Below are 57,278 nucleotides of genomic sequence, written 5' to 3'. Positions count from 1 at the left end.
GGCCGCTTCGCTGGCCTGCTGGTTCGTGACGCGGGCGCAGCTGGAGGCGGAGATGGACTCCTCGCTGCGCAGCACCCGCCTCGACGCGAACGGCGTGCAGAGCCTGCTCGCGATGTGCCGTCAGGGCACGACGCCGCCGCCGGTGGCGGGCTCGTACACCGTGCAGGTCATCCTCGCCAACGGCAGCGTGTGCACCTCGGGGGAGGCCGCGATCCCGGCCGGGGCCGGCGACCTCGCGGTGGCGCGGGGGCAGCTGGAGGACCTCCTGCACACGGTGAAGGACGACGACGGCCGGGAGATGCGGGTCTACACCTACCCGCAGGACGGCCCCGTCGGGCTCGCCGTCTCCCTCGCCCGTCCGCTCTCCGAGATCGACAACTCGATGTCCACGCTCCGCTGGGTGCTGCTCCTGGTCTCCGGGATCGGCGTCGTCGGCGCGGGCGCGGCCGGCCTGTGGGTCGCGCGGACCGGCCTCGAACCGGTGAACCGGCTCACCGACGCGGTCGAGCACGTCGCCGCGACCGAGGACCTCACCGTCCGCATCCCGGTGGAGGGCGAGGACGAGATCGCCCGCCTGTCGCGCTCCTTCAACACGATGACGGCGGCGCTCGCCACCTCCCGGGACCGGCAGGCGCAGCTCATCGCGGACGCGGGCCACGAACTGCGGACGCCGCTCACCTCCCTGCGTACCAACGTCGAGCTGCTCGCGCGCAGCGAGGAGACCGGCCGGGCGATCCCGCCGGACGACCGGCGGGCCCTGATGGCCTCGGTGAAGGCGCAGATGACGGAGCTGGCCGCGCTGATCGGCGACCTCCAGGAGCTGGCCCGCCCGGACGCGGTGCAGCCGGGCCCGCTGGAGGTGGTCCCGCTGCACACGATCCTGCGGACGGCCCTGGACCGGGCGCGGCTGCGCGGCCCCGAGCTGACCTTCGTCACGGACCTCGCGCCCTGGTACGTACGGGGGGAGACGCCGGCCCTCGAACGGGCCCTGGTGAACGTTCTGGACAACGCGGTGAAGTTCTCGCCGCCCCGGGGCACGGTCGAGGTGACCCTGATGCGGGGCGAGCTGACCGTCCGCGACCAGGGCCCCGGCATCGCCCCGGACGAGCTCCCGCACGTCTTCGACCGCTTCTGGCGCTCCCCGTCGGCCCGCAGTCTGCCGGGCTCTGGCCTGGGCCTGTCGATCGTGGCGCGTACGGTGCAGCAGGCGGGCGGCACGGTGTCGCTCGCCCCGGCGGAGGGCGGCGGCACGGTGGCGAGGCTGCGGCTGCCGGGTGCGCCGACGCCGCCGCCGGAGCTGTGAGCGGGGGTGGCCTCATGGACGACCGCGGTCTGAAACCCGACGGAACGATCGCGCGCGAGGGCGCCCTGGAGCGCGTGCCGGCGGCGTTCGCGCCGGTCGTGGAGGCCGCGCGCGCCCGGCTCTCCGAAGCGTTCGGCCCGGACCGGCTGCACAGCGCGTACCTGTACGGCAGCGTGCCCCGCGGCACGGCGGTCGCCGGCGTCTCCGACCTGGACGTGCAGCTCGCTCTGCACGAGGAGCCCACGGAGGCGGACCGCGCCGCCGCCCGCGCGGTCGAGGCGGCGCTCGACCGTGACCTGCCCCAGATCGACGGCGCCGGGATCCTGCTGAGCAGCACCGGGACGCTCCTCAGCGAGCTCGAACGCCACGACCTGGGTTTCTTCGTGGCCTGCCTCTGCACCCCGCTGTCCGGCCCCGACCTGGCCGAGCAGCTGCCCCCGTACCGTCCGACCTCGCTGCTCGCGCGCGAGACGAACGGCGACCTGGCCCTGCTCCTGCCCGGCTGGCGGGCCCGCGCCGCCGCGGGCACGGACCTCCGCGCGCTCGGGCGTGCGGTCGGCCGCCGACTGGTCCGTACGGGCTTCACCCTGGTCATGCCCCGGTGGGGCGGCTGGACCAGCGACCTGGACCGGTCGGCGGCGCTCTTCGGCGGCTTCTACCCGGACCGCGCGGAGCAGATGCGCCTGGCGGTCCTGGCGGGCAGGTCTCCGGCCCCGGACCCGGCCGTCCTCCGTCTCCTCGTCGAGGACCTGGCCCCGTGGCTGGCGGCCGAGTACACGGCGGTGCACGGGACGAAGACGCAGCGCTAGTTGTGCCGGAGCAGCGCCTCCACGAGACCCGCCCGGGTGTTGGGGAAGTCCAGGGGCACGATCCCGAGCCCGACGCGCCCGGCCAGCTCGGCACTGTCCACGAACCCGTGCACCCACGGATTCAGCCGGTCGGAGTTCCAGCGGGGCGGCAGGTACGCGGAGGTGCTGACGAAGTTCACGTAGAGCGGGCCGGGCTGGGCGACGGCGGCGCGGAAGTGGGCCTGGATCTTGGGGTACTTGGCGTCGGGCAGGGCGTTCCAGTCGTCCTGGACCGAGAAGACGGCGGGGTCGGCCCACCGCAGACCGGGCAGCCCGCCGTTGTCGGCGAGCAGCACGACCCGCCCGCGCGCCTCGCCGAGCAGCGGCAGCGTGTCCCCGATCCGGAAGAGGGAGCGCCAGCCGCGCCGGTCGAGGTAGTCGTCGAAGACGGCCCGGAAGGTGGCGTCGGACTCCTCGGAGTACTCCTGCTTGACCCGCATGAGGACGGTCTCGGAGGGGTGCGCGGCGAGGAAGTCCCGGCAGGCGACGAGGACGTCCCCGAACATCATGTTCTGGTAGGAGGCCCCGTGGTGGATGGCGAAGGACCCACCGGTCACCCGGCACCGCACGTCCAGGAACCGGACACCGCTGTCCAGCTGCTGGGCGATGGTGCTGTTCTGGCACTCGCTCCAGGGCCCCCCGAAGCGGGCCCCGGAGTCATGGGTCCCGGGAATGGTGAGCCGCTGCAGCGGCGTCCCGTCCCCGTGTGCCCCCATCCACGCGCGCACGTCCACGGCCGAGGCGGTGGGCGCTCCCACGAACAGAGCGGTCCCGGCTGCCGCGGCTCCCACAAGGAATCGTCGTCGGTCCATGGACCGGGACTATGACAGGTCCACAACAACCTCACCAGAGCGCGCACGCGAAAGGGGCGGCGGTCCGTCGAAAACGGGCCGCCGCCCCCTCAGGGCCGCTTCGGGGCTACTTCACGACCGTGATCCGGTCCGCCGCCGGGACCGGCAGCGGCGCGGTGGCCGAGGAGTGGCCGGCCAGGTACGCGTTGAAGAGGTCCAGGTCCGAGGCGCCGACCAGCTTGTTCGTGCCGGCGGCCAGGGCCGCGAAGCCGTCGCCGCCGCCCGCGAGGAACTCGTTCATCGCGACGCGGTAGGTCTTCGACGGGTCGATCGCCTCGCCGTTCAGCTTGATCGTGCCGTCGACGACGCGGTCCGCGCCCGTCTTCGTCATGTCGAGCGTGTAGGTGAGGCCCTTCGACACCTGAAGGATCTTGACCGAGTTCAGGTTCGAGCCGCTGACCTGCTGCTTCAGCGCGGTGATCAGGTTCGCGCCGGACAGGTCGACCACGTTCATCATGTTGGTGAAGGGCTGCACGGTGAAGGACTCGCCGTACGTCACCACACCGTCGCCCTCGGCGCCGGAGGCCTTGTAGACCAGGTCCGAGCGGATGCCGCCCGGGTTCATCAGGGCCAGCTGCGCGCCACCCTTGTCCGCCGGGGCCAGGCCCTCCAGCTGCGCGTCGGCGATCACGTCGCCGAGCGGCTTCTCGTACGCCGTGGAGCCGCGGCCGTTGATGTCGGCGGCGATGAAGCCCTGCGGGCGGTTCGCGACCGGGGCGGCGAGCGCGCGCCAGTCCTCGATCAGCTTCGTCATGTCCGCGGCCTTCGGCACGTCACGCGAGACGACGTGGTTGGCCGAGGCCACCGCCGTACGCACGATGTCCTTGGTGGCGCGGTCGTACGTCAGCGTCGTGTCCGTGTACAGCTTGCCGAACGAGGACGCCGAGGTCACCAGACGCGGCTTGCCCGCCGGGTCCGGGATGGTGCACACGTACGCCTGGTGCGTGTGGCCGGTGACCAGCGCGTCGACCTGCGGCGAGACGTTCTTGGCGATGTCGACGATCGCGCCGGAGACGCCCTCGCCGTCACCGTCGCCGTCACCGTCGCAGTTGTAGTTGTACGAGGCCGAGGCCGGCATGCCGCCCTCGTGGACCAGGGCGACGATGGACTTGACGCCCTTGCGCTCCAGGACCTTCGTGTACTTGTTGATCGTCTCGACCTCGTCACCGAACGTGAGGCCCTTGACGCCCTCGGCGGTGACGACGTTCGGGGTGCCCTCCAGGGTCACGCCGATGAAGCCGATCTTGACGCCGTCCTTCTCCCAGATGAAGTACGGGTCGAGCAGCGGCTTGCCGGTCTTCTCGTCCGTCACGTTCGCCGCGAGGTACGGGAAGTCGGCGCCCTCGAAGGTCTTGCCCTCGACGAAGCAGCCGGCGGTCGGGTGACAGCCGCCGTTCTGCATCCGGGCCAGCTCGCGCGCGCCCTCGTCGAACTCGTGGTTGCCGACCGAGGTGACGTCCAGGTCCAGCTGGTTCAGCGCCCCGATGGTCGGCTCGTCGTGGAAGAGCCCGGAGAGCAGCGGGGAGGCGCCGATCATGTCGCCGGCCGCCGCCGTGATGGAGTAACGATTCCCCTCACGCGCCTGACGCAGGTGCGTGGCCAGGTACTCGACACCACCGGCGTCGATCTTCTCGGTGGTGCCGTCCTCCTTCGTCCGGACGACCTGCCCGGACGAACCGGCCGGCGGCTCCAGGTTGCCGTGCAGGTCGTTGAAGGAGAGCAGCTGGACGTCGACCATCCGGCCCCATCCCTTGCCGTTCGTCCCCTGCCCGGCGGCGACGGCGTCCCCGGCCGCACCGGCCGACGGCATCGCGGCGACGAGCGCCCCGACGGTCGCAAGCCCCGCTCCGGCGGCGAGAATTCGCCGTGCCGTCTTGTTCTTCCTCGGTGTCGCTGCCATCTCTCCCCTAGTCCCCTTGCCCCGTTTCGCGGCCTTGATCTACTCCCCGTTGCGCGTGCAGCCTAGAGTCAACGCGCGTAGCGCAACAGGGGGTGGCTGGTTACAAGACAGTTGCCTCTGGCTGACGAAGTGTCGCCGTAGGCTCATAGCCATGACTTCCGACACGGCGCCGGCCCTCGATCCGGGACGGCAGATCCACACGTATGACGAGCTCACGCCCGAGCAGATCCAGGACGTACTGGAGCTGCTCGAGGCCGCCGACCACGCCGACGGCCTGCACGCCGTGTCCGAGCAGGGGCGGCTCTACCTGCGGCACGGCAGGCGCGAGGGCGTGCGTCACTTCCTCCTCACCGTCGGCTCCCACCTGTACGGCTACGCCCAGCTGGAGGAGACCGACCCGATCGAGGCCCCGGCCGCCGAGCTGGTCGTCCACCCGTCCCACCGGGGCCGCGGCCACGGCCGGGCGCTCGGCACCGCCCTGCTCGCCGCCTCCGGCAAGCGGCTGCGCGTCTGGGCGCACGGCGGCAAGTCGGCGGCCCGGCACCTCGCCCAGGTCCTCGGCCTGACGCTCTTCCGGGAGCTGCGCCAGCTGCGGCGGCCCCTGGTGCCGCTCGACATCCCGGAGCCGGTACTGCCGGAGGGCGTCACCGTCCGCACCTTCACGCCCGGCCAGGACGACACGGCCTGGCTCGCCGTCAACGCCGCGGCCTTCGCGCACCACCCGGAGCAGGGTTCGCTCACGCAGCGGGACCTGGACGACCGGATGGCCGAGCCGTGGTTCGACCCGAAGGGCTTCTTCCTCGCGGAGAAGGACGGGCGGCTCGTCGGCTTCCACTGGACGAAGACGCACGCCGAGGAGCAGCTCGGCGAGGTGTACGTGGTCGGCATCCTGCCGGAGGCCCAGGGCGGCGGCCTCGGCAAGGCGCTCACCGCGATCGGCCTGCGGCACCTGGCGGCGCAGGGGCTGCCGACGGCGATGCTGTACGTGGACGCGGACAACACGGCGGCGGTGCGGGTCTACGAGGGGATCGGTTTCACCACGCACGAGGTGGACCTGATGTACCGCACGGAGTCGTAAGTCTCTTCGAGAAGGGGGCGGTTGACACCGCCCCCTTCTTTCCACCACCCTTTCACTACTTGATTAGTGAAAGGGTGGTGGAAGGATCGTGGTCGAGTACCGCATCGACCGGCGCAGTGGCGTCGCCACCTACCTCCAGATCGTCCAGCAGACGAAACAGGCCCTCCGGATGGGCCTCCTGGAACCCGGCGACCGACTGCCCACCGCACGCGAGGTCGTCGAAGCGACGGCCATCAACCCCAACACGGTCCTCAAGGCCTACCGCGAGCTCGAACGCGAAGGCCTCGTCGAAGCCCGCCGCGGCCTCGGCACCTTCGTCCGCGCCACCCTCGGCACCGCCCCCGCCGACTCGCCGCTGCGCGGCGAACTCACCGACTGGGCCCGCCGTGCACGCGCCGCAGGACTGGAGCGGGAGGACGTGGCCGCGCTCTTCACATCCGTACTGAAGGAACACTTCGAGGGGGACGAATGACCGACCCGGTCATCAAGGCCGAGGGTCTCGGCCTGCGCTACCGACGGCGCGGCGAGGCCTGGGCACTGAAGGACTGCACGTTCACCCTGCCCGCCGGCCGCGTCGTCGCCGTCGTCGGCCCCAACGGGGCGGGGAAGTCGACCCTCCTCGCCCTGGCCGCAGGCCTGCTGCGGCCCACCGAGGGCCTGATCGAGACACCCGGACGGGAACGCCTCGCGTACGTCGCCCAGGACAAACCCCTGTACGGGCAGCTCACCGTCGCCGAGACGCTGAGAACGGGCCGCGAACTCAACCCGGACCGCTGGGACCGGGCCGTCGCCGAGAGCATCGTCGAGGCCGGCCCCCTGCCCGGGAAGGCCCGGGTCCGCTCCCTCTCCGGCGGGCAGCGCACCCGGCTCGCGCTCGCGCTCGCCCTCGGCAAGCGGCCCGAACTGCTGGTCCTGGACGAGCCGATGGCCGACCTCGACCCGCTCGCCCGGCACGAACTCATGGGCGCCCTCATGGCCGACGCCGCCGAACGCGGCACGACCGTCGTCATGTCCTCGCACATCCTCACCGAGCTGGACAGCGCCTGTGACCACCTGCTTCTCGTGCAGGACGGCCGCATCCGCCTCGACGGCGCGATCGACGACCTGCTCGCCGCGTACACCCTGCTGACCGGCCCGGTCGCCGACCTCGCCCCGCACACGGTCGTCGACGCCCGGACGACGGGCCGCCAGCTCACGGCGCTCGTCCGCCGCGAGGGCCCCGTCGAAGGCCCCTGGGAAGTCACCGAGCCCTCCCTGGAGGAACTCCTCCTCGCCCACCTCCGCGCCGCCCGCACCCCGGAAGGAGCCTCCTCATGACCGCCCTCGCCCTCAAGGGCCCGCAATGGGTGACGTTCCGTCAGCATCGGCGGGCGCTGTGGTGGTCGCTCGCCCTCGCGGCCGCCGCGGTGGCGGTCATGGTCTCCTCACGGATGTGGTCGGACAGCGCGGTGGACGCGCTGCGAGCGGCGGGCTGCACCCCCGACGGCTCGGACAACTCCTGCTTCCAGGCTCAGCGCGACTACTCCGACGACCAGTGGTTCGCCCGGAACCTCGTCAAGTACGCCGCCGTGGGCATGCTCGCCCTGCCCGCCCTGCTCGGGGCGTTCGTCGCGGGCCCCATGCTCGCCCGCGAGCTGGAGTCCGGCACGTACAAGCTGGCGTGGACGCAGTCCGTAAGCCCGGCACGCTGGCTCGCCGCCAAGGTCTCGGTCCCCGCAGCACTCACGCTCACGGTCGTCCCCCTGCTGAGCCTGGTCTTCTACTGGTCGTGGTCGACGGGCCCCACCGACGACTTCCCCACGTACTGGTACGAGCCGACCATGTTCGTCTCGTTCGGCATCGTGCCGGTGGCGCACGCGCTCCTCGGCCTCGCCCTGGGCACGGCCATCGGCGTCCTCGCCCGGCGCACCGTCGTTGCGATGGGAGTCGCCGCTCTCGTCATCGGGGTGGCCCTGGCGGCCCTCTCCCGGCTGCGCGACGACCTCTGGCCGATCCGGACCCTGACCGGTGCCGGACTGTCGGCCGAGAACCGAGCCTGGCCACTGGACCGAGGCATGCTCACGGCATCCGGCGAGCGCATCCTCTGGGAGGACTGCTTCGCCGCCCAGCCGAACACCGTCGAGCGGTGCATGACCGACCGGGGAGGGGTCACCGGGTTCCTCGACGTCCACCCCGCCTCGCACTACTGGCCCCTCCAGCTCGTCGAGACCGGCATCTGTCTCGCCCTCGCCGCCCTCGCGGCCTTCGCCGCCTTCCGCGTCCTGCGCGCCCGGCACCCGTAGGGAACACGCGTAGACATCCCGGGGGCGGGGCCCGCACACGGCCCCGCCCCCGATTCCCGTACGACATGTCGTCGTTACCGGCCATTCAGACGCGCTTGCGACGCTCACGCAATGAAGCGCTCCGTGTCCGCTCTCCCCAAAGGGAGACTTCCCTCCCCCACGGCCCGCTCCGACGCGCCCGACCACCCCTTCGCGCGGAAGAATGGGGCCATGAGCCAGCAGCCCGCCGAGGTCCCGGTCCAGTCCTCCGCCACGCCGTCCGCCCCGTCGTCCGGAACGTCCTCCGGAACGGCGTCCGGAACGTCGTCCGCCGCGCCGTCCCTCGGTTCCATAACCGCCCACCGCGCGCAGGTGGTGCAGGGGACCGTCATGACCGACCTCGACGCCGACCTGGACTCGGATCCCGACACGTACGAGGGCGACGGCGCACTCGGCGACGATCTGCCGCAGGGGCGTTTCCTCGACCGGGAGCGCAGCTGGCTCGCGTTCAACGAGCGGGTCCTCGAACTCGCCGAGGACCCGACGACCCCCCTCCTCGAACGGGCGAACTTCCTCGCGATCTTCGCCTCGAACCTCGACGAGTTCTTCATGGTCCGGGTCGCCGGCCTGAAGCGCCGCATCGCCACCGGCGTCGCCACCCGCTCCGCCTCCGGCCTCCAGCCGCGCGAGGTCCTGGACCTGATCTGGACGCGTTCGCGCGAGCTCATGGCCCGGCACGCCGCCTGCTACCAGCAGGACGTGGCCCCGGCCCTGGCCGACGAGGGCATCCACCTGATCCGCTGGCCCGAGCTCACGGAGAAGGAGCAGGCGCGGCTCTTCACCCTGTTCCGGCAGCAGATCTTCCCGGTGCTCACGCCGCTGGCCGTGGACCCGGCGCACCCCTTCCCGTACATCTCCGGCCTGAGCCTCAACCTCGCCGTGGTCGTACGGAACCCGGTCAGCGGCCACCGCCACTTCGCGCGCGTCAAGGTGCCGCCGCTGCTCTCCCGCTTCCTGGAGGCCTCCCCGCAGCGGTACGTACCCCTCGAGGACGTGATCGCGGCGCACCTGGAGGAGCTGTTCCCCGGCATGGAGGTGCTGGCGCACCACATGTTCCGGGTGACCAGGAACGAGGACCTGGAGGTCGAGGAGGACGACGCCGAGAACCTGCTCCAGGCCCTGGAGAAGGAGCTCATGCGGCGCCGCTTCGGCCCGCCGGTGCGCCTGGAGGTCGAGGAGTCCATCGACCCGTACGTCCTCGACCTGCTGGTGCGCGAGCTGAAGGTCTCCGACGCCGAGGTGTACCCGCTGCCCGGCCCGCTCGACCTCACCGGGCTCTTCGGGATCTCCGGGCAGGACCGGCCCGAGCTGAAGTTCCCGAAGTACGTGGCCGGCACCCACCGGGACCTCGCCGAGGTCGAGTCGGCGTCCGCGCCCGACATCTTCGCGGCGCTGCGCGAGCGGGACGTGCTCCTGCACCACCCGTACGACTCGTTCTCGACGTCCGTGCAGGCCTTCCTGGAGCAGGCGGCGGCCGACCCGGACGTCCTCGCGATCAAGCAGACGCTGTACCGGACGTCCGGCGACTCCCCGATAGTGGACGCCCTCATCGACGCCGCCGAGTCCGGCAAGCAGGTCCTCGTCCTCGTCGAGATCAAGGCCCGCTTCGACGAGCAGGCCAACATCAAGTGGGCACGGAAGCTGGAGGAGGCCGGCTGCCACGTCGTCTACGGCCTCGTCGGCCTCAAGACCCACTGCAAGCTGTCGCTCGTCGTACGGCAGGAGGGCGAGCTGCTCCGCCGGTACTCGCACGTCGGCACCGGCAACTACCACCCGAAGACCGCCCGGCTCTACGAGGACCTGGGCCTGCTCACCGCCGACCCGCAGGTCGGCGCGGACCTCTCCGACCTGTTCAACCGGCTCTCCGGCTACTCCCGCCGCGAGACGTACCGCCGCCTGCTCACCGCCCCCAAGTCGCTCCGCGACGGGCTGGTCTCCCGGATCACCAAGGAGATCGCGCACCACCGTGCCGGGCGGCCCGCGTACGTACGGATCAAGGTCAACTCGATGGTCGACGAGGCCGTCATCGACGCCTGCTACCAGGCCTCGCGGGCCGGCGTCCCCGTCGACATCTGGGTCCGCGGCATCTGTGCCGTACGCCCCGGCGTCACCGGCCTCTCGGAGAACATCCGGGTCCGCTCGATCCTCGGCCGCTTCCTGGAGCACTCCCGGGTCTTCGCCTTCGGCAACGGCGGCGAACCCGAGGTGTGGTTCGGCAGCGCCGACATGATGCACCGCAACCTGGACCGCCGGATCGAGGCCCTCGTACGGGTCTCCGACCCGGCGCACCGGGCCGCACTCACCCGGCTCCTGGAGACCGGGATGTCCGACACCACCTCCTCCTGGCACCTCGGCCCCGACGGGAACTGGACGCGACACGCGACCGACCCCGAGGGCCGGCCCCTGCGGCACGTCCAGGAGATGCTCATCGACGCGCGGAGGCGCCGGCGTGCACAACCCTGACCACTCGCAGGACGTGACGGCGGGCGAGGTCCTGGCCCCCTACCTGCACGCCCGGGCCGCGGACTTCCTCCGCGGCCTGCGCCTGCACACCGAGAGCGGCTCCGACACGGCCGGCGCGGAGGAGGCCGCCCGTACGCTGCGGGGCGCGGCCCGCCGGATCAGCGGCACCCTCCACACCTTCCGGCCGCTGCTCGACACGGCCTGGGCGGACCAGCTGCGGACCGAGCTCGCCTGGCTCTCCGGCACCCTGGCCCTGGAGCAGGCCTGTACGTCCCGGCTCGTCCGCCTGGTGGACGCACTGTCCCGCCTGTCGAACAGCAGCGGGCCCGTGCCGGCCGCCCGGGGCGCGGACGGCGGCGCCGGACTCACCGTGGGCGCCGCCCGGGCCGGCGCGCTCCTCGAACGCCAGCTGACCCTGGCCCGTACGCGCGCCCACTCGGCCTCCCTCCAGGCGCTCGGCTCCGCCCGCTTCCACGCCGTCGCCGACGCCGTCGCCCTCCTGGCCTCCGAGGTGCCGCTCGGCCCGGTCGGCGGGGCCCCGGCCGTCGACGTCCTGGACGCCCCGGCAGAGGTCGCCGAACGGCGCCTCCTCGACGCGGTCGCCGCCCTTCCGCTGACCCGGGCGGCCCACCCGTACAACGCCGACGCCCTCGCCCTGGCCGCCGGCGAGAGCCAGGACGCGCCCTGGCACCAGACGCGGCTCCTGCTGCGCCTGCACCGGTACGCCACCGAGGCCCTGCACACCGGCGGCGAACCGGACTCCGTCCTGTACGAGGCGGCCCGGGCCCTGGACCGGCACCGCGACGCCGCCGAGGCCGCGACGGCGGCGGCCACGGCGGCCCGCACCCCCCGCATCGCCCCGGCCACGGCCTACGCCCTGGGCGTCCTCCACGCCGACCAGCGCCACGAGGTCGAAGCGGCACGCTTCGCCTTCCAGCGCGCCTGGCGCAGAACGACGGCCCCGGTCCCATGACCACCCCCACCCCCATCCTGGCGGCGGGCTGCGTCCTGTGGCGTCCGGCGGTTTCCGGCCACGGCATCGAGATCGCCCTCGTCTTCCGTCCGAAGTGGGCGGACTGGTCCCACCCGAAAGGCAAGCTGAAGCACGGAGAGGAGGCCCGATCAGGGGCGGCGCGGGAGGTCCGAGAGGAGACCGGCATGAGTTGTGTTCTGGGTGTCGAGCTGCCCACCGTGCGGTACCAGGTGCAGGGCCGCCCCAAGGAGGTCCGCTACTGGACAGCCGAGGCCACAGAAGGCTCGTTCGAGCCGAACAGTGAAGTGACGCGGCTGCTGTGGCTCCCCCCGGCAGCCGCGCGGGACCGTCTCACACAGAACAGAGACAAGGACCTGGTCGATGCCCTCCTCAGAGAGCGTGGCCCCTGGAAGGCGTCTCCCAGCGCCACGACGGCCTGAGCAGTTCAGGATCGAGCGGCGCCTTGTCGCTGACGCCTTCCGGAACGGCCAGGACGAGGACCGACGCAAGTACTCGCGCGATCACCTCGCGCTTCTCGCGCACCGCCATGCGTCCCCATCTCTCACGGCTCCAGCCGCGCAGTCCCGTCGCCTGCTGCTCCGCGTGCTCTCGCCGCTCCGACTCCAGACCCTCGACACTCCGGCCCAGTCGCAGGAGCAGACCCCGGACTTCTCCCCAGGGCACCTCCCCTGCCGCAATCGACGCCTCGATCTCCTGCCGCGTCCGGCGGAGCTCGGCCGGCTTCTTCTCACCACGCCATGCGACCGGTCCGTCCGTGCCGCCCGCGAAGTGTTCACCGAGATGGCCGAGGACGAGCCCCTCCAGGAACTCGTCCACGGCTGCCACTCGACGGCCGACGCCCTTGCAGTTGGGATCTCCGCATCGGTAGTAGTCGCCGTACTTTGCGTTCCTGCCGGTAGCCCTGTTCCCGCGGAGCTTGGAACGGCAGATCTCTCCGAGATCGTTGAGCCGTCCGCATCGGAGGACGTCGGAGAACACGTCCCCGGTTCACCGGTCTCCGGATCATGGCCAGCAGATGCGGCCACTCCTCGTCGTCCCCGTACTTGTCGGCGGGCCGGTAAGGATCCGTGGAGCCCCCAAGCCAGCCGAACCGGCGCGGCCCCGCATAGAGCCGACCTTCCTCCGCCCGGTACTCCGCCGTACCGCCCCCGTCCAGCCACGTCTGAAGGTCCGGGGCGATATGGCAGCGACGACCCGGGCCCCCGCGCCGCGTCCGCCTACCAAGGGCCAGGCCCCTCAGGGGGCACACCCGGGCTTCCGGCACGGTTCACTTCCCGTTCACCCTCCCCCGTCGACCGCTTCACCTGTTCTGCCTAATTTCGGCCTTACACGGTGCACGGAGCACAGCGATGCACCCACCAACCGACACACGCCGCCGTAGAACGGTCAGGACATCACGGTCCGCGACAAGGCGGCTTCTGGAAGGAACACCCGAAAGTGAAGCTTTCGCGCAACAACGGGCTTCGCGCCTCCGCGATCGGTGCCCTCGTCGTCTCCGGCGCGCTCGTCCTCTCGGCGTGTGGCTCGGACAACAACACGGAGACCCCGACCAAGGACGGCGGCACCAAGACCTCCGCCGCCGCGTCGAACATCGCGTGTGACGGTGCCAAGGGCCAGCTCCTCGCCGCGGGCTCCAGCGCGCAGAAGAACGCGATGGACCTGTGGGTCAAGAACTTCCAGGCCGCGTGCTCCGGCGTCGAGGTCAACTACCAGGCCATCGGCTCCGGCGGCGGCATCACCAAGTTCAACCAGGGCCAGGTCACCTTCGCCGGCTCCGACTCCGCCCTCAAGGACGAAGAGGTCACCGAGTCGCAGAAGATCTGCAAGGGCGGCAAGGGCGTCAACCTGCCCATGGTCGGCGGACCCATCGCCATCGGCTATAAGCTGGACGGCGTGGACAATCTCGTCCTGGATGCCCCCACTCTGGCCAAGATCTTCGACACGAAGATCACCAAGTGGAACGACCCGGCGATCGCCAAGCTGAACCCGGGCGCGAAGCTCCCCGACACCACCATCCAGGCCTTCCACCGCTCGGACGAGTCGGGCACCACCCAGAACCTGGGCAAGTACCTCTCGGCCACCGCTAAGGCCGACTGGAAGTACGACCCGAAGACGAAGTCGTGGCCCGCCCCGGGTGGCCAGGCCGCCAACGGCTCCTCCGGTGTCGCCACCGCGGTCAAGGACGCCGAGGGCTCCATCGGCTACTTCGAGCTGTCCTACGCGACGGCCAACAAGATCTCCACGGTCAGCATCAACACGGGTGCCGCCGCCCCGGTCGCCGCCAGCACGGAGAACGCCTCCAAGGCCATCGCCGCCGCCAAGGTCAAGGGCACCGGCAGCGACCTGGCCCTGTCCCTCGACTACACCACCAAGGCCGAGGGCGCCTACCCGATCACCCTGGTCACGTACGAGATCGCCTGCGACAAGGGCAACAAGGCGGAGACCCTGCCGACCCTGAAGGCGTTCCTCACCTACACCGCCAGCGAGGAGGGCCAGAAGGTCCTCTCCGACGCCGGCTACGCCCCGCTCCCGGCCGAGATCGCGGCCAAGGTCCGCGCGATCGTCCCCACCCTGTCCTGACCCCCGGCCGGGTCCGGCCCCTCCCTGACAGGGGGGCCGGCCCCGGCATCCGGTGCACCGCCGCCAGGGCCCCGTACCCGTACGGGACCCGCAGACCGGAGAAAACCGATGGCTTCCACCTCACCTGACATACAGAGGAGCCGGCGCGCCAAGAGCGCGTCCCGCCCCGGGGACCGCATCTTCAGCGGTCTGTCCCGAGGCTCCGGCATCACCCTCCTCGTGATCATGGCCGCGATCGCGGTCTTCCTGACCTACCGCGCTGTCAACGCGATCTCGAACGACAGCACGAACTTCTTCACCACCTTCGAGTGGACGCCGGCGAACAACCCGCCGGTCTTCGGCATCGCCGTCCTCGCCTTCGGCACCGCCGTCTCCTCGGTCATCGCGATGCTCATCGCCGTGCCCGTCGCGATCGGGATCGCCCTCTTCATCTCGCACTACGCCCCGCGCAAGCTGGCCAAGCCGCTCGCGTACGTCGTCGACCTGCTCGCCGCCGTGCCCAGCATCATCTACGGCCTCTGGGGCGCGATCTTCCTCGTCCCGTACCTGGACGGCCTGAACCAGTGGCTCGACCAGTACATGGGCTGGACGTACATCTTCGACAAGTCCAGCGACGGCGTCGCCCGCAACCTCTTCACCGTGGGCATCCTGCTGGCGATCATGATCCTTCCGATCATCACCAACGTGACCCGTGAGGTCTTCCTCCAGGTCCCGAAGATGCACGAGGAAGCCGCCCTCGCCCTCGGCGCCACGCGCTGGGAGGTCATCCGCATGTCGGTGCTGCCCTTCGGCCGCTCCGGCATCATCTCCGCCTCCATGCTGGGCCTCGGCCGCGCACTCGGCGAGACCATGGCCGTCGCCGTGGTCCTCTCCCCCAGCTTCCTCATCTCGGGCCACCTGCTCGACCCGGGCGGCGGCACCTTCGCGCAGAACATCGCCGCCAAGTTCAACGAGGCCAACGAGTTCGGCCGCGACGCGCTGATCGCCTCCGGTCTCGTCCTCTTCGCCATCACCCTGCTGGTCAACGGCGCCGCCCGCTGGATCATCGGCCGCCGCAAGGAGTACTCGGGGGCCGCGGCATGAGCCACGCCATACAGGAACGTCCGGTCTCGGCCGCCCCGCGCCGCGGGCCCCTCTCGCACGCCCGGCTCCCCCGCTGGACCCCGGCCGCCATCGCCGCCGGCTCGATCGCCGGAGGCATCGGCATCGGCCTCGGCGCCGGCTGGCACAGCAAGGTCCAGTGGGGCCTGATCGCCGCGCTGCTCTTCGTCCTCGTCACCTTCGCCGTGACCACCAGGGTCGAGGGCCGCCGCCAGGCCAAGGACCGCGTCGCCACCAGCCTGATCTGGGTCTCCTTCGTCCTCGCCGTCATCCCGCTGCTCTCCCTGGCGTGGGTCACGATCAGCAAGGGCATGGACGTCCTCGACGTCTACTTCCTGAGCCACTCGATGAACGGCGTCCTCGACGCCGAGGCGGGCGGCGGCGTCTACCACGCGCTGCTCGGCACCATCGAGCAGGTCGGCATCGCGACCCTGATCGCCGCGCCGATCGGCCTCCTGACCGCCGTCTACCTCGTCGAGTACGGCGGCGGCAGGCTCGCCCAGGCCGTCACCTTCTTCGTCGACGTCATGACGGGCATCCCGTCGATCGTCGCCGGCCTCTTCGTCCTCGCCACCTGGAACCTGATGCTGGGCTTCGGCCCCTCCGGTTTCGCCGGCGCGATGGCCCTCGCCATCCTGATGATGCCGGTCGTGGTCCGCTCCACGGAGGAGATGCTCAAGCTCGTCCCGAACGAGCTCCGCGAGGCCTCCCTCGCCCTCGGCATCCCCAAGTGGCGCACCATCCTGAAGGTGGTCCTGCCCACCGCGATCGGCGGCATCACCACGGGCGTCATGCTCGCGGTCGCCCGCATCACCGGTGAGACGGCCCCGGTCCTGCTCCTCGTGTTCGGTACGAAGCTCATCAACCCGAACCCCTTCGAAGGCGCCCAGTCCTCCCTGCCGCTCTACGTGTACGAGCAGTACGCGGTCGGCACCGACGCCGCCGTGGCCCGCGCCTGGGCCGCCGCGCTCGTCCTGATCGCCTTCGTCATGATCCTCAATCTGGTGGCCCGCGGCATCGCCCGCTGGAAGGCCCCGAAGACCGGCCGCTGACGCGGCAATAGGAAGTGATTCACATGGCCAAGCGCATCGACGTCAGCGGCCTCTCCGCCTACTACGGCGCCCACAAGGCGATCGACGACATCTCGATGACCGTCGAGCCCCGCTCCGTGACGGCCTTCATCGGCCCCTCCGGCTGCGGCAAGTCCACCTTCCTGCGCACCCTGAACCGCATGCACGAGGTCACCCCCGGTGGCCGCGTCGAGGGCAAGGTGATGCTGGACGACGAGAACCTGTACGGCGCGAACGTCGACCCGGTCGCCGTGCGCCGCACGGTCGGCATGGTCTTCCAGCGCCCGAACCCCTTCCCCACCATGTCGATCTTCGACAACGTGGCGGCGGGCCTGCGCCTCAACGGCAGCTACAAGAAGTCCCAGCTGAGCGACATCGTCGAGCGGTCCCTCAAGGGCGCCAATCTCTGGAACGAGGTCAAGGACCGCCTCAACAAGCCGGGCTCCGGCCTCTCCGGCGGTCAGCAGCAGCGCCTGTGCATCGCCCGCGCCATCGCCGTCGAGCCGGACGTCCTGCTCATGGACGAGCCCTGCTCGGCCCTCGACCCGATCTCGACCCTGGCGATCGAGGACCTCATCGGCGAGCTGAAGGAGCGCTTCACGATCGTCATCGTGACGCACAACATGCAGCAGGCCGCCCGCGTCTCGGACCGTACGGCCTTCTTCAACCTGGCGGCCGTCGGCCAGCCCGGCAAGCTGATCGAGCTGGACGACACCGAGCGCATCTTCTCCAACCCGAGCGTCCAGGCGACCGAGGACTACATCTCCGGCCGCTTCGGATAAAGACCCCATGCGGCTCCGCCGCATGGCCGTCTTACGGTGCTGCATGGCGGTGCCACCGTAACGACGAAGGGCCCGGCTCCCCCACAAGGGGAGCCGGGCCCACATGCGTACCGCCGACCGCTACCCGAAGATCAGCTGCACGACGTAGTAGCTCGCGGCGGCGACCAGCGCCGCCGCCGGCATGGTGATGAACCAGCCCATGACGATGTTCTTGGCGACGCCCCAGCGGACCGCGTTGACGCGCTTGGTGGCGCCCACGCCCATGATCGCCGAGGTGATGACGTGGGTCGTGGAGATCGGCGCCTTGAAGACGTACGCCGTGGTGAACATGATCGCCGCGCCGGTGGTCTCGGCCGCGAAGCCCTGCGGCGGGTCAAGCTCGATGATCTTGCGGCCGAGGGTCCGCATGATCCGCCAGCCGCCCGCGTACGTACCGAGCGAGAGCATCACGGCACAGGAGATCTTCACCCACACCGGGATCGGGGCGTCGGCGCTCTGCACGTCGCCGATGACCAGGGCCATCACCACGATGCCCATCGTCTTCTGGGCGTCCTGGAGGCCGTGGCCGAGCGCCATGCCGGCCGCCGAGACGGTCTGCGCGATACGGAAGCCGCGCTTGGCCTTGTGCGGGTTGGCCTTGCGGAACATCCACATGATCGCGGTCATCACCAGGTAACCGGCGATGAGGCCGACCACCGGGGAGAGGAACATCGGGATGACGACCTTGTCGATGACGCCCGACCAGATGACCCCCGTGCCACCCGCGAGCGCCGCGCCGACCATGCCGCCGAAGAGGGCGTGCGAGGAGGACGAGGGAAGACCGAAGTACCAGGTGACGAGGTTCCAGACGATCGCTCCGAGCAGGGCGGCGAAGAGGATCCCCATGCCCTTGTCGCCCGTCGGCGTCTCGATCAGGCCCTTGCTGACGGTGTGCGCGACACCGCTGCCGAAGAAGGCGCCCGCCAGGTTCATGACCGCCGCCATCGCGAGCGCCGCCCGGGGGGTCAGCGCCCGGGTCGACACCGAGGTGGCGATGGCGTTGGCGGAGTCGTGGAAGCCGTTCGTATACGTGAAGCCGAGCGCGACACCGATGGTCACGATCAGGGCGAAGGTGTCCACGAAGCTCAGGACTCCTTGACCGCGATGGTCTCCACCGTGTTGGCAACGTGCTCGAACGCGTCGGCCGCCTCTTCCAGCACGTCGACGATCTGCTTGAGCTTCAGCACCTCGATGGCGTCGTACTTGCCGTTGAAGAGCGTCGCGAGCAGCTTGCGGTGGATCTGGTCCGCCTGGTTCTCGAGGCGGTTGACCTCGATCCAGTACTCGGTGAGGTTGGCCATCGTCCGCAGGTTCGGCATGGCCTCGGCGGTCAGCTCGGCAGCCCGCGCGAGGACCTCGATCTGCTGCTCGACACCCTTGGGGAGTTCCTCGACGTTGTAGAGGACGACCAGGTCGACGGCCTCCTCCATGAAGTCCATGATGTCGTCGAGGGACGACGCGAGGTTGTAGATGTCCTCGCGGTCGAACGGCGTGATGAAGGAGGAGTTCAGCTGGTGGAAGATCGCGTGGGTGGCGTCGTCACCGGCGTGCTCCGCTGCCCGCATCCGCTCCGCGATCTCGGCCCGGGCGGAAGGCTCCGCTCCGAGCAGTTCCATCAGGAGCTTGGAGCCCGTGACGATGTTGTCCGCGGACGCGGCGAACATGTCGTAGAAGCTCGTCTCCCTGGGGGTCAGACGAAATCGCACGTGAGGTCCTCGGGGTGCTGGGTTTCGGTCAGGCTGATGCTAGGCGCATCATCCGGCCACGGCTAACCGGCGTATCTCAGTGTCGCCCATCAGGCACAGTGAACTGCACGGGCCCCCGCCCGGACCGGCGGGGATCGGTACCATATACCCACGAGGGGTATACACCCCCTTTTCTGGACAACGGGAGGACGCGATGACGACCACCGAGACGGACCAGGTCACCCCCGAGGCCGTCGAGGCCGTCGAGCCGGCCGACCAGGCACACGGACACGATCACGGCGTGCACGGCTACCACAAGCAGAAGGACGAGCACCTCAAGCGGCTCCGCCGGATCGAGGGCCAGATCCGCGGCCTCCAGCGGATGGTCGACGAGGACGTCTACTGCATCGACATACTCACGCAGGTCTCCGCCTCGACGAAGGCGCTCCAGTCCTTCGCCCTCCAGCTCCTGGAGGAGCACCTGCGGCACTGCGTCGCGGACGCGGCGGCCACCGGTGCGGGCATCGACGAGAAGGTCGAGGAGGCCACGAAGGCCATCGCCCGCATGATGCGCACCTGAGCCGGCACGGGGTGGGCGGGGCCTCGCCCTCAGAGGTCCGCCGCCACCCGCAGCACCTCGTCGATCCGGTCGGCGCTGAGCCGCTCCCCGTCCGTGGCCGACGCGGCGATGATCAGCTCGCCGCAGAGCTCGATCTCGGCGAGGGCGACGCAGTCCGGGTCTCCGGGCACGGTCGCGGTACCGGGCGGAGCCACTCGCATTCACCTCTTCCTGCCGGAGTCGGTATCCCAGCGTAGGGAGCTCGCCACGGATCGCGCATGACACGGACGGACCATTTGGCGATGGTCCGAACCAGCGGCCTTTCGGCCGACCGCCGACGCGAAGCTCCGCTCAGGCCTTGATCTTCCCGGCGTAGATGTCCCGGCGGTCCGGCAGCGTCACCTCGACGGGGACCCCGAAGCCGTACAGCAGGGTCGTCGAGGCGACCGCGACCGTCCGGCCCTGGTTGCTGAAGCTGAACTGGTGGCGCACCTTCCGCAGCCGCCCCTCCCCGTCGAGGTACGCGTCGAAGGGCACCGTGTCCTTGGCGAACCCTTTCGCCGCCGCGGCGAGCGCCCCGCGCAGCTGCGGCGAGGCGTCCCGGGCGGCGTGCGCGATGTCGGCGACGCCCCGGTAGTGGCTGACTTTCACCCCTGCCAGCTCGACCTCGCCGAGGTACGTGACCTCGCGGGCGCCCCGCAGCAGCTCCGCCGCGGCGGCCGGGTCGGTGGCCCCGCCCGTGACGAGGTTGCCGTCGTCGAGGGTGGTGGTGTCGACGCGGACCCACTTGTCGGCGGGCACCCCGGCGCCCCGGTTCTTCATGTAGAGCGCGCCGGGGGTGAGGAGCTCGGTGATCGGCCGGTGTTCGCTCGCCCCGGCCGGGTCCTTCGGCAGCAGCACCTGGAGCCGTCCGGTGCGGCGCCGGAAGTCGTAGCCGCCCTCGCCGCGGATGGTGACCCGGGTCCCTCCGGCGGCCATCTCCATGGAGGTGCTCGCCTTGGAGGTGCCGGTCCTCGCCAGCACGTCGGCGGCGTTCCGCACCGCGAGGGCGGGGTCGGCCGCGGGCTTCGGGTCCCCGGGGGCGGCGCAGCCCGTGATCGCCGCGGTCCCGACGAGGGAGCCGACCAGGACGGCGGTGACGGCGAACGCCCCGCTCCCGAGAACGTGCGGACGCCCGTACCGCTGCACCACCATCGCCTGCCAACCCCCAACGCCTCACCGCTGTTTGCCCGGGACCCGCCCTGCCCCGGGGCCCTCGGGCCGGGGGACGCCCGATCCGCATAACGACGGTCGAGGCGTGCCGTCACGCGCAGTACGGTGGTGGGGTGCACGCGCAGGCTTCCCCTCACACCACGACGACGACGGAGCGCGGCTCGTTCGCGCTGGCACGGTGCAGCTGCGGCTGGAGCGGCCCGGCCCGCAGATCCCGCGACAAGGCCCGCACGGACGCGGCGGAACACCTCAGGACGAGCGGCTCCTAGGCGGCGAGGACGTTCGCCCGGCTTCTCTGCGGCACGGGCGTACGAGCGGCTCCTAGGCGGCGAGGTCGTTCTGGCCGGTGCTCGGGGCGGGGCCGCCGAGCCGGGGCTCGGGAATGCCGACGGCCTCGGGCCGCCGTGCCGCGTCGGCCCGGCGGGAGCGGACGAGCCGGGCGCCGCGGCCGGAGCGGGCGACGGCGGAGACGACGGGCGTCAGCAGGGCGAGCGCGACCGGGGCGAGGAGCAGCGCGACGGCCGTACCGAGGGCGAAGCCGCCGATCACGTCGGTCGGGTAGTGCACGCCCATGTAGACCCGGGCGAAGCCCTCGGCGAGGGCGAGGGCGATCGCGGCGAGGCCGAACCTGCGGTGGGCGACGAAGACGCCGACGCCGAGCGCCATCGCCAGGGTGGCGTGGTCGCTGACGAAGGAGAAGTCGGTCTTGCCGTCGACGAGGACCTCCAGACCCTGGTGGTCCCTGAAGGGTCTGGGGCGCTCGACGAAGCCGCGGATGGGGATGTTGACCAGGAGGGCGATGCCGGCGGCCAGCGGGGCCCAGACGAGCCCGGCGACGGCCGAGACGGAGTCGGTGAGGGCGCCGCGCCGGCGGACGCTCCACCAGCACCAGAGCACGACGAGGACCATCGCGAGCACGATCCCGTACTCGCCGACGAACTCCATGACGCGGTCGAACCACGGCGGAGCGGCCTTGGCCAGTCCGTTGATGTCGTAGAGCAGGCCGACATCGGGGTTCGAGCCGTCCGATGCGAGTCCAGCCATCTGCTGCGGCCCCTTGCTCTCGTGTCTGGTTTCCAACCCCCGTGGTCAGAGCGGTCGGATCAGGGAACGAACCGCCTGAGGCGCACGTTCCGCTCTCTCCGGTGGATCATGACGACGTTATACAAGAGTGACGGTTCACCGCAGCTCAGGGCCTGTGCATGACGGAGAGTTCCAGCCATGCCCGATAAGCCCCGAAGACGACCCGAAGACGACCGGAAGACGACCGGAAGACGACCGGAGGTGACGACCCGGCGACGACCCGACGTCCCGTCTGCCTCCCTCACGCCTGCGGGAGATGGGTGGGCAGCGCCGCCGCACCCTCCTTGGTGACGCGGGTGGCGCCGAAGTAGTCCGGGGTGTCGATCCGGTCGAAGCGGATCACCGCGCCCGTGCGCGGGGCGTCGATCATGTAGCCGCCGCCGACGTAGATCCCGACGTGCCGGATGGCCCGCGAGTTGGTCAGGTCGTCCGAGAAGAAGACGAGGTCGCCCGGGAGCAGCTCGGCCCTGCTCGGGTGCGGACCGGCGTTGTACTGGTCGTTGGCGACGCGCGGCAGCTGCACGCCGACGCTGTCGTACGCGGCCTGGGTGAGCCCGGAGCAGTCGAACCGCCCGTTCTGCGCGGCCGTGCCCGTACCGCCCCAGAGGTACGGGGTGCCCAGCTTCTCCTGCGCGTACGTGATGGCGGCCGCGGCCTGCTGGGAGGGCGCGACACGGCCCACCGGGCGGGCGAAGCTCTTCTCCAGGGCCCGGATGATGCGGACGTAGTTCTGCGTCTCGCTGATGGGCGGCACCCCGCCGTACTTGATCACCCGGTACGCGCCCGCGTTGTACGCGGCCAGCATGTTGTTCGCCGGGTCGCCGGGCACGTCCTTCACGTATCCGGCCAATTCGCAGTCGTACGAGGCGGCCGAGGGGATCGCGTCCTGCGGGTCCCAGATGTCCCGGTCGCCGTCCCCGTCGCCGTCGACGCCGTGCCCGGCCCAGGTGCCCGGGATGAACTGCGCGATGCCCCGGGCATCGGCCGGGGAGACGGCCCGCGGGTTCCAGCCGCTCTCCTGGTAGAGCTGAGCGGCGAGCAGAGCCGGGTTGATGGCGGGGCACAGGTTCCCCCACCGCTGCACGAGCCCCTGGTAGAGGGCGGGGACGGACCCCTTGGCGAGGGCCACGGTGCCGCCCTTGCCGCTCGCGCCGCCGGCGATGCCGGCGGCCGCGGAGTACGTGCCGATGACGAGCAGTGCGACGAAGCCGAGACAGACCCCGAGGGCCCCGCCGGCCACCAGCCACGCCTTGCCAGCCCTACGCACCGTCAACCACCCCTCGGCTCATGGCAGTACGCCCGGGGAGCCAGTCTAGGCGGCGAGGTGCTCCGAGGGGATGCCTCCGGAGACGTTGCGCGACACGGCGGTCACCCGCCGAAGGCGAGCAGCGCGGCGAGGGAGCCGGCGATCGCCGCCTGCGGCAGGAGCGCGAGCAGCGCCAGCCGGGTGCGCGTACGCCGCCAGCGACGGCGCCACGGGAGCACCACGGACGCGATGACGGCGAGCGGGGTGAGGACGTAGGTCGCGTAGTACGCCACGTACATGACGGACAGGGGGCCGGTGACGGCGAGCGCGCAGTCGTCCGGGCCGCAGCTGTCCGTGGCCATCGTGGAGAAACCGAGGACGAGCAGCCAGAAGGGGTGGGTGCCGACGGCGACCGCGCCGGCGACCGCGCCGGGCACGCACGCGTTGCCGTCGCGCTCGGGGTCGAGGTCGGGCAGGGCGGGGGTCCACGGGCGCTGATCCGTCGTCATGACCCCAATGGACCGCGGGGGCCGCCCCCGCCGCCTCCGTGCACCTACTCACCTGCGCGGCCCGCCGTACTCACCTCCGGACCGACGCCGCCCCAAGAGTGCAACAACGACAATCATTGCCCGGAGTCACTCTCCGTGATACACAGAGTGACCATACGCTTCCTCGCATAGAAACCGGCCACACCACCGCAGGTCAAGACGGTCAGATCGGTCATGTGTGCGGGGATCGGGTAAAGAGAGCCGTCAAGCCGTCACACGTGAGCGGTTTCATCAGCGAAGATAGAGCGATGACCCATGCCGTCCGGCAGGGGCGACCAAGTACCCAACAGGGGCGGTGAGTTACATGTACCTGGCGGCCGAAAAGGGCGACATCACCACCATCATCGGTGGAATCGCCCCCAACTGGGGACCTTTCGGGAGCCTGGGCAACGAAGCGAAGGTGATGGTCGAGGTCGTGATGGCCGTGGCCATCCTGCTCTGCCTCGGCATCGCCATCTGGGGAGCGGCCAAGCAGCGCATCGGCGCGACCGCCCTCCGCGACACGTTCAGCGCGGAACAGGGCAAGGGCCTGATCGTCGCCGGTCTGACCGGCGTCTTCATCATCGGATCACTGGGGACGCTGTTCACCATCGTGTACGGGATGGCCGTCTGATCTCCCGTCGGACCCGACCCTCCTGAGATTGCGTTCCCTGATGCCCAGTCATGTTGAAGCACGGCCGTACCCGCGAACGAGTGAGGGGGCGTACCCGGCATGAGTCCCGGCGACGAGCACGACAGCTTCGGCGGCGTGGGCGGCTCGGGCCAGACCCGGACCCGCCTGCCCGAGGGCAACAGCGGCGACGTCTACGGCGGCGCCCGCCGCCCCGTCCGCAGCTCCCGATCCCTCATCACGGTCGTGGGCGTGGTGGTCCTCCTCATCGCCGCCATCGCCTTCGCCAACCGCGGCGGCGGCGACCCGGCGGACGCGGCCGGCCCACAGGCCGGCACACCGGGAAAGACGGCCCCCACGTCCGCGACGGGCGTCCGCCCGGTCACCGGCAAGAACGGCACGATCCCCACGGGCTACACCCACGACGACCAGGGCGCCCAGAGCGCGGCGACGAACTACGCGGTGGCGCTGGGGTCGGACGGGATGTTCAACGCCGACCGCCGCCGTGAGATCGTCGGCGCAGTCGCCGATCCCGGCACACGGGAAGACCTCCAGGCGGGCTTCGACGCCGACTACTCGCAGGACTTCCTACGGCAGATCGGCCTCAACGAGGACGGTAGCGCCCCCCCCGGATCGACGTTCGTGAGCAGGACCGTCCCAGTCGGCGCCAAGGTCAAGAGCTACTCCGACGACGCCGCGGAGATCGACGTCTGGTCCGTCGGCATGTTCGGCCTCACCGGCGCCTCATCGACCAAGCCGGTCACGCACGGGTGGTTCACCATCAGTTTCAAGCTCAAGTGGAGCGGGGCCGACTGGAAGGTCGTCTCGACCACTCAGCGAACCGGCCCCACACCCGTCAACGGGGACAACCCGGTCTCCGGTTCCGAGGAGATCGCAGACGCGGTCAAGGGATTCGGGGGGTTCACCTATGCCCGCTAGGGCACGCAGCCACGGCCGTACCGTCCTGTCCGCGCTCGTGACCGCACAGGTCGCACTGCTCGCGCTGGCCTCCCGCGCGACCGCCGCACCGACCCCCACCCCGACCGCCCCTGGCGCCACGCCCTCTCCCGGCGCGACCGACAACCCCTGCGCGCTGATCGCGGGCCCCGCACGGGACTACTGCGAGAACGGCCGTGCCGGAAGCGGCGGCTCCGCCGGCAAGGCTCCCGTCGCCGACCCCACCACCGCCCTCGACCCCCTCACCTCCCTCGCCCGCGGCTTCGCCGACGCCGCCATCAAGGTCATCGACGAGCTCTCCAAGGCCGTCAAGGAGACCGCCGACGTCGACTTCACCAACATGCAGTTCCTCGGCCGCTACGCGATCGTCTTCGCCGCCGCCACCTTCCTCACCCTCCTCCTCTGGCTCCTCGCCGTCGCCAAGCGGGCCGTCCGCGGCGTCCCCCTCACCACGGCCCTCTCCGAGGCCATCGGCTTCCTCTGGCTGACGGTCCTCGCCTCCGCCTTCACGCCCCTGATCCTCTACACCGTCGTCAACGCCACCGACGCCATCACCGAGGTCATCGCCTCCGGCACCGGACAGCAGACCGACATCTTCTTCGGCAGCTTCAAGCAGGCCCTCCAGAAGGGCGACAGCATCGGTGGCGGCCCCATCATGCTGATCATCGTGTCCCTGGTGACCGTCCTCGCGGCCGGCGTGCTCTACCTGGAGCTGTTCCTCCGCGCCGTCCTGCTGTACGTCGGCGCGCTCCTCGGCGTCGTCGTCTACTCGGGTCTCGTCGACAAGAACATGTGGGGTCACGTCCGCCGCTGGGCCGGCATCATGATCGCGATCATCCTGGTGAAGCCGGTCATCGTGATCGTCCTCGGCCTGGCCGGCGCGCTCTCCTCCGGCACCGGCCCCGACTCGGTGTCCGCCGTCGTGTCCGGCCTGTCGATCATCCTGCTCGCCATCTTCGCCTCCGCGATGATCTACCGCTTCGTCCCCGGCTTCGGCGACGAGATCGCCGCCTCCCGCAACAACCGCCTGCACCGCGCCGGCGAGAACGCGGCCGCGGCCGTCATCTCCTCCCCCGCGTCCCTCGTCTCCCAGGGCATCAAGACGCACAGCACCCGCAGCGACGGCGGCGGCCAGTCCTCCCAGCCGGCCCGCCCCGCCAACCCGGTGTCCGGCGGCATGGCCGCCCACAGCAGCCGCGGCGGAAGCGGCGGCGGCACCGGCGGTGCGACGCCCCCGCCCCGTAGCAGCAGTCCCACCGCGGGTACCCCGCACAGCAACCGCAAGAACTCTGGAGGTGCAGGGCGTTGACGACCCAGTCCCAGCCGGTCGCGCCCCGCCGCACGTATCTCGTCGGCCGTGCCCGGCCGAACGCGATCGTCGGCAAGAACCGCGAGACCGGCGAGATCGCCCTGATCATCGCCGGCGCCTTCCTCGGCATGATGAGCGGACTCCTCGTCCCCGCCCTCCCCCTGCGGATCGCCCTCCTCGCGGGCCTGCCCATGCTCGCGATCGCCGCCGTGTACCTCCCGTACAAGCACCGCACGTTCTACAAGTGGTTCGAGATCAACCGCAGCTACAAGCGGATGCTCAAGCGCGGCACCGCCTACCGCTCGGTCGCCACCGAGGCCGGCACCCGCCTCGACGGCCGCGAGGTCGAGGTCGGCCCGCCCCCGGGCATCGGCCGCGTCGGCTGGCTCGCCGCCCCCTTCGGCCCCGACGAGATCGCCGTCCTCCTGCACGCGGACCGCCGCACCGTCACCGCCGCCATCGAGATCGAGGGCCCCGGCGTCGGCCTGCGCGACAGCGAGGACCAGGAGGCCCTGGTCGACCGCTTCGGCACCCTCCTGAAGCACGTCGCGAACGGCGACGGCTTCGTCACCCGCCTCCAGATGCTGGCCCGCACCCTCCCCGCCGACCCCGACGCGCACGCCAAGGACGTCGGCCAGCGCGGCGACCCGCACGCGCCCGCGTGGCTCCAGGAGTCGTACGACCAGCTCCAGTCGATGGTCTCCACCTCCAGCGAGCAGCACCGCGCCTACCTCGTCGCGTGCATGCACTACACGCGCGAACTCGCCGCCGAGGCCAACGCCATGGCCCGCGCCGCACGCCACGCCTCCGGGGCCCGCAAGCTCGACCGCGACGCCGGTCTCGCCGTCGTCATGGCCCGCGAGCTCACCGACATCTGCGCCCGCCTCGCCGAGGCCGACATCCGCGTCCGCCAGCCCCTCGGCCAGTCGCGCCTTGCCTCCCTCGTGCACTCCATGTACGACCCGGACCACCCCATCGACCACATCCAGGCCATGACGAAGCGCAACGCCTGGCCGGCCGAGCTCGACGCGATGGAACCGACGTACCTCCAGGCCAAGACCCGCGAGTCCTCCACCCGCGCCCCCTGGTGCCACGCCACCGCCTGGGTGAAGGAGTGGCCGATGACCCCGGTCGGCGTCAACTTCCTCGCCCCGCTCCTCGTCCACACCCCCGACGTCATCCGTACGGTCGCGGTCACCATGGACCTGGAGCCCACCGAGGTCGCCATCGAGCGCATGCTCACCGAGAAGACCAACGACGAGGCCGACGCCAGCCGCGCCGCCAAGATGAACCGCACGGTCGACCCGCGCGACATCGCCGCCCACGGCCGGCTCGACCAGCGGGGTGAAGATCTCGCCAGCGGCGCTGCCGGAGTGAACCTCGTCGGGTACATCACGGTGTCGTCGCGTTCGCCCGAGGCCCTCGCCCGGGACAAGCGCACGATCAGGGCCTCCGCCGGCAAGTCGTATCTGAAGCTGGAGTGGTGCGACCGCGAGCACCACCGGGCCTTTGTGAACACCCTGCCGTTCGCGACCGGCATCCGCCGCTAGGGCCGAAGGGGCACAGAGCCATGCGAGATCCGCTGTCCGTCCTCACCGAAGCCTTCACCGCCTTCCTCTTCGGGAAGGTGGAGACGACCCGCCTGCCCGTCCGCACGTCCACCGGGCAGGCCCAGGCCGTCTACCTGCCGACCGCCGCACCCGGCCTCGGCGACTCCGGCGTGATCATCGGCCGGGAGGTCTACAGCGGCAAGGGGTACATCTACGACCCCTTCCAGCTGTACGGGCAGCAGCTCCCCGCCCCGCACTGGCTGGTCCTCGGCGAGTCCGGCAACGGCAAGTCGGCGCTGGAGAAGACGTACGTGCTCCGCCAGCTCCGCTTCCGCGACCGGCAGGTCGTCGTCCTCGACGCGCAGGGCGAGGACGGCGTCGGCGAATGGAACCTCATCGCCCAGGAGCTGGGGATAACCCCCATCCGCCTGGACCCGATGGTCGCCAACGACGCCGGGATCCGCCTCAACCCCCTCGACCCCTCGATCACCACCACGGGCCAGCTCGCGCTGCTCCGCACGATCATCGAGGTGGCGATGGGCCACGGCCTCGACGAGCGCTCCGGCTTCGCGCTCAAGGTCGCCCACGCGTACGTCACCGAGCACGCCGTCGACCGGCAGCCGATCCTCACCGACATCGTCGAGCGACTCCGCCACCCCGAGGCGGAGTCCGCCGAGGCGATGAACGTCGACATAGACGACGTACGGGCCTGGGGCCTGGACGTCGCCCTCGTCCTGGACCGCCTGGTCGACGGCGACCTGCGCGGCATGTTCGACGGCCCGACGACCGTCGGCATCGACCTCGACGCGCCCCTGATCGTCTTCGACCTGTCCCACATCGACCGCAACTCCATCGCCATGCCGATCCTCATGGCGATCGTCGGCGTCTGGCTGGAACACACCTGGATCCGCCCCGACCGGAAGAAGCGCATCTTCCTGGTCGAGGAGGCCTGGCACATCATCAACAGCCCGTTCGTGGCCCAGCTGTTCCAGCGGCTGCTGAAGTTCGGCCGCCGCCTCGGCCTGTCCTTCGTCGCGGTCGTCCACCACCTCAGCGACGTGGTCGACGGAGCGGCGGCGAAGGAAGCCGCCGCGATCCTCAAGATGGCCTCCACCAGAACCATCTACGCCCAGAAGGCCGACGAGGCACGCAACACGGGCCGGGTCCTCGGTCTGCCCCGCTGGGCGGTCGAGATCATCCCGACCCTCACCCCGGGCATCGCGGTCTGGGACGTCAACGGCAACGTGCAGGTGGTCAAACACCTCATCACCGAGAAGGAACGCCCGCTCGTCTACACCGACCGCGCCATGACGGAGTCCTCCGTCACGGATCCGGAGCTGGAGTGGGAGACCGAGCAGCGCGCGATCCTCATCGAGCAGCAGATGAACGGCACTTCGCAGTCGACGGTGGCGTAGATGGAGCAGGAACGGAAGGGCGGAGGGGTCTCCGACGGGCTGCTGCTCAGCCTGTTCGGCCTCCTCCTCGGCCTCACGGTCCTGGTGTGGACGGCGACCGGCCTGGCGGGCCTCTTCGCCCACGGCGCCTGGCCGCAGGGAGTCGCCTTCACGGGCACCCCCTCGGCCCTGCGCTCCCTGGCGACGGCCCCGACGGACCTCCCGGCGGCCTGGCCGGCGACCCCGCCGGACCAGCTGTCGGGGTACGGCCTCTTCTGGGGCCTGCTCATCGGCGAGGCGATGATCCTGATGGTCCTCGCGGTCTTCGTCCTCGGCACCCTGGCCCGCTGGCGCGCGGTCCGCGCGAACCGGAAGGCGGGGACGTACGACCAGCCGGCTCCCGTCGTACGGAAGGACACGGAGGTACGGGAGGAACCCCCGGCTCCCCCGGCCCCGAGGCGCCCGACGGAGGAACACCCCCCGGAGCCGACCCCGACGCCGGTACCGACACCGGCTTCAGCCCCGGCCCCGGCCCCGCCCGTCATCGCGGACACGACGAGCGTGATCGCCCCCATAGCCACCCCGACCCCCCGCACCGTCTACGGCTCCCCGGAGACGCGGCGACCGGCCGCCGTGCAGGCCGTCCTGGACGCGGAGGGCCCGGTCCTGGTCGTCACCTCCGACCCCGCCGTCTGGTCCTCGACGAAGGACGCGCGCGGCAAGCTCGGCCCGGTCCTCGTGCACGATCCCGGCCACCTCTGCGACACGCCCGCCCGGCTCCACTGGTCACCGTCCGAGCGCTGCGAGGACCCTGCGGTGGCGCAGGAACGCGCGGTCGCCCTGCTCGCCCCCGTACGCCCGCACTCCCGCCTGGACGCGGCCACCGCGGACACCGCGGAGACGCTCCTGCGCTGCTGGCTGCACGCCGCGGCCGTCGACGGCCGCCCCTTCCGGCAGGTCCACCGCTGGGCGCAGGGCGCCGGCGCGCACGAGCCGGTACGCATCCTCCGCAGCCACCCGAAGGCCGCCTCGGGCCTGGCGGGCCTCCTGGAGTCGGCACTCACCGCGCACCCGGAAAGCCGCCGCCTCGCACAGGAACTGACGGCCCGTGCGCTGGCGGCGCTGTCCTCGATCCACATCAGGGAGGCGTGCGTCCCGAATCGAAGCGACTCGCTGGCGCTCGCATCTTTCCTCGCCGAAGGGGGCACCCTGTACGTGGTGGGCGAGGCGATCGAGGATCCCCGCACCCACCCCGGCGCGATGCCGCTCCTCACGGCCCTCGCCGCAAGCGTGGTCGAGCACGGCCGCCGCATGGCCGCACGGTCATCCGACGGTCGGCTCGACCCACCACTGACCCTCGTCCTCGACGACGTGGCGGCGGTGGCCCCACTCCCCCAGCTCCCGGACCTCCTGGCCACAGGCCACACCCAGGGCCTCCCGACCCTGGCCCTGATGCGCTCCGAGGAACAGGCCAGATCCCGCTGGCCGGAGGCCTCGCTCAGCCACTGACGCACCCGCCCGGACCGGAAACCCCGGGCCGGGACCCGTCGCGCCAAGGACGCCGTCGGGCCGGAACTCGTCGCGCCGGGACCTATCGGGCCGGCCGCACCAGCTCGTACTCCAGCTCGTGCGCGTCCTCCTGGCCGTGCAGGGCCACCCGGGCGCCGGTGTCCACGAACCCCATCCGCCGGTACGCGGCCTGGGCCCGGACGTTCTCGGCGTGGACGTAGAGACGCACCCGCCCGACGCCCTGCTCCAGCGACCAGGACCACTCCACCGCCGTCTCGTACAGCGCGTCGATCACCCCGGAGCCGCGCGCCTCGTCCCGTACGAACACGCCGACGACATGCGTCTGCTCGACCGCCGGGACGTCCCCGAAGAACGTCTCGGTGCCGGCCCGCTCCACGAGCACCGTCACCGTGCCGAGCCACCGCCCGTCCGCCGCCTCCGCCACGAACTGGCGCACGCCACCGGGCCCCTCCTCCGATGCCCCCACCGTCCGCTCCTGCCAGAAGGAATCGGGACGCGCGACGGCATCCTCGTACGTCTCCAGGAACGCGAGATGCGCGACCGGGTCACGCAGCGCCACGAGCCGCAGCTCCCGGGCCTTCTCCCACTCGTCGGAACGGATCACACGTATCGAAAAGTCCATGCCGAGCATCCTCGCCGCTCTCCCCGCGACCGACAAGGAAATTCCTGGTCAGGGCCCCGCGTCGTACCCCGGTACCACGCCCCCGCCGCACCTCCCGCCCCCGGTCCGACGCCCGCCCGCCGCCCGCTCTCTAGCGTCGAAGACATGATCCGAGCAGAGAACCTCACCAAGCGGTACGGGGACACCACCGTCGTCCAGGACCTCAGCTTCACCGTCCGCCCGGGCTCCGTCACGGGCTTCCTCGGACCCAACGGCGCCGGAAAGTCCACCACCCTCCGCATGATCCTCGGCCTCGACGCGCCCACCCGCGGACACGCCACCGTCGACGGCCGCCCCTACGCCGCCCACGGCGCCCCGCTCACCCACGTCGGCGCCCTCATGGAGGCCCGCTCCGTGCACCCGGGCCGCTCCGCCCACCACCACCTCATGGCGCTGGCCCACACCCACGGCATCCCACGCGCCCGCGTGGAGCGGGTTCTCGCCCTCGCGGGTCTCACTCACGTCGCCCACAAGCGCGTGAAGGGCTTCTCGCTGGGCATGGGCCAGCGCCTCGGCATCGCCGCCGCGCTCCTCGGCGACCCGGCCACCGTCGTCCTCGACGAACCGGTCAACGGCCTCGACCCGGAGGGCGTCCTCTGGATCCGTACCCTCCTCAAGAACCTGGCCGCGGAGGGCCGTACGGTCCTCGTCTCCTCCCACCTCATGAGCGAGATGGCGCTCACCGCCGACCACCTGATCGTCATCGGCAAGGGCCGGCTCCTCGCCGACACCACGGTCGACGAGCTCGTACGGACCGCGGGCGGCGCGAGCGTCAAGGTCGTCACCCCGGAGGCGGACCGACTGCGCACGCTCCTCCCCGGCGCCCGGATCACCGCGGAGGCCCCGGACACCCTCCTCGTCACCGGTCTCGAAGCGCCGGAGATCGGTCGCGCGGCCGCCGCCCACGCCGTCCCGCTGCACGAACTCACCCCACAGGCCGTGTCCCTGGAGCAGGCGTTCATGGACCTCACCCGCGATTCCGTCGAATACCAGGGAGTCCCCGCATGACCACCCTCGCGATCACCCCGTCCCGAGTCCTCCGCTCGGAGTGGCACAAGCTCCGGACCGTCCGCTCCACCTGGATCACCGTCCTCAGCGCCGCCGCGCTCCTCCTCGGCGTCGGCATCCTGATGGGCGCCACCTACACCTCCGGCGGCGGCGACTCCGACGTCGACACCGTCGTCCTCACCCTGTACGGCTCCCAGCTCGGCGGCATCGCCCTCGCCGTCCTCGGCATCCTGGTCACCGCCGGCGAGTACGCGACGGGCATGATCCGCGCCTCCCTGACGGCCGTCCCCCGCCGCCTCCCCGTCCTGTGGGCGAAGGCGGCGGTCTACACGGCCACCGTCTTCACGGTCTCGTTCCTCACCGCCCTGCTGACCTTCCTCACCGCCCAGGTCTTCCTCTCCGACACCGACCAGGCCGCCTCCCTCTCCGACGACGGCGTCCTCGCCGCCGTCGCGGGCAACGCCGCCGGCGTCACCCTCCTCGGCCTGATCGCCCTCGGTCTCGGCGCCGCCCTCCGCTCGGTGCCGGGCGCGATCGGAGCCTTCGTCGGCGGGGTCCTGATCCTCCCGGAGATCCTCGGGATGCTCCCGTACGAGGTGATGGACACCGTCGTCCGGTACTTCCCCACGCAGGCGGCCGGCGCCCTCGGCTCCGCGACCCCGCTCCCGGGCGCCGCCTCGCCCGGCACGGCCCTCCTGGCCCTGCTCCTGTGGGCGGCCGCGGCACTGGCCGTCCCCGCGCTGTTGCTCAAGCGCCGGGACGTATGAGGAAGATGACGGAGTGACGACGGAGACGACAGGCCCGAGCCGGTACGCCCAGCGGCTCTTGGCCCGGGTCCGGGCCTTCGACGCCCGACGCCCCTGGGTGTGGGACACGGCGGTCACGGCCACCTGGACGGTGGCGGTCCTCGTGGACGCGGCCGGCGGCTGGCGGACCACCGCCCGCGACCCGTCCGTCCCGGTCTGGCTCGTGGTCACCCTGTCGCTGGCCCTCGCCGTCCCGCTCTACTGGCGCCGGCGTCACCCCCTGGCCGTCCTGGCGGTGATGGCCGGGGCGACCCTGGTCAGCGACGGCTCGGGGGCGTTCCTGCAGGCCGCGTACCTCCAGATGCTCCCGCTGTTCCACATCGCGCTCAGCCGCCCGCCCCGCGCGCTCCTGTGGTCCCTGGCCCTGATCCTGCCGCCGCTCGTGACGGGCGCGGTCCGCTTCCCCACGGAGTCCTGGGACCAGCGCGTCGTCCCCACCCTGTGGGCGTACGCGCTGGTCGCCCTCCTCGGCATCGCGGTCCGCTCCCGCAAGGACTACACGGCCGGCCTCGTCGACCGGGCCCGCCGCCTGGAGATCGAACGCGACCAGGAGGTCCGGCTCGCGGCAGCCGCCGAACGCACCCGTATCGCCCGCGAGATGCACGACATCATCGGCCACAACCTGTCGGTCATCACCGGCCTCGCGGACGGCGGCCGTTACGCGGCGGCCAAGAGCCCCGAGCGCGCCGCGCAGGCCCTCGACGCCATCGGTACGACGAGCCGCGAGGCCCTCGCCGAACTCCGCCGCCTCCTCGGCGTCCTGCGCGACGACGAGCAGGAGGCGGTCCGCGACCCGCAGCCCACCCTGGCCGACCTCGACACCCTGATCACGGGCGTACGCAAGGCAGGCCTGCCGGTACGGTTCGAGACCGACGACGCGCCCACCGCCCGACAGCTCCCGCCGGGCGCCCAGCTGACGATCTACCGCGTCGTCCAGGAAGCCCTGACGAACACGCTGAAGCACGCGGGCGCGGGGGCGGCTGCCCGGGTCGTCCTCACCTCCACACGGGAAGAGGTACGGGCGGAGATCATGAACACGGGCGAGGTGGCCCCCGCTCCGGGCCAGGGCCAGGGACTCACCGGAATGCGCGAGCGCGCGGCCCTCTACGACGGCACACTCGAATGCGGCCCGCTGCCGACCGGCGGCTGGGCCGTCCGGCTCCGACTCCCCCGGGAGGACTCCCCCTCGTGACGACCGTTCTCATCGCGGACGACCAGCCGATGCAGCGCTTCGGCTTCCGCATGCTGCTCGAAAGCCAGGACGACATGTCGGTCGTCGGTGAGGCGTCCAACGGCACCGAGGCGATACGCCTGGTCGACCGCTACCACCCGGACGTCGTCCTGATGGACATCCGGATGCCCGGCCTGGACGGCATCGAGGCCACCCGCCGCATCATCGCCACGGGCGCCCGCACCCGGATCCTGATCGTCACGACCTTCGATCTCGACGAGTACGCGTACGACGGCCTCCGCGCCGGCGCGAGCGGCTTCCTGGTGAAGGACGCCCAGCCGGAGGAACTCCTCGCGGGCATCCGCGCGGTGGCCGCCGGCGACGCGGTCGTCGCCCCGAGCCTCACCCGCCGCCTCCTGGACGCGTACATCCACCACCTCCCGCCGTCCCCCGCGACGACCCTGCCCCCGGAAGACCCCCGCCTGGCCTCCCTCACGGACCGGGAACGCGAGATCCTCACGGTCATCGGCAAGGGCTGGAGCAACACGGAGATCGCGGAACGCCTCCACCTGGCGGAATCCACGGTGAAAACCCACGTGGGCCGCATCCTCGCGAAGACCGGCACCCGGGACCGTGTCCAGGCGGTCATCCTGGCCTACGACACCCAACTCGTCGCCCCGGCCTGACCCGCCGGCCTTGAATGGCCCCGGAACGCAGAAAAGCCCCGCACCATGAGGTGCGGGGCTTTCCCACAATGATTGTTCGGCGGCGTCCTACTCTCCCACAGGGTCCCCCCTGCAGTACCATCGGCGCTGAAAGGCTTAGCTTCCGGGTTCGGAATGTAACCGGGCGTTTCCCTAACGCTATGACCACCGAAACTCTATGAAGATATGAACCGCCGCACCACCCGAAAGGGGGGCGTGTTCGTTACTTCAGAACTAACACAGTGGACGCGAGCAACTGAGGACAAGCCCTCGGCCTATTAGTACCGGTCAGCTCCACCCATTACTGGGCTTCCACATCCGGCCTATCAACCCAGTCGTCTACTGGGAGCCTTACCCTCTCAAGGAGGTGGGAATACTCATCTCGAAGCAGGCTTCCCGCTTAGATGCTTTCAGCGGTTATCCCTCCCGAACGTAGCCAACCAGCCATGCCCTTGGCAGGACAACTGGCACACCAGAGGTTCGTCCGTCCCGGTCCTCTCGTACTAGGGACAGCCCTTCTCAATATTCCTGCGCGCGCAGCGGATAGGGACCGAACTGTCTCACGACGTTCTAAACCCAGCTCGCGTACCGCTTTAATGGGCGAACAGCCCAACCCTTGGGACCGACTCCAGCCCCAGGATGCGACGAGCCGACATCGAGGTGCCAAACCATCCCGTCGATATGGACTCTTGGGGAAGATCAGCCTGTTATCCCCGGGGTACCTTTTATCCGTTGAGCGACGGCGCTTCCACAAGCCACCGCCGGATCACTAGTCCCGACTTTCGTCCCTGCTCGACCCGTCGGTCTCACAGTCAAGCTCCCTTGTGCACTTACACTCAACACCTGATTGCCAACCAGGCTGAGGGAACCTTTGGGCGCCTCCGTTACCCTTTGGGAGGCAACCGCCCCAGTTAAACTACCCATCAGACACTGTCCCTGATCCGGATCACGGACCGAGGTTAGACATCCAGCACGACCAGAGTGGTATTTCAACGGCGACTCCACCATGACTGGCGTCACGGCTTCAAAGTCTCCCACCTATCCTACACAAGCCGAACCGAACACCAATATCAAACTGTAGTAAAGGTCCCGGGGTCTTTCCGTCCTGCTGCGCGAAACGAGCATCTTTACTCGTAGTGCAATTTCACCGGGCCTATGGTTGAGACAGTCGAGAAGTCGTTACGCCATTCGTGCAGGTCGGAACTTACCCGACAAGGAATTTCGCTACCTTAGGATGGTTATAGTTACCACCGCCGTTTACTGGCGCTTAAGTTCTCAGCTTCGCCACACCGAAATGTGACTAACCGGTCCCCTTAACGTTCCAGCACCGGGCAGGCGTCAGTCCGTATACATCGCCTTACGGCTTCGCACGGACCTGTGTTTTTAGTAAACAGTCGCTTCTCGCTGGTCTCTGCGGCCACCCCCAGCTCAGGAGGAAAACTCCATCACCAGACGTGGCCCCCCTTCTCCCGAAGTTACGGGGGCATTTTGCCGAGTTCCTTAACCATAGTTCACCCGAACGCCTCGGTATTCTCTACCTGACCACCTGAGTCGGTTTAGGGTACGGGCCGCCATGAAACTCGCTAGAGGCTTTTCTCGACAGCATAGGATCATCCACTTCACCACAATCGGCTCGGCATCAGGTCTCAGGCTTCATGTGTGACGGATTTGCCTATCACACGCCCTACACCCTTACCCCGGGACAACCACCGCCCGGGCTGGACTACCTTCCTGCGTCACCCCATCGCTTACCTACTACCACCTTGGGTCGACGGCTCCACCACTCCCCTTTGCCCGAAGGCTCCGGGGCGGCTTCACGGCCTTAGCATTAATGGGCTCGATATTGGGCGTTTCAAAGCGGGTACCGGAATATCAACCGGTTGTCCATCGACTACGCCTGTCGGCCTCGCCTTAGGTCCCGACTTACCCTGGGCAGATCAGCTTGACCCAGGAACCCTTAGTCAATCGGCGCACACGTTTCTCACGTGTGTATCGCTACTCATGCCTGCATTCTCACTCGTGAACCGTCCACAACTCGCTTCCGCGGCTGCTTCACCCGGCACACGACGCTCCCCTACCCATCACAGCGGGCGTTGGCCCTATTGCTGCAATGACACGACTTCGGCGGTACGCTTGAGCCCCGCTACATTGTCGGCGCGGAATCACTTGACCAGTGAGCTATTACGCACTCTTTCAAGGGTGGCTGCTTCTAAGCCAACCTCCTGGTTGTCTCTGCGACTCCACATCCTTTCCCACTTAGCGTACGCTTAGGGGCCTTAGTCGATGCTCTGGGCTGTTTCCCTCTCGACCATGGAGCTTATCCCCCACAGTCTCACTGCCGTGCTCTCACTTACCGGCATTCGGAGTTTGGCTAAGGTCAGTAACCCGGTAGGGCCCATCGCCTATCCAGTGCTCTACCTCCGGCAAGAAACACACGACGCTGCACCTAAATGCATTTCGGGGAGAACCAGCTATCACGGAGTTTGATTGGCCTTTCACCCCTAACCACAGGTCATCCCCCAGGTTTTCAACCCTGGTGGGTTCGGTCCTCCACGAAGTCTTACCTCCGCTTCAACCTGCCCATGGCTAGATCACTCCGCTTCGGGTCTTGAGCGTGCTACTGAATCGCCCTATTCGGACTCGCTTTCGCTACGGCTTCCCCACACGGGTTAACCTCGCAACACACCGCAAACTCGCAGGCTCATTCTTCAAAAGGCACGCAGTCACGAGACATAGCAAGCTATGTCCGACGCTCCCACGGCTTGTAGGCACACGGTTTCAGGTACTATTTCACTCCGCTCCCGCGGTACTTTTCACCATTCCCTCACGGTACTATCCGCTATCGGTCACCAGGGAATATTTAGGCTTAGCGGGTGGTCCCGCCAGATTCACACGGGATTTCTCGGGCCCCGTGCTACTTGGGTGTCTCTCAAACGAGCCGTCAATGTTTCAGCTACGGGGGTCTTACCCTCTACGCCGGACCTTTCGCATGTCCTTCGCCTACATCAACGGTTTCTGACTCGTCTCACAGCCGGCAGACTGTGAAAGAGAGATCCCACAACCCCGCATGCGCAACCCCTGCCGGGTATCACACGCATACGGTTTGGCCTCATCCGGTTTCGCTCGCCACTACTCCCGGAATCACGGTTGTTTTCTCTTCCTGAGGGTACTGAGATGTTTCACTTCCCCTCGTTCCCTCCACATGCCCTATGTGTTCAGGCATGGGTGACAGCCCATGACGACTGCCGGGTTTCCCCATTCGGAAACCCCCGGATCAAAGCCTGGTTGACGGCTCCCCGGGGACTATCGTGGCCTCCCACGTCCTTCATCGGTTCCTGGTGCCAAGGCATCCACCGTGCGCCCTTAAAAACTTGGCCACAGATGCTCGCGTCCACTGTGTAGTTCTCAAACAACGACCAGCCACCCATCACCCTGCCGCATAAGCGACAAGTTCACTGGGGCCGGCATCCTCGAAGGCATGACCATGACGGCCGTACCCTCAGACACCCAACAACGTGCCAAGCGTGAGCTGCCCTCCGTATCTTCTTTCCACGCCGAAGCAGTACTCGAAGACCATCAGGATCGCTCACGCCAACTAATCAACGTTCCACCCATGAGCTGACCGTGCAGAACATTTGCCTGCAATCGGTACTGTGCTCCTTAGAAAGGAGGTGATCCAGCCGCACCTTCCGGTACGGCTACCTTGTTACGACTTCGTCCCAATCGCCAGTCCCACCTTCGACAGCTCCCTCCCACAAGGGGTTGGGCCACCGGCTTCGGGTGTTACCGACTTTCGTGACGTGACGGGCGGTGTGTACAAGGCCCGGGAACGTATTCACCGCAGCAATGCTGATCTGCGATTACTAGCAACTCCGACTTCATGGGGTCGAGTTGCAGACCCCAATCCGAACTGAGACCGGCTTTTTGAGATTCGCTCCGCCTCACGGCATCGCAGCTCTTTGTACCGGCCATTGTAGCACGTGTGCAGCCCAAGACATAAGGGGCATGATGACTTGACGTCGTCCCCACCTTCCTCCGAGTTGACCCCGGCGGTCTCCTGTGAGTCCCCATCACCCCGAAGGGCATGCTGGCAACACAGGACAAGGGTTGCGCTCGTTGCGGGACTTAACCCAACATCTCACGACACGAGCTGACGACAGCCATGCACCACCTGTATACCGACCACAAAGGGGGCACTATCTCTAATGCTTTCCGGTATATGTCAAGCCTTGGTAAGGTTCTTCGCGTTGCGTCGAATTAAGCCACATGCTCCGCTGCTTGTGCGGGCCCCCGTCAATTCCTTTGAGTTTTAGCCTTGCGGCCGTACTCCCCAGGCGGGGAACTTAATGCGTTAGCTGCGGCACCGACGACGTGGAATGTCGCCAACACCTAGTTCCCAACGTTTACGGCGTGGACTACCAGGGTATCTAATCCTGTTCGCTCCCCACGCTTTCGCTCCTCAGCGTCAGTAATGGCCCAGAGATCCGCCTTCGCCACCGGTGTTCCTCCTGATATCTGCGCATTTCACCGCTACACCAGGAATTCCGATCTCCCCTACCACACTCTAGCCTGCCCGTATCGGATGCAGACCCGGGGTTAAGCCCCGGGCTTTCACACCCGACGTGACAAGCCGCCTACGAGCTCTTTACGCCCAATAATTCCGGACAACGCTTGCGCCCTACGTATTACCGCGGCTGCTGGCACGTAGTTAGCCGGCGCTTCTTCTGCAGGTACCGTCACTTTCGCTTCTTCCCTGCTGAAAGAGGTTTACAACCCGAAGGCCGTCATCCCTCACGCGGCGTCGCTGCATCAGGCTTTCGCCCATTGTGCAATATTCCCCACTGCTGCCTCCCGTAGGAGTCTGGGCCGTGTCTCAGTCCCAGTGTGGCCGGTCGCCCTCTCAGGCCGGCTACCCGTCGTCGCCTTGGTAGGCCATTACCCCACCAACAAGCTGATAGGCCGCGGGCTCATCCTTCACCGCCGGAGCTTTTAACCAGCCCCCATGCAGGAGCCGGTGTTATCCGGTATTAGACCCCGTTTCCAGGGCTTGTCCCAGAGTGAAGGGCAGATTGCCCACGTGTTACTCACCCGTTCGCCACTAATCCACCCCGAAGGGCTTCATCGTTCGACTTGCATGTGTTAAGCACGCCGCCAGCGTTCGTCCTGAGCCAGGATCAAACTCTCCGTGAATGTTTACCGGTAATCCGGTGAGACACTCGCGTTGAGCGGGACAGTCATGCCGGAATATGGCCGACCGTCCACAGCGTCCTCGCTGTAGTGTGCCACCCCGAGGGGTGGACTTTTTCAAAGGAACCTCGACCATCCGAAGATGGACGGGGTATCAACTAATCTGGCGTTGATTTTTGGCACGCTGTTGAGTTCTCAAGGTGCGGACGCTTCCTTCGTTCCTGTTTCCAGGCCCTCCGGGCGCTTCCTTCGTTTCCGACTCTATCAGATCTTTCCGATCCGATTTCCTCGGTGCTTTCCGGTCCCTTTCGCTTTCGCTCCGGGCCCTTCCGGCGGTTCCGACTCTATCAGATCCTTTCGGCGTCTGATTCCCAGTCAGGGGGGTTTGTCTTTCCGGCTGTTGGGCCGTTCCGACGTCTCAAACTCTAGCGGATTTCCCCGGCGACTCATAATCGAGTCTTTCGAAATGAATTTCGGCATGCCGAAATTCGTCCCGGTGGGGAGTCGGTGCTGAGTAGAGCGCCGCATCAGCGGCGGGAGTGGTTGTCGAAGAACCGTTCCGGCTCCGTGACAACTCGGAGAACACTACGCATCCGGCAGGGGTGTGTCAACCCCCGCCCGGCGGCCGTTCGGTGGGGTCAGTCCAGGTCCGTCAGGCGGCCGCCGGCGTCCGGCTGGGTGAGCTCCACACGGCGGAGGAGACGGATGAGGGCCTCGCCGAGGACCCCCTTCTCCTCCGTCGTGAGGTCCTGGAGCAGGTCCTCCTCGAAGTCGGTGGCCATGCGCATGGCCTCCAGCCACTTCGAGCGGCCCTCGTCGGTGAGCTCGACGATCACGCGGACGCGGTTGTTCTCGTCGCGGTCGCGGGTGACCAGGCCCTCGCCGGCCATGCGGTCGATGCGGTGGGTCATCGCGGCCGGGGTGAGGCCGAGCCGCTTGGCCAGCTCGCCGGGGCCCAGGCGATAGGGCTCTCCGGAGAGGACCAGCGTCTTGAGGACCTCCCACTCGGCGTTGCTGATGCCGAGGTCCGCGAGCTGGCGGCCGTACGCCACGTTCATCCGGCGGTTCAGCCGGCCGAGGGCGGACACGACCTTCTCCACCTGCGGGTCGAGGTCGCGGTACTCGCGCTGATAAGCGGCGATCTGCTCGTCGAGGCTCGGCTCCTGGGGAGCGGTGTCGGACATGCGGCGAGTATCCCACGGGCCTCGTTGGCGTTGAAGTCCTTCGGTGTGTACTGTTAAGGCGTTAACTTTAGCGTTGAAGTCTTCAGGGTTCAGAGCTACACCTCTGAACCCGCGACCGAAGTGGGTGAGTGTGACCGAGGCGAAGGGCGCAGCGATGCGCCGTATCCAGGCAGGCAGCGCGCTGAGCGCGTTCGGACTCGGCTTCACCGTGCCGTACCTCTATGTGTACGTGGCGCAGGTGCGGGATCTGGGCGCGGCCACGGCAGGCATCGTGCTGGCCGTCTTCGCCATGGCCGCACTGGTGGTGCTGCCCTTCAGCGGGCGGGCCATCGACCGGCGTGGGCCCGTGCCCGTGCTCCTGGTGGCCTCGGTCGTCGCCGCCGTGGGTGCGGTGGGGATGGGCTTCGCCTCCAGCGTGCCGGCGGCCGTGGGGGCCGCGGCGCTGCTCGGTGCCGGTACTGCCGTGCTCCAGCCGGCCCTCGCCACGATGATCGTCTGGTGCTCGGCGCCCGTCGGCCGCACGCGGGCCTTCGCGATGCAGTTCTTCCTGCAGAACCTCGGGCTCGGTATCGGTGGTCTCATCGGCGGTCTGCTCGTCGACACGAGCCGGCCGGGCAGTTTCATCCTGCTGTTCTCGATCGAGGCGGCGATGTTCCTGGTGCTCGCGGCGATCGTCGGGACCGTCCGTTTGCCGGGCTCCCCTGCGCTCCAGGGCGCGCGTCCGGCCGGGGGCGGGAAGGGCGGCGGTGTCCGCGCGCTCCTGGGCCACAAGGCGATGGTGCAGCTCTGCGTCCTCGGCTTCGTGCTGTTCTTCGCCTGCTACGGGCAGTTCGAGTCGGGTCTCGCCGCGTACGGCACCGAGGCGGCCGGCATCCAGCCGTCGGCGCTCGGGATGGCCCTCGCCGCGAACACGGCGGTGATCGTGGCCGCCCAGTTCCTGGTGCTGCGGTTCGTCGAGCGCCGCAAGCGGACCCGGGTGATCGCGGCCGTCGGTCTGATCTGGACCGTGGCCTGGCTCATCGCCGGGTACGCGGGCCTCGGGCACGGCAGCCAGGCCATGGCGACGGCGGCCTTCGTCTCCACGTACGCCCTCTTCGGGCTCGGTGAGGCGATGCTGTCGCCGACCGTGGCCCCGCTGGTGGCCGATCTGGCGCCGGAGTCGATGGTCGGGTCGTACAACTCGGCCTTCGCCCTGGTGAAGCAGCTGGCGCTGGCCGTCGGTCCGGCCGTGGGCGGGCCGATGGGGGCCGCGCTGCACGGTCCGTACATCGTGACCTTCGTGCTCTTCTCGCTGGGCATCACGTTCCTGGCCGTCCGGCTGGGCCGGCAGCTCACCCCCGAGCAGAACCAGCCCTCGCTGGCGGCCAAGCCGTCGAAGGTGGTCGCACGCCACGAGCCGCAGCGCGAGACGGCTGCCGCCTAGACCGGATCAGTCCGGCAGGGCGAACTCGCACCAGACCGCTTTGCCGCCCCCGGGTGTGCGGCGGCTTCCCCAGGACGAGGCGATCGTCGCGATGATCGAGATTCCGCGACCCGCCTCGTCCTCCGTCTCCGCCCTGCGGCGGCGCGGCAGGTGGTCGTCCCCGTCCGTGACCTCGATGATCAGCCGGCGGTCGGTACGGCGCAGGCGGAGCCGCATGGGCGGGGTGCCGTGCTGGAGGGAGTTCGCCACGAGCTCGCTGGTGGCGAGGACGCCCAGGTCGCGGAGTTCGACCGGGAAGCGCCAGGACGACAGGACCCCGGACGCGAAGGCACGCGCGCGGGGAGCGGCCTCGACCCCGCCGAGCAGCTCCAGGGCGGCGTTGTGGAAGAGCTCGGCGTCCGCGCCCTTGCGGGAGGGGTGCTGGACGACCAGGACGGCGACGTCGTCGTCGTGCTCGGCGGTGACCCCCAGGGCGCGCAGCAGCCGGTCGCAGACGACCTGCGGGGTGCCGTCGGCGCCGGCCAGGGCGCGGGCCAGGGCGGCGACGCCCTCGTCGATGTCCTCGCGGCGGCGCTCGACCAGGCCGTCCGTGTAGAAGACGGCGGTGGAGCCGGGCGGCAGGGCGATGGAGCCCGAGGCGTGCAGCCAGCCGCCGGTGCCGAGCGGCGGGCCCGTCGGGTCCTCGGCGCGGCGGACGGTGCCGTCCTCGTCCCGTACGAGGATCGGGAGGTGGCCGGCGGAGGCGTACACCAGCTTGCCCTCGCTGGGGTCGTGGATCGCGTACACACAGGTGGCGATCTGGCTCGCGTCGATCTCGGCGGCGAGGCCGTCGAGGAGCTGGAGGACCTCGTGCGGGGGCAGGTCCAGGCGCGCGTAGGCCCGGACGGCGGTGCGGAGCTGGCCCATGACGGCGGCGGCGCGCACGCCCCGTCCCATCACGTCCCCGATGACGAGCGCGGTTCGGCCCGCGCCGAGGGTGATCACGTCGTACCAGTCGCCGCCGACGGCGGCGTCCGCGACGCCGGGCTGGTAGGTGGCGGCGATCCGCAGGTCGTCGGGCTGCTCCAGCTCCTGCGGGAGCAGGGAGCGCTGGAGGGTGACGGCGGTCTCGCGGTGCCGGCGCTCGCTGGCGCGGAGCCGCTCGGCGGCCTCGGCGTGGTCGGTGACGTCGGCGGCGTGGACGAGGACGCCGCCGCCGTCGAGGCGGGGGCTGTCGACGGGCAGGCAGGTGACCGTGTACGAGCCGCCGTCCCGGGTGCGGCGGGACTTCACCGTGCGGGGCTTCCCGCTGCGCAGCACCTGGTCCATGAGGGGCAGCAGGCCGAGCTCCTCGGCCTCGGGGCAGGTGTCGGCGACGGTGGCGCCGGCGGGGCGCGGGCCGAAGGCGGCGGCGTACGCGTCGTTCACGTACGCGATGCGGTGCTCCGGGCCGTACGCGAGCGCGACCAGGCCGGGCAGGCGGCCGAGCAGCTCCCGTACGGAGAAGTCCTCCAGGGCGGGGACGTCGGCTGCCTCGGCAGCGCTGTCGGTGAGCTGCTCCAACTGCGGACCGTACTCACCGCGGGCGGCGGGCACGGAGCCTTCGGTCCCCCGCGCCGCGCGGCGCTGCGTGCCGGGGAGCCGGGCGCTCCAACGGGTGAAGTTCACGGATCTTTATGCCTCGTGGTGTCGGTGCCGTGCAGAGTCACGCTGTGCAGGTGTGAGCCCACCTATGGTCACACGTCCAGTGTGGACGAGTGCACTGACAGTGATGTCAGGACTGCGGCTTGTCGCCGTCGCCGGGGGGTGGTGCGGCGGCGAGTTCGAATTCGGCCCTGGGGTGTTCCAGCGAGCCCAGGGAGACGATCTCCCGTTTGAACAGGCCGGACAAGGTCCATTCGGCGAGGACCCGGGCCTTGCGGTTGAAGGTCGGGACGCGGCTGAGGTGGTAGGCGCGGTGCATGAACCAGGCCGGATATCCCTTGAGCTTGCGTCCGTAGACGTGGGCGACTCCCTTGTGGAGGCCGAGGGAGGCGACGGAGCCGACGTACGCGTGCGCGTACTGCTTGAGCGGCTGCCCGCGCAGGGAGGCCGCGAGGTTCTCGGCGAGCACCTTGGCCTGGCGGACGGCGTGCTGGGCGTTGGGCGCGCACTCCTTGCCGGGTTCCGTCGCGGTCACGTCGGGGACGGCGGCGGCGTCGCCGGCCGCCCAGGCGTGGGCGGCGCCCTCGACGGCGAGTTCGGCGGTGCAGCGGAGCCTTCCTCGTTCGTTCAGGGGTAGGTCGGTGGCGGCGAGGACGGGCGCGGGCTTCACGCCGGCGGTCCAGACGACGGTGCGGGTGGGCAGGCGGGTTCCGTCGCTGAGGACGGCGACCCGGTCCTCGCAGGACTCCAGCCGGGTCTCCAGGCGCACGTCGATGTTCCGGCCGCGGAGCTCGCGGATGGCGTACCGGCCCATCTCCTCGCCCACCTCGGGGAGGATCCGGTCCGAGGCCTCGACGAGGACCCAGCGCAGGTCCTCGGGCTTGACGTTGTGGTAGTACCGCGCCGTGTAGCGGGCCATGTCCTCCAGCTCGGCGAGGGCCTCCACGCCCGCGTAGCCGCCGCCGACGAAGACGAAGGTGAGGGCGGCGTCGCGGAGCGCGGGATCGCGGGTGGAGGAGGCGATGTCCATCTGCTCGATGACGTGGTTGCGCAGGCCGATGGCCTCCTCGACGGTCTTGAAGCCGATGCCGTGGTCGGGCAGGCCGGGGACCGGGAGGGTGCGGGAGACGGAGCCGGGCGCGATGACCAGCTCGTCGTACGTCATCTCGACGGCGCCGGTGCCCTCCTCCTCGGTGGCGAGGGTGGAGAGGGTCGCGGTGCGCTTCGCGTGGTCGACGGACCGGACCTCGCCGATGACGACGCGGCACCGGCCGAGGACCCGGCGGAGCGGCACGACGACGTGGCGCGGGGAGATGGAGCCGGCCGCGGCCTCCGGGAGGAACGGCTGGTACGTCATGTACGGCTCCGGGGTGACCACCACGATCTCGGCGGTGCCGGCTCTGAGCTCCGCCCTGAGCTGCCGCTGGAGGCGCAGCGCGGTGTACATGCCGACGTATCCGCCGCCGACCACGAGAATGCGCGCAGGTTCGGTCACTGTCCCATGACGCACCGCCGTCCGTGGTTTGTCCACAGGCCCGGCAAATTGTGTGACCGGAGGGGTACGGAGGCGCGGGGTGGCGCGCGAAGGGCTTGCCGGGGAAACGGTGCAGGTCACAGCGGGTGGGGCGGGTTCGGGGAGGGGTCGGAATCGGGAGTCTTCCGGGCCTTGCTCCGATCGGGGGGCGCACCGTACGGAACTCCCCCTTCTGAATTGACCCCGACTCAACTATGTTCGTACTTCGTCGGGGTGTCGGATCGGAGCGCGCGTGGACCGAAGCGCTCGTCCGCCGGAAGCCCCGTGCCAGGGCGGGGAGTCTCCGGGGGGAGACATCATGAGCGGGGGAACGCTTATGCAGATTCAGGATTCACGGTGGCAGTCGGGCGCCGGAACGGTGACCGTCGACGACGGGCACGTCCCGGGGTCGACCGAGCTGCGCAACGGCACGCCGATGGTGGCGGGCGGCAGGGCCGCACCGCTGCGGGTGGACGCCCAGCGCAATCTGGAGCACGTGCTGCGGGCCGCGCGCGAGGTGTTCGGCGAGCTCGGCTACGGGGCTCCGATGGAGGACGTGGCACGCCGCGCCCGGGTCGGGGTCGGCACCGTCTACCGCCGCTTCCCCAGCAAGGACGTGCTGGTGCGGCGGATAGCCGAGGAGGAGACCTCCCGGCTGACCGAGCAGGCGCGGGCCGCGCTGGGGCAGGAGGAGGAGCCGTGGTCGGCGCTCTCCCGCTTCCTGCGGACCTCGGTGGCCTCCGGTGCGGGCCGTCTCCTTCCGCCGCAGGTGCTGCGGGTGGGCGTGGACGACTCCGGACTGCCGCTCGACGCGGACGAGGCGGCGCGGGTGCCGTACCAGCGGGGTGTCGCCGAGCAGGCCGACGCGCGTGTGGTCGCGCCGCGCGGTGTGCCCGCCGAGGAGCGGGACGACGCGGGGGCCTCGGAGCTCCTGGAGGTCGTCGGCCGGCTGGTCGACCGGGCGCGTGAGGCGGGTGAGCTGCGGACGGACGTGACCGTGGCGGACGTCCTCCTCGTCATCGCCACCGCCGCCCCGGCGCTGCCGGACGCGGTGCAGCAGGCGGCGGCCTCGGCGCGGCTCCTCGACATCCTTCTCGAGGGCCTGCGCTCCCGGTAGGTCGAGGGCCTGGGCTCCCGTTGGCTCGAGGGGCCTGCGCTCCCGTCAAGAGGCCTTCGGCCGGGTTCGTCCGGCCGTGCTTCTCGTGGTCCGGGCGGACCAATGAGCATGACACGAACGTGTGAGCGGTTACGCCCGGATACACGAAGTCGCCCCGGACGAGTGGTAAGTGGACGCGGCGCTTCGGCATGCCCTCGTGCTGTGGCAGGCTTGGCCAATATTTCGGGCTGAGCGCGCGTACGGGGGCTTCCGCGATGAGCGGTGACAGTCGGGACGAACCGCTGGGCAGCGGCGGCGCCGCGGAGACCGGGACCGGGGGGCTTCCCTCCCGGCAGGTGCCGAGCCAGGGCGGGCCGGGAGGTCACTCCGGCGCGTCCGCGTCCCCCGGACTTCCCGGCTCGCCCGCCGGGCCCGTCGAGCCGATAGACGCGAGCGTGCCGCAGCAGCGCGAGGGCAAGCCCGCCGGGCCGGGTGCCGGGGCCGGGGTCGCCGCGCGTGCGGCCGCCGGGACGGGACCGACCGGCAGCGGTGGCGTCGAGGACGGTGCCGACGGCGACGACGACACCGACGAGCCCGACACCGTACTCCCGCCGCCGCTCGAACTCCCGCCCTCCGACGCCGAGCTCGTCCAGCTCATGCGGGACGGCGACGGCTCCGCGTACGAGGAGCTGTTCCGCCGCCACTCCGAAGCCGTCCGCCGGTACGCCAGGACCTGCTGCCGGGACGCGCACACCGCCGACGACCTCACCGCCGAGGTGTTCGCCCGCACCCTCCAGGCGGTCCGGGGCGGGGCCGGGCCCGAGCAGGCCGTGCGCGCCTACCTCATGACCACCGTCCGACGGGTCGCCGCGAACTGGGCGCGGACCCAGAAGCGGGAGCACCTCGTCGAGGACTTCGCGGTGTTCGCCGCGGACGCCTCCCGCTCCTCCGAGGTCTCCGACCACGACACCATGGACCTCGGCGCGGACGTCCGCGCCATGCACGAGGCCGAGCAGTCCCTCGCCATGCAGGCCTTCCGCTCGCTGCCCGAGCGCTGGCAGGCCGTGCTGTGGCACACCACCGTCGAGGAGGAGTCCCCGAGCGAGGTCGCCCCGCTCTTCGGACTGACCGCCAACGCCACGGCCGTGCTCGCCAGCCGGGCCCGCGAGGGCCTCAAGCAGGCCTACCTCCAGGCCCACGTCAGCCAGTCGCTCACCGCGGGCGGCGACTGCGCCCGCTACGCGGACCGGCTCGGCGCCTACGCGCGCGGCGGCCTGCGGATGCGGGCCGAGCGCGGCCTGCGCAAGCACCTGGACGAATGCGCCAAGTGCCGGCTCGCCGCCGGTGAGCTGGCCCATGTGAACGCCGGGATCCCCGCGCTCCTGCCGGTCGCCGTCATCGGCTGGTTCGCCGCCGGGTACTCGCTCAAGGCCGCCGGTGTCGTTGCCGGCGGCACCGCCGCCGCGGCCGGTGCGGGCGCGGCGGCCGCCGCCTCCGGCGGCGCCGGAGGCGCCGCCTCGGGCGGTGCCGCCGCCGAGGGGCTCGGCGCGCCCGCGAAGGCCGGCATCGCGGCGGCCGTAGCGGTCGCCGCTGCCGCCGGGCTCGTCTGGGCCATGGCCGGCGACCCGCAGCCCGTCGCCGCGCCCAAGCCCACGCAGCCCGTCGTCACACCGATCGCGCCGCCCGAGCCCGCACCCCCGGCGAAGCCCTCCCCCAAGCCCGCGCCGCCCGCCCCGCCCGTCACCTCCGAGCCGCCGACGCCGCCGCCTCCCCCGAAGCCCAGCCCCAAGCCGACGCCGAAGCCCACGCCCCCGCCGGCTCCCGAGCCGAGCCCGAAGCCCACGCCGAAGCCGACGCCGACGCCGACCCCCGAGAAGCCCAAGCCCAAGCCGTCACCGCCACCCGCTCCGCCGTCCGTCTACCAGGTCAACGAGCTGCAGTACGGGATCTTCGGCGACGGCACCAAGCCCGAGGTGTCCCTCTCGGACAGCAGCTGGATGTGGCAGCGCAACGGCCTCTCCCTCGGCGGCACCCGGTACGCGCACGGGGTGAGCGTCCACGCGCCGTCCTCGCTGCTCGTCGACCTCAACCGGCAGTGCACGAGTTACGACGCGGTCGTCGGCATCGACGAGCTGAGCGCCCAGCTCGGCGTCGGCGGCGTCCGCTTCTCCGTCTACGGGGACGGGGAGCGGCTCTGGCGATCCGCCGTCGTCCGGGCGGGCGATCCGCCGGTCCCCGTGCACGTCGGCCTCGCCGGCCTCTCGACGATCCGGCTCGTGGTGGAGGAGCACACCCCGTTCGGCCGGGCCGCGGTCGCCGACTGGGCGGAGTCCCGGATCAGCTGCTCCTGACGGCCCTGCCGGCGCACGACGGGCGGGTCCGGATCAGCTGCTCCCGAGGGCCCTTTCGGCGCGCGGCGGGGCGAAGTGCTCGACGAGGTCGAGGACCTCGTCGAGGCCGAGTCCCACGCCGGCCGAGCGGGCAGCGGCCAGGCCGTCCTCGCCGAGTTCGGTGAGCGCCCGGGCCGTCACCGTCTCGACGTCCCGCAGCCCGGGAAGCGAGCGGGGCGTGCCCTTGCGCCAGCGGTCGGCGGCGGCCAGGACCCGTACGGAGAGCTCGGCCTCGCCCGCCTCGGACAGGACGACGGCGAGCCCCTCCCCCAGGCCGGTGGTGACGTAGTCCGCGCACTGCGCCTCCCGTGCCAGGCGGAGCGCGGCGACGGCCGTGCCGACCGCGGCGGCGCCCCCGCCCTCGGACGACTCGACGCGGGCGGCGAGCCCGGTCACCGCCGCCTCGAAGTGCGGCGGCGGGGTGCCGAGGGCGACGGTCCGGCCCGCCTCCTCCAGCTGGGCGCGGGCCTCCCTGACGTCGCCCCGGTAGAGGGCGAGGGAGGCGCGGAGGAAGCAGACGTACGTCTGGCTCTCCCGTACGTGATAGCGCTCGGCCTCCCGTGCGGCCTCGTCGAGGCCCTTGTCCGCGGCCTCCAGGTCGCCGGTGCGGTAGGCCAGTTCGGCCAGGCGGGCGAGGAGGAAGGGGGCCTCGGCGTGGGCGCCGACCTCGCGGGCGAGAGCGAGGGCCTCCTCGTACGCCTCGCCCGCGTCCGCGTGCCGGCCCCGCATCGTGTGGGCCTCGCCCGCCGCGCTCGCGATCTGGGCCCCCATCCAGCGGTCGCCGACGCGCCGGGCGATCTCGCGGAGTTCGGCCAGCGCCTCGTCGACCCCGGCCATGTCGCCCGGCATGTCGACGACCATGTGCGTACGGAACATGAGGCTGACGCCGATCTCCCAGTCGCCTCCGTGGCGCCGGCAGTTGTCGACGGCGATGTCGAGGAGGGCGCGGATCACGGCCGGCTCCTCGGTGAGGTACGCGGTGAACGGCCAGAGCAGACCGGGGAAACGGGCCGACTCGGGGCCGGGCTCCGTGCCGAACGCGTCCCGCACGCGCCGCACGAGCGCGAGGTTCTCCGGTTCCTTGTAGTCCCCCATCGTCTGGCTCTCGACCGCGAGGAAGAACTGCAGCATGCGCAGGTGCATCCGGGGCCAGTGGCGGGGGTCCGCGGGATCGTCCGGATCGTCGCCGAGGGCGACCGCGCGATCGACCCAGGCCAGGCCCTCGGGGCGGTAGTTGCGCAGCCACCAGAACCAGCCCATGGCGAAGACGAGCCGGAGGGCGGCGGCCTCGTCGGGTGGGGGTCCCCCCTGCTGGGGCGAAGCCGAGACCTTGGGGGCCCCGACGAGGGTGCGGTGGAGAGCGGCGCGGATGTTGTCGAGATCGCGCTCGAGCCGGTCGATCCAGGGAAGCTGCTCCGCCGAGCGGAGCCGGGGCTCGGCGGCCTCGGCGAGGGCGGTGAAGTGGGCGGTGTGGGTGGCCTCGGCGGCGGCGAGCAGGGCGGGGTCCTCGGCGGCGCGCTCGGTCGCGTACTCGTGGATGGTCTCCAGGAGCCGGTAGCGCATCTCGCCGCCCTCGGCGGGGCTGGCGACGACGAGGGACTTGTCGACCAGGGCGCCCAGGGCGTCGGCGGCGTGCGGGGAGAGGGCCTCGGCGGCGGCCAGGTCCCAGCCGCCCGCGAAGACCGACACCTGGCGGAGCAGGGTGCGCTCGGCCGGGTCGAGGAGGTCCCAGGACCAGTCGACGACGGCGCGGAGGGTCTGCTGGCGGGGCAGGACGGTCCGCGAGCCGGAAGTGAGGAGCAGGAACCGGTCGTCGAGGCGGTCGGCGATCTGGCGCGGGGTGAGGAGACGGAGCCGGGCGGCGGCCAGTTCGATGGCGAGCGGCAGGCCGTCGAGACGGCGGCAGATCTCGTCGACGGCCTCGCCGCCGTCGCGGGCGAGGTCGAAGGAGGGGCGCACGGTGCGGGCGCGCTCGGCGAAGAGCCGGTGGGCGGGGTCGGGCGGGAGGGGCTCGACGGGGCGGACCGACTCGCCGGGAACGCCGAGGGGTTCGCGGCTGGTGGCGAGGATGCGGAGCTGCGGGCAGTGGGTCAGCAGGGTCTCGGCGAGGGCGGCGGCCGCGTCGATCACGTGCTCGCAGTTGTCGAGGACGAGGAGCAGCGGGCGGCTGGCCAGGTGCTCGACCAGGTGGGCGGTGGGGTCGTCCTGGAGCGGCACCCCGTCGCGGGTGATCAGGTTGATCTCGCGGAGGCGGAGCGCGGAGAGGACGGCGCCGGGGAGGGCGTCGGGGTCGTCGAGCGGGGCGAGTTCGGCGATCCAGGCGGCGGGGCCGACGGCCCGGAGCGCGGCCTCCTCCGCGAGCCGCGTCTTGCCGGAACCGCCGGGGCCGGTGAGCGTGACGAGCCGGGAGCGGGTCAGGTCCGCGTGGAGCGCGGCGAGCTCGGGCTCCCGGCCGACGAAGGAGGTGAGCCGGGGCCGGATGTTGCCGGCCTCGGCGGATCGGTCGGGGGCGGCGGGCTCGGGCGCGGCCGGGGCCGGGGCGGGGATGGGAGCGGGGGCGGCTCCGGTGAGGAGTTCGTGGTGGAGGGCGGTGAGTTCGGGGCCCGGGTCGGCGCCGAGGGCCTCCGCGAGGGTACGGCGGGCCGACTCGTACGCGGTGAGGGCGTCGGCGTGACGGCCCTCCGCCCGCAGGGCGCGGATGAGATGGGCGCGGAAGGCCTCGTCGTACGGGTACGTGGTGGTGAGCTCGGTCAGCTCCGGTACGAGTCCGTCGGTGGCGCCCCGGCGCAGATCGGCCTCGACGCGCTGCCGGAGCGCCGCGAGCCGCTGCGCCTCGGGCCGGACGCCCGCCGGGTCGGGCAGGTCGGCGAGGGCGGGGCCCCGGAAGAGGCCGAGGGCCTCGCGGAGGAGGGCGGCGGCGGTCTCGGGGTCGCCGGCGTCGAGGCGGGCGGCGCCGTCCCCGACCCGGCGCTGGAAGACGTACAGGTCGATGTCGTCGGGACCGGCGACGAGCCGGTAGCCGGGGCCGGGGGTGGAGGCGACGGCCTCCCTGCCGAGGATCCGGCGGAGCCGTCCGACCAGGGCCTGGAGGGCGGCGGGGGCGTCCTGCGGCGGGTCGTCCCCGTACACGTCGTCGGCGAGCTCGCCGACGGAGACGGCCCGTCCGCCGCGCAGGGCGAGCGCGGCGAGCAGCGCGCGCAGCCGGGCGCCGCCGAGGGGAAGGGGGGTGCCGTCGGGACGAAGGGCCTCGGTGGTGCCGAGGATGAGATACCGCACCGGCCCATTGTGTCGGCTGGCACAGGCGTACGCCTCGGGGTTTACCCGGGTGCGTCCCTCAGAAGGCGCCGGTGTCCAGGTCGAAGCCGAGCGGCACGGGAAGCGGGACGACTGTCCCCAGCTTGTGGATGGACTTGTGGCCGTAGTCGTCCCCGAGGGGCTCGGAGCAGACGACGGCCTCGCCGGCCTCGCGGTCGATGAGCAGGTAGAGGGGGATGCCGGCGCGCGCGTAGGCCCGGATCTTCTGGACGCGGTCGCGGCTCGCGGTGGAGGAGGAGGAGGTCACCTCTGCGACGAGGAGGACGGGGTCGGGGGCGTGCCACTCGCTCTGGTCGTCGAAGCTGCCCTTGGGGGCGATGACGAGGTCCGGGATGACCCTGACCGCGTCGGTGGTACCGGGCAGGCTGAGACCGATGCCCGTGAAGTTGCGCAGCTCCCTGTCAACGCGACGGGCGATGACCTGCTCCACCACCTCGGTCACGATCTCCTCGTGCTCGCCATTGGCCGGAGGCACCACGTAGATCTCTCCTTCGATCAGCTCCACGCGCCAGCCCTTGGGGGCCAGCGCACTGAACAGCTCGAAGGTCTCTTGGGTACTTGCGCCCTCACGGTCGGGCAAACCCTCGGAGAACGCGTCCTCCGGCACCGGCGACGGCATAGCCATAGCGGACCTCCTTCGCTCGGGTGCGACGGCTTCAGCTTAGGTCCGGGCTCGGGGTCGAAGTCCGGGAAGCGTTCACTCGAACGAGCGTGCTGGGACGTTTCACCTGCCCGGCGGAGCCTCACGCCGGAAGTGACCGCGACGCCGGGATCAGCGGTCCCTGGACCGCGCGGTGGGCTCGGGGTTCGGTCGTGTTGGTCCAGCAGGAGCCCCGGCGGGCGAGGAGGCGGCCGAGCCAGAGTTCGGTGGAGACCAGGTCGGCGAGGCCGTCGAGGGGGACGGGGTCGCCGTCGGCCGCCGCGCGCAGCGCCTTGCGGACGACGCGGGCCTCGATCAGGCCCGCGTCCGCGAGGAGCGGCGCGTCGAAGAGGGCGAGGAGCTGCGGGAGCGCGGCGCGCAGCCCCGCGCGCGTGGCGGCGGCCGGGACGGCCGGGTGGGGAGCGCCCCAGCCCGGCGGGAGGTCGTGGATGCCGGCGCCGGAGAGGACCGTGCGCAGGACGCCGGCCCGGGCGTCCGGCTGGACCCGGAGCGATTCGGGGAGGTCGCGGCAGGCCCGTACGACCTGGTTGTCGAGGAAGGGGGCGTGCAGCCGCTGGCCCCGGATCTCCGCGGCCTGCTCCAGGACCCGGTGGTCGGCCGCCGCGCGGGCGAGGGCGGCGCGCGCGCGTGCCTCGCCGGGGCGCTGGACGGAGGTCGGAAGCGTCGCCGCCCGGTTCAGGCGAACCGATACTTCAGCCAGCGCCTCCCCCGTCAGCCAGCGTGCCGCCGGACCCGGCCGCGACCAGGCGAGGGCGGAGAGCGAGGCCTCCAGGGGGCCGAAGCCGTCCGGGGCCGTGCGGTTCGCCTCCAGGACCCGCCGGGCCGCCGCCTCCAGACCCGTCCGGTACGGGGTACGGGCCAGCTTCCGCGCCGCCCGGTAGACGGTCAGCGGCACCAGGAACGCCCCCGCCGACGGGCCCGAGGCCTTGGCGAGCGCCGTCACCGGACGCACCAGGGAGCGGCGCCTGCGATCCATCAGGAGGTCCGCGAGGCGCGCCGGGTGCGCGTCCAGGACCTGCTTCGCGCCCATGCCCGTGAAGTGGTCGGCGCTGCCGCCCACGAGCCGCCTGCGGTGCCGCTCCGCCGTGACCAGCGCGGGCCCCGGCTCGTCGGTGAGCGGCCCGTCGAGCGCCGCGTACGGGAGGGCCTCCTCGCCCGCCGCGACGACCACGTGGTGCAGCCGCGGGTCCGCGGCGATCTCCCGGGCCCGCTCCAGCTCCTTCTCGCGGCCCGAACCGGCCCTCGTCGCCAGGTCGTTGAACGTGACGGCGAGCAGCCGCTCCCCCGCGCCCGCGCCGTGTCCGGTGATCGTGCCCGGCACCCCAGGGAGGCCGGCCGCGAGCAGCGCGAGCGTGCCGGAGGCGCTGCCGCCGGACAGGTCCGCGCCGATGCCGGGCGCCGGGCCCGCGCCCCGGGCCGCGCGCCGGTCGGCCGGCCCCATGCCGGGGACCGGGCCCGGGTCGGGGAGCGGCACCTCGGGCGCGTGCCGGGGGGCGGTGAGCCGCGCCCGTACGGCTTCGATCAGGGCGTCCCGTACCCCTTCGACGGCCTGCCGGGGGTCGGACTCGGGCGCCGCGACGGCGAGCGAGGCCACCTGCTCGTACCCGGTGATCTCCCGCGAGCCCTCCCGCAGGATCAGCGCGTGGCCGGGCGGCACCCGCCTGACCCCCTCGTACGGGGTGGAGTCGCGCAGTGCCTCCGGGGTCTCGGGGCAGGCGAGGAGGGCGGCGAGATGGCCGATGTCGAGCTGGGCCTCGACGAGGTCGGCGAGCGGCAGGGCGGCGGTGGCGTACGCGGTGCCGCCCGCCCACGGGGTGTGGAACACCGGCCGGGCGCCCGCGAGATCACCGGTGACGGTGACCCGGCGGCCGGTCCTGGCGACGGCCGTGTAGCTGCCGGGCCAGGCCGTCAGATGCCGCAACGCGCCCCCGCGCGCGGTGAGCAGGCCGATCCGCAGCTCCTCGTCGCTCGCGGCGCAGCAGCCGAGCACGGCGATGCGGGTGTGGTCGTCGACGGCCAGCACGCGCACCTCGTCCGGGCGCCAGTCGCCGACCGCCCAGAGCGGATCGGGGCCGCCCCACAGGAGTTGTGCGCCCACCGGCTGCACCGTGCGCCCCTCGGCCGCGCGGTCGGGGGCGGGGGCGTATCCGGATGCGTAACCGGGGTCGTACGGGGAACCGGAGCCGTACGGGGAGCCGGAGTCATGTCCCGAGCCATAGGCGCCGTTCGCCGCCCCCGCCCGGGCCCCCGCGGTCGTTGCGAAGCTCGCGGCGACACTGCTCCAGCCCACCAGCCATCGCATCGGCGCCTCCACATCCGTTTCGGTGGAGGACATGCTGCCACGACAACGGCGCACGGGGCGGGGTCCGGGTGCACGCGCGCGAAAGGCGAATGCGCCCCTGGCATGGGCCAGTTGGTCCTCGACGCCACAACGGCGTCATTCGGCCAAATATCGATCCCCGCCGGAGGTTTCGGCGGGCGTCCGGACAGCGGGCCGGTCAACAGCGGCCCGGGAGGCGCTCCCGCCTCCCGGCGCCGTCCGCCGCCCGCGGGGAATGGGGCGGCGGTGTCCCCCAGCCCACTGGTCCGGGACACCGTTCCCGGCCGAGCGGGCCGACCCACGCGGTACTCATGGAAGCGCTCCCCCGCCGGCCGGACGAGAGCGCACGGCCGGGCGCACGGCCACACGGCAGGAGCACGAGCCGCGCCGCCGGCCCCGTCCGTCGCACGTTCACACAACAATCTCGCCATACGGAACACCGCCCCTTAACGGTAGGGATGCGGCGAACTACGCTGTGTTTACGAATGCCGCACGCCTATGCCCGGCGTCGTGGCGGCCGTCTGTGTTGTCGAGGGGTGGCGTCATGTCCAGGGAGCAACGCGGGCCGAACGAAAAGCTCGGCACGGTTCTCGCCCTCGCGGGAATCAGCAACGCCGGGCTCGCCCGGCGCGTCAACGACCTCGGCTCACAACGGGGACTGACGCTTCGTTACGACAAGACCTCGGTCGCCCGATGGGTGTCCAAGGGCATGGTGCCGCAGGGCGCCGCCCCGCACCTGATCGCCGCCGCGATCGGGCAGAAGCTGGGCCGGCCCGTGCCGCTGCACGAGATCGGGCTCGCGGACGCCGACCCGGCGCCCGAGGTGGGGCTCGCCTTCCCGCGCGACGTGGGCGAGGCGGTCCGCTCCGCCACCGACCTGTACCGCCTCGATCTCGCCGGGCGGCGGGCCGGGGGCGGCATCTGGCAGTCGCTCGCCGGATCCTTCGCCGTCAGCGCGTACGCGACGCCCGCGTCCCGCTGGCTGATAACCCCCGCCGACCCCTCGGTGGAGCGCGAGGCCGCGCGCCCCGGCACGGGAGCCGCCGCGGCGGCCGCTGCGGAGCACGCGCGCGTGGGCCACAGCGACGTCGCCAAGCTCCGCGAGGCCGCCGAGGACGCGCGCCGCTGGGACTCCAAGTACGGCGGCGGGGACTGGCGTTCCTCGATGGTGCCCGAGTGCTTACGCGTGGACGCGGCGCCGCT

General features: G+C 70.8%; 46 protein-coding genes and 3 rRNA genes (2 of these 49 cut by a window edge). 29 read left to right on the top strand and 20 right to left on the bottom strand.

Annotated elements, in window-relative coordinates; translation table 11 throughout:
- Positions 1-1,303, top strand: partial view of a sensor histidine kinase gene (locus tag ACN9M0_RS19615; RefSeq protein ID WP_366038795.1) — the 3' portion only. It extends 101 nt beyond the left edge of the window; 1,303 of the gene's 1,404 nt are visible here — the last part of the coding sequence; the start codon falls outside the window, past its left edge; its stop codon occupies positions 1,301-1,303.
- A 14-nt stretch (positions 1,304-1,317) separates the two neighbouring features.
- Complete coding sequence (locus ACN9M0_RS19610) at positions 1,318-2,112, top strand: nucleotidyltransferase (RefSeq protein ID WP_366038794.1); 795 nt, start codon at positions 1,318-1,320, stop codon at positions 2,110-2,112.
- On the opposite strand, the gene ACN9M0_RS19605 is transcribed toward ACN9M0_RS19610, so the two are convergent.
- The gene (locus ACN9M0_RS19605) at positions 2,109-2,963 is read right to left on the bottom strand and encodes a phosphatidylinositol-specific phospholipase C (RefSeq protein WP_366038793.1); all 855 of its coding nucleotides are present in this window, start codon (positions 2,961-2,963) and stop codon (positions 2,109-2,111) included. The two genes, ACN9M0_RS19610 and ACN9M0_RS19605, sit on opposite strands and share 4 nt — an antisense overlap.
- A 106-nt stretch (positions 2,964-3,069) precedes the next feature.
- Positions 3,070-4,902 (bottom strand): bifunctional metallophosphatase/5'-nucleotidase, encoded by a 1,833-nt coding sequence (locus ACN9M0_RS19600; protein WP_366038792.1) that lies wholly within the window; start codon positions 4,900-4,902, stop codon positions 3,070-3,072.
- Positions 4,903-5,053: 151 nt separating this feature from the next.
- On the opposite strand from ACN9M0_RS19600, the gene mshD reads away from it, so the two are divergent.
- The 7 genes from mshD (at position 5,054) to ACN9M0_RS19565 (ending at position 12,177) form a co-directional block, all read left to right on the top strand.
- Positions 5,054-5,980: a mycothiol synthase gene (gene mshD, locus ACN9M0_RS19595; RefSeq protein ID WP_366038791.1), complete on the top strand. Its 927-nt coding sequence runs from the start codon at positions 5,054-5,056 to the stop codon at positions 5,978-5,980.
- A gap of 88 nt (positions 5,981-6,068) precedes the next feature.
- Positions 6,069-6,452: a GntR family transcriptional regulator gene (locus ACN9M0_RS19590; RefSeq protein WP_426403964.1), complete on the top strand. Its 384-nt coding sequence runs from the start codon at positions 6,069-6,071 to the stop codon at positions 6,450-6,452.
- Positions 6,449-7,297 carry an ABC transporter ATP-binding protein gene (locus ACN9M0_RS19585; RefSeq protein ID WP_426403963.1) on the top strand — a complete coding sequence of 283 codons (849 nt, stop codon included), beginning with the start codon at positions 6,449-6,451 and terminating at the stop codon, positions 7,295-7,297. The genes ACN9M0_RS19590 and ACN9M0_RS19585 overlap by 4 nt, the downstream gene beginning before the upstream one ends.
- Positions 7,294-8,262, top strand: a complete 969-nt coding sequence (locus ACN9M0_RS19580; RefSeq protein WP_399700873.1) for a hypothetical protein — start codon at positions 7,294-7,296, stop codon at positions 8,260-8,262. The genes ACN9M0_RS19585 and ACN9M0_RS19580 overlap by 4 nt, the downstream gene beginning before the upstream one ends.
- A gap of 210 nt (positions 8,263-8,472) precedes the next feature.
- On the top strand, positions 8,473-10,764 hold the full coding sequence (locus tag ACN9M0_RS19575; RefSeq protein WP_366038786.1) for an RNA degradosome polyphosphate kinase: 2,292 nt from the start codon (positions 8,473-8,475) through the stop codon (positions 10,762-10,764).
- On the top strand, positions 10,751-11,737 hold the full coding sequence (locus ACN9M0_RS19570; RefSeq protein WP_366038785.1) for a CHAD domain-containing protein: 987 nt from the start codon (positions 10,751-10,753) through the stop codon (positions 11,735-11,737). The genes ACN9M0_RS19575 and ACN9M0_RS19570 overlap by 14 nt, the downstream gene beginning before the upstream one ends.
- The gene (locus ACN9M0_RS19565; protein WP_366038784.1) at positions 11,734-12,177 is read left to right on the top strand and encodes an NUDIX hydrolase; all 444 of its coding nucleotides are present in this window, start codon (positions 11,734-11,736) and stop codon (positions 12,175-12,177) included. The genes ACN9M0_RS19570 and ACN9M0_RS19565 overlap by 4 nt, the downstream gene beginning before the upstream one ends.
- Here the strand turns inward: ACN9M0_RS19565 and ACN9M0_RS19560 are convergent.
- Positions 12,128-12,574 carry a hypothetical protein gene (locus ACN9M0_RS19560; protein ID WP_426403962.1) on the bottom strand — a complete coding sequence of 149 codons (447 nt, stop codon included), beginning with the start codon at positions 12,572-12,574 and terminating at the stop codon, positions 12,128-12,130. The genes ACN9M0_RS19565 and ACN9M0_RS19560 overlap by 50 nt on opposite strands.
- Before the next feature lie 621 nt (positions 12,575-13,195).
- On the opposite strand from ACN9M0_RS19560, the gene pstS reads away from it, so the two are divergent.
- The 4 genes from pstS to pstB all read left to right on the top strand — a co-directional run bounded on the left by pstS (position 13,196) and on the right by pstB (position 17,291).
- Positions 13,196-14,338 carry a phosphate ABC transporter substrate-binding protein PstS gene (pstS, locus tag ACN9M0_RS19555; protein ID WP_366038782.1) on the top strand — a complete coding sequence of 381 codons (1,143 nt, stop codon included), beginning with the start codon at positions 13,196-13,198 and terminating at the stop codon, positions 14,336-14,338.
- Between the two features lie 108 nt (positions 14,339-14,446).
- A complete protein-coding gene (pstC, locus tag ACN9M0_RS19550) occupies positions 14,447-15,421 on the top strand; it encodes a phosphate ABC transporter permease subunit PstC (RefSeq protein WP_366038780.1) in 975 nt (324 codons plus the stop codon).
- On the top strand, positions 15,418-16,491 hold the full coding sequence (gene pstA, locus ACN9M0_RS19545; protein WP_366038778.1) for a phosphate ABC transporter permease PstA: 1,074 nt from the start codon (positions 15,418-15,420) through the stop codon (positions 16,489-16,491). The genes pstC and pstA overlap by 4 nt, the downstream gene beginning before the upstream one ends.
- 23 nt (positions 16,492-16,514) lie before the next feature.
- Positions 16,515-17,291, top strand: a complete 777-nt coding sequence (gene pstB / locus ACN9M0_RS19540; RefSeq protein WP_366038777.1) for a phosphate ABC transporter ATP-binding protein PstB — start codon at positions 16,515-16,517, stop codon at positions 17,289-17,291.
- A gap of 120 nt (positions 17,292-17,411) precedes the next feature.
- Here pstB and ACN9M0_RS19535 read toward each other — a convergent pair whose 3' ends face one another.
- Both ACN9M0_RS19535 and ACN9M0_RS19530 read right to left on the bottom strand, forming a co-directional pair.
- Positions 17,412-18,410 carry an inorganic phosphate transporter gene (locus ACN9M0_RS19535; RefSeq protein ID WP_366038776.1) on the bottom strand — a complete coding sequence of 333 codons (999 nt, stop codon included), beginning with the start codon at positions 18,408-18,410 and terminating at the stop codon, positions 17,412-17,414.
- A 5-nt stretch (positions 18,411-18,415) separates the two neighbouring features.
- Positions 18,416-19,036: a DUF47 domain-containing protein gene (locus tag ACN9M0_RS19530; protein WP_015035093.1), complete on the bottom strand. Its 621-nt coding sequence runs from the start codon at positions 19,034-19,036 to the stop codon at positions 18,416-18,418.
- Between the two features lie 193 nt (positions 19,037-19,229).
- Here ACN9M0_RS19530 and ACN9M0_RS19525 point away from each other — a divergent pair, with 193 nt between their 5' ends.
- Positions 19,230-19,595, top strand: a complete 366-nt coding sequence (locus tag ACN9M0_RS19525; RefSeq protein WP_366038775.1) for a metal-sensitive transcriptional regulator — start codon at positions 19,230-19,232, stop codon at positions 19,593-19,595.
- A gap of 29 nt (positions 19,596-19,624) precedes the next feature.
- Here the strand turns inward: ACN9M0_RS19525 and ACN9M0_RS19520 are convergent, their stop codons facing one another.
- Positions 19,625-19,789, bottom strand: a complete 165-nt coding sequence (locus ACN9M0_RS19520; RefSeq protein WP_366038883.1) for a hypothetical protein — start codon at positions 19,787-19,789, stop codon at positions 19,625-19,627.
- A 136-nt stretch (positions 19,790-19,925) separates the two neighbouring features.
- A complete protein-coding gene (locus ACN9M0_RS19515; protein ID WP_366038774.1) occupies positions 19,926-20,768 on the bottom strand; it encodes a hypothetical protein in 843 nt (280 codons plus the stop codon).
- Between the two features lie 131 nt (positions 20,769-20,899).
- On the opposite strand from ACN9M0_RS19515, the gene ACN9M0_RS19510 reads away from it, so the two are divergent.
- Positions 20,900-21,055 carry a hypothetical protein gene (locus tag ACN9M0_RS19510; RefSeq protein WP_399700860.1) on the top strand — a complete coding sequence of 52 codons (156 nt, stop codon included), beginning with the start codon at positions 20,900-20,902 and terminating at the stop codon, positions 21,053-21,055.
- A 52-nt stretch (positions 21,056-21,107) separates the two neighbouring features.
- Here ACN9M0_RS19510 and ACN9M0_RS19505 read toward each other — a convergent pair whose 3' ends face one another.
- From ACN9M0_RS19505 to ACN9M0_RS19495, 3 genes are all read right to left on the bottom strand, one after another.
- A complete protein-coding gene (locus ACN9M0_RS19505; protein ID WP_366038773.1) occupies positions 21,108-21,830 on the bottom strand; it encodes a phosphatase PAP2 family protein in 723 nt (240 codons plus the stop codon).
- Positions 21,831-22,110: 280 nt separating this feature from the next.
- Complete coding sequence (locus ACN9M0_RS19500; RefSeq protein ID WP_399700857.1) at positions 22,111-23,136, bottom strand: NlpC/P60 family protein; 1,026 nt, start codon at positions 23,134-23,136, stop codon at positions 22,111-22,113.
- Between the two features lie 101 nt (positions 23,137-23,237).
- Positions 23,238-23,624: a hypothetical protein gene (locus tag ACN9M0_RS19495; protein WP_366038770.1), complete on the bottom strand. Its 387-nt coding sequence runs from the start codon at positions 23,622-23,624 to the stop codon at positions 23,238-23,240.
- Positions 23,625-23,967: 343 nt separating this feature from the next.
- Between ACN9M0_RS19495 and ACN9M0_RS19490 the strand changes: the two genes are divergently transcribed.
- The 6 genes from ACN9M0_RS19490 to ACN9M0_RS19465 all read left to right on the top strand — a co-directional run bounded on the left by ACN9M0_RS19490 (position 23,968) and on the right by ACN9M0_RS19465 (position 30,992).
- Positions 23,968-24,276 (top strand): hypothetical protein, encoded by a 309-nt coding sequence (locus ACN9M0_RS19490; protein ID WP_366038879.1) that lies wholly within the window; start codon positions 23,968-23,970, stop codon positions 24,274-24,276.
- 99 nt (positions 24,277-24,375) lie between these two features.
- Entirely contained in the window at positions 24,376-25,212 is an 837-nt protein-coding gene (locus ACN9M0_RS19485) for a hypothetical protein (RefSeq protein WP_426403961.1), read from the top strand.
- Positions 25,202-26,539, top strand: a complete 1,338-nt coding sequence (locus ACN9M0_RS19480) for a hypothetical protein (RefSeq protein WP_426403960.1) — start codon at positions 25,202-25,204, stop codon at positions 26,537-26,539. The genes ACN9M0_RS19485 and ACN9M0_RS19480 overlap by 11 nt, the downstream gene beginning before the upstream one ends.
- Positions 26,536-28,089 (top strand): SCO6880 family protein, encoded by a 1,554-nt coding sequence (locus ACN9M0_RS19475; RefSeq protein ID WP_366038767.1) that lies wholly within the window; start codon positions 26,536-26,538, stop codon positions 28,087-28,089. The genes ACN9M0_RS19480 and ACN9M0_RS19475 overlap by 4 nt, the downstream gene beginning before the upstream one ends.
- 20 nt (positions 28,090-28,109) lie before the next feature.
- Entirely contained in the window at positions 28,110-29,504 is a 1,395-nt protein-coding gene (locus ACN9M0_RS19470) for an ATP-binding protein (protein WP_366038766.1), read from the top strand.
- Complete coding sequence (locus ACN9M0_RS19465) at positions 29,505-30,992, top strand: type IV secretory system conjugative DNA transfer family protein (RefSeq protein ID WP_399700846.1); 1,488 nt, start codon at positions 29,505-29,507, stop codon at positions 30,990-30,992. It abuts the gene before it with no gap.
- 82 nt (positions 30,993-31,074) lie between these two features.
- Here ACN9M0_RS19465 and ACN9M0_RS19460 read toward each other — a convergent pair whose 3' ends face one another.
- Positions 31,075-31,635, bottom strand: coding sequence for a GNAT family N-acetyltransferase (locus tag ACN9M0_RS19460; RefSeq protein ID WP_399700844.1), 561 nt, complete (start codon positions 31,633-31,635; stop codon positions 31,075-31,077).
- Positions 31,636-31,779: 144 nt separating this feature from the next.
- Between ACN9M0_RS19460 and ACN9M0_RS19455 the strand changes: the two genes are divergently transcribed.
- From ACN9M0_RS19455 to ACN9M0_RS19440, 4 genes are read left to right on the top strand one after another with little or no spacing between them, the layout of a single operon-like run.
- Positions 31,780-32,682 (top strand): ABC transporter ATP-binding protein, encoded by a 903-nt coding sequence (locus ACN9M0_RS19455; RefSeq protein WP_426403959.1) that lies wholly within the window; start codon positions 31,780-31,782, stop codon positions 32,680-32,682.
- A complete protein-coding gene (locus tag ACN9M0_RS19450; protein WP_426403958.1) occupies positions 32,679-33,449 on the top strand; it encodes an ABC transporter permease in 771 nt (256 codons plus the stop codon). Before ACN9M0_RS19455 ends, ACN9M0_RS19450 begins: the two co-directional genes overlap by 4 nt.
- A 13-nt stretch (positions 33,450-33,462) precedes the next feature.
- Complete coding sequence (locus ACN9M0_RS19445) at positions 33,463-34,680, top strand: sensor histidine kinase (protein ID WP_426403957.1); 1,218 nt, start codon at positions 33,463-33,465, stop codon at positions 34,678-34,680.
- Complete coding sequence (locus tag ACN9M0_RS19440; RefSeq protein ID WP_426403956.1) at positions 34,677-35,345, top strand: response regulator; 669 nt, start codon at positions 34,677-34,679, stop codon at positions 35,343-35,345. Before ACN9M0_RS19445 ends, ACN9M0_RS19440 begins: the two co-directional genes overlap by 4 nt.
- Before the next feature lie 74 nt (positions 35,346-35,419).
- On the opposite strand, the gene rrf is transcribed toward ACN9M0_RS19440, so the two are convergent.
- The 4 genes from rrf to ACN9M0_RS19420 all read right to left on the bottom strand — a co-directional run bounded on the left by rrf (position 35,420) and on the right by ACN9M0_RS19420 (position 41,734).
- Positions 35,420-35,536, bottom strand: a 5S ribosomal RNA gene (gene rrf / locus ACN9M0_RS19435).
- An 85-nt stretch (positions 35,537-35,621) separates the two neighbouring features.
- Positions 35,622-38,740, bottom strand: a 23S ribosomal RNA gene (locus ACN9M0_RS19430).
- 287 nt (positions 38,741-39,027) lie between these two features.
- A 16S ribosomal RNA gene (locus ACN9M0_RS19425) occupies positions 39,028-40,553 on the bottom strand.
- Together the 16S, 23S and 5S rRNA genes form the textbook arrangement of a ribosomal RNA operon.
- 635 nt (positions 40,554-41,188) lie before the next feature.
- Positions 41,189-41,734 (bottom strand): MarR family winged helix-turn-helix transcriptional regulator, encoded by a 546-nt coding sequence (locus ACN9M0_RS19420; RefSeq protein ID WP_366042816.1) that lies wholly within the window; start codon positions 41,732-41,734, stop codon positions 41,189-41,191.
- 154 nt (positions 41,735-41,888) lie between these two features.
- Between ACN9M0_RS19420 and ACN9M0_RS19415 the strand changes: the two genes are divergently transcribed.
- On the top strand, positions 41,889-43,157 hold the full coding sequence (locus ACN9M0_RS19415; protein WP_366042821.1) for an MFS transporter: 1,269 nt from the start codon (positions 41,889-41,891) through the stop codon (positions 43,155-43,157).
- Between the two features lie 6 nt (positions 43,158-43,163).
- Here the strand turns inward: ACN9M0_RS19415 and ACN9M0_RS19410 are convergent, their stop codons facing one another.
- Together ACN9M0_RS19410 and ACN9M0_RS19405 are read right to left on the bottom strand one after the other, a co-directional pair.
- Positions 43,164-44,804, bottom strand: a complete 1,641-nt coding sequence (locus tag ACN9M0_RS19410) for an ATP-binding SpoIIE family protein phosphatase (RefSeq protein ID WP_366042817.1) — start codon at positions 44,802-44,804, stop codon at positions 43,164-43,166.
- 106 nt (positions 44,805-44,910) lie between these two features.
- The gene (locus ACN9M0_RS19405) at positions 44,911-46,275 is read right to left on the bottom strand and encodes an NAD(P)/FAD-dependent oxidoreductase (protein WP_366042818.1); all 1,365 of its coding nucleotides are present in this window, start codon (positions 46,273-46,275) and stop codon (positions 44,911-44,913) included.
- Between the two features lie 355 nt (positions 46,276-46,630).
- Between ACN9M0_RS19405 and ACN9M0_RS19400 the strand changes: the two genes are divergently transcribed.
- The gene (locus ACN9M0_RS19400) at positions 46,631-47,410 is read left to right on the top strand and encodes a TetR/AcrR family transcriptional regulator (protein WP_399696329.1); all 780 of its coding nucleotides are present in this window, start codon (positions 46,631-46,633) and stop codon (positions 47,408-47,410) included.
- Positions 47,411-47,664: 254 nt separating this feature from the next.
- A complete protein-coding gene (locus ACN9M0_RS19395) occupies positions 47,665-49,740 on the top strand; it encodes a sigma-70 family RNA polymerase sigma factor (protein WP_426403955.1) in 2,076 nt (691 codons plus the stop codon).
- Between the two features lie 33 nt (positions 49,741-49,773).
- Here ACN9M0_RS19395 and ACN9M0_RS19390 read toward each other — a convergent pair whose 3' ends face one another.
- The 3 genes from ACN9M0_RS19390 to ACN9M0_RS19380 form a co-directional block, all read right to left on the bottom strand.
- Positions 49,774-53,055, bottom strand: coding sequence for an ATP-binding protein (locus ACN9M0_RS19390; protein ID WP_426403954.1), 3,282 nt, complete (start codon positions 53,053-53,055; stop codon positions 49,774-49,776).
- A gap of 58 nt (positions 53,056-53,113) precedes the next feature.
- The gene (locus tag ACN9M0_RS19385; RefSeq protein WP_426405315.1) at positions 53,114-53,713 is read right to left on the bottom strand and encodes a Uma2 family endonuclease; all 600 of its coding nucleotides are present in this window, start codon (positions 53,711-53,713) and stop codon (positions 53,114-53,116) included.
- A gap of 124 nt (positions 53,714-53,837) precedes the next feature.
- Entirely contained in the window at positions 53,838-56,057 is a 2,220-nt protein-coding gene (locus ACN9M0_RS19380) for an asparagine synthase-related protein (RefSeq protein ID WP_426405314.1), read from the bottom strand.
- Between the two features lie 562 nt (positions 56,058-56,619).
- Between ACN9M0_RS19380 and ACN9M0_RS19375 the strand changes: the two genes are divergently transcribed.
- Positions 56,620-57,278, top strand: the 5' end (the start) of a protein-coding gene (locus ACN9M0_RS19375; RefSeq protein ID WP_366037444.1) for an MFS transporter. The gene runs 781 nt beyond the window's last position; 659 of the gene's 1,440 nt are visible here — the first part of the coding sequence; it begins with the start codon at positions 56,620-56,622; its stop codon lies off the right edge, out of view.

Origin of the sequence: Streptomyces sp. R-07, assembly GCF_049913175.1 — a bacterium.
Lineage (GTDB): Bacteria > Actinomycetota > Actinomycetes > Streptomycetales > Streptomycetaceae > Streptomyces.
This window is presented reverse-complemented; position numbering and strand designations above follow the sequence as displayed.

What these genes read in the sequence shown, in the direction of transcription:
- ACN9M0_RS19580 (WP_399700873.1), top strand. Translation starts at nt 7,294, where the DNA reads ATGACCGCCCTCGCCCTCAAGGGCCCGCAATGGGTGACGTTCCGTCAG.
- ACN9M0_RS19515 (WP_366038774.1), bottom strand. Translation starts at nt 20,768, where the DNA reads ATGGTGGTGCAGCGGTACGGGCGTCCGCACGTTCTCGGGAGCGGGGCG.
- ACN9M0_RS19395 (WP_426403955.1), top strand. Translation starts at nt 47,665, where the DNA reads ATGAGCGGTGACAGTCGGGACGAACCGCTGGGCAGCGGCGGCGCCGCG.
- mshD (WP_366038791.1), top strand. Translation starts at nt 5,054, where the DNA reads ATGACTTCCGACACGGCGCCGGCCCTCGATCCGGGACGGCAGATCCAC.
- ACN9M0_RS19585 (WP_426403963.1), top strand. Translation starts at nt 6,449, where the DNA reads ATGACCGACCCGGTCATCAAGGCCGAGGGTCTCGGCCTGCGCTACCGA.
- pstB (WP_366038777.1), top strand. Translation starts at nt 16,515, where the DNA reads ATGGCCAAGCGCATCGACGTCAGCGGCCTCTCCGCCTACTACGGCGCC.
- ACN9M0_RS19385 (WP_426405315.1), bottom strand. Translation starts at nt 53,713, where the DNA reads ATGCCGTCGCCGGTGCCGGAGGACGCGTTCTCCGAGGGTTTGCCCGAC.
- ACN9M0_RS19415 (WP_366042821.1), top strand. Translation starts at nt 41,889, where the DNA reads ATGCGCCGTATCCAGGCAGGCAGCGCGCTGAGCGCGTTCGGACTCGGC.
- ACN9M0_RS19480 (WP_426403960.1), top strand. Translation starts at nt 25,202, where the DNA reads ATGCCCGCTAGGGCACGCAGCCACGGCCGTACCGTCCTGTCCGCGCTC.
- ACN9M0_RS19565 (WP_366038784.1), top strand. Translation starts at nt 11,734, where the DNA reads ATGACCACCCCCACCCCCATCCTGGCGGCGGGCTGCGTCCTGTGGCGT.
- pstC (WP_366038780.1), top strand. Translation starts at nt 14,447, where the DNA reads ATGGCTTCCACCTCACCTGACATACAGAGGAGCCGGCGCGCCAAGAGC.
- ACN9M0_RS19605 (WP_366038793.1), bottom strand. Translation starts at nt 2,963, where the DNA reads ATGGACCGACGACGATTCCTTGTGGGAGCCGCGGCAGCCGGGACCGCT.
- ACN9M0_RS19420 (WP_366042816.1), bottom strand. Translation starts at nt 41,734, where the DNA reads ATGTCCGACACCGCTCCCCAGGAGCCGAGCCTCGACGAGCAGATCGCC.
- ACN9M0_RS19450 (WP_426403958.1), top strand. Translation starts at nt 32,679, where the DNA reads ATGACCACCCTCGCGATCACCCCGTCCCGAGTCCTCCGCTCGGAGTGG.
- ACN9M0_RS19490 (WP_366038879.1), top strand. Translation starts at nt 23,968, where the DNA reads ATGTACCTGGCGGCCGAAAAGGGCGACATCACCACCATCATCGGTGGA.
- ACN9M0_RS19400 (WP_399696329.1), top strand. Translation starts at nt 46,631, where the DNA reads ATGCAGATTCAGGATTCACGGTGGCAGTCGGGCGCCGGAACGGTGACC.
- ACN9M0_RS19465 (WP_399700846.1), top strand. Translation starts at nt 29,505, where the DNA reads ATGGAGCAGGAACGGAAGGGCGGAGGGGTCTCCGACGGGCTGCTGCTC.
- ACN9M0_RS19455 (WP_426403959.1), top strand. Translation starts at nt 31,780, where the DNA reads ATGATCCGAGCAGAGAACCTCACCAAGCGGTACGGGGACACCACCGTC.
- ACN9M0_RS19505 (WP_366038773.1), bottom strand. Translation starts at nt 21,830, where the DNA reads ATGGCTGGACTCGCATCGGACGGCTCGAACCCCGATGTCGGCCTGCTC.
- ACN9M0_RS19485 (WP_426403961.1), top strand. Translation starts at nt 24,376, where the DNA reads ATGAGTCCCGGCGACGAGCACGACAGCTTCGGCGGCGTGGGCGGCTCG.
- ACN9M0_RS19460 (WP_399700844.1), bottom strand. Translation starts at nt 31,635, where the DNA reads ATGGACTTTTCGATACGTGTGATCCGTTCCGACGAGTGGGAGAAGGCC.
- ACN9M0_RS19610 (WP_366038794.1), top strand. Translation starts at nt 1,318, where the DNA reads ATGGACGACCGCGGTCTGAAACCCGACGGAACGATCGCGCGCGAGGGC.
- ACN9M0_RS19600 (WP_366038792.1), bottom strand. Translation starts at nt 4,902, where the DNA reads ATGGCAGCGACACCGAGGAAGAACAAGACGGCACGGCGAATTCTCGCC.
- pstA (WP_366038778.1), top strand. Translation starts at nt 15,418, where the DNA reads ATGAGCCACGCCATACAGGAACGTCCGGTCTCGGCCGCCCCGCGCCGC.
- ACN9M0_RS19470 (WP_366038766.1), top strand. Translation starts at nt 28,110, where the DNA reads ATGCGAGATCCGCTGTCCGTCCTCACCGAAGCCTTCACCGCCTTCCTC.
- ACN9M0_RS19575 (WP_366038786.1), top strand. Translation starts at nt 8,473, where the DNA reads ATGAGCCAGCAGCCCGCCGAGGTCCCGGTCCAGTCCTCCGCCACGCCG.
- ACN9M0_RS19525 (WP_366038775.1), top strand. Translation starts at nt 19,230, where the DNA reads ATGACGACCACCGAGACGGACCAGGTCACCCCCGAGGCCGTCGAGGCC.
- ACN9M0_RS19495 (WP_366038770.1), bottom strand. Translation starts at nt 23,624, where the DNA reads ATGACGACGGATCAGCGCCCGTGGACCCCCGCCCTGCCCGACCTCGAC.
- ACN9M0_RS19380 (WP_426405314.1), bottom strand. Translation starts at nt 56,057, where the DNA reads ATGCGATGGCTGGTGGGCTGGAGCAGTGTCGCCGCGAGCTTCGCAACG.